Below are 55,650 nucleotides of genomic sequence, written 5' to 3'. Positions count from 1 at the left end.
AGGCCGGTGAACATCATGGAGATGGCGCCGGCCTTCTTCTCCGGTGCCACCAGTTCAGCGGCGACGACGGAGCCGATGCCGAAGAAGGCGCCGTGGGCCAGCGAGGCCACCACTCGGCCGATCAGCATGACGGCGAAGACGGGGGCGACGGCGGAGATGAGGTTGCCGAGGATGAACAGTCCCATGAGCAGCATGAGCATGTTCTTGCGAGAGATCCTGGTGCCGAGGACGGTCATGATCGGTGCACCGATCATGACGCCAAGGGCGTAGCCGGTGACCAGGAAGCCGGCCGTCGGCACGGACACGCCGAGGTCCGCGCCGACCTGGGGCAGCAGCCCCATGATCACGAATTCCGTGGTGCCGATTCCGAAGGCTCCTATGGCCAGGGCCAGCAGTGCGAGTGGCATGACGGGGGTCCTTTGACCTGCAGAGTGAATTTGCGTGAGCGTCTTACGCGCATCAACAATAATTGCATACGAGGACTAATGGCAAACGCGGGTATAGTGAAGTCCGTGATATGCGGGCAGGTCCCCTGCCTTCGCCTCCGCTCGCACGACCCGACCGAGGGAGCTGCTCATGACCGCTACCGACCCGGCGATGACCGCACTGGCGCACAGCTGCTCGGCGCTCTCGCTGCTGCACGGACGTATCGAGAACAGGGTCGAACGTGCGCTTCAGGCCGAACACCGTTTGAGCGCACGCGAGTACTCGCTGCTGGGCGCGCTGAGCCGCCAGTACGACGGAGAGGGCGGACACCTGCAGATGCGGCAGGTCGCCGACGCCGTCGTCCTCAGCCAGAGCGCCACCACGCGGCTGGTGACCCGGCTTGAGAGCCGCGGGCTGCTCTCGCGCTACCTGTGCCCCACCGACCGCCGCGGCATCTACACCGATGTCACCGACGACGGCCTGCGCCTGCTGGAGGAGGCCCGTCCCACCCACAACACCGCCCTGCGCGAGGCCCTCGACCAGGCAGCCACCGAGCCCGTGCTCGCGTCCCTGGTCCACGCCGTCCAGCAACTGCAAGGCGGTGTCCAGCCGGTGTGACCTGCCGCCGCACGCGACGAGGCGACGGTGGGCACAGCCCGGCCGTCCCGCGGCCGGTTGGAGGCTTCACTCACGTACTGAGCACCCGTCGCAAGAACAAACCGGGTGGCGGCATCTGATTCAGCGACAGCGAACACTCAGAGAATCCCCGGCCCCAACGGCGCTTCATGGCAGTTCCCGCATCACCCCGGGCAGCTGGCGGACTGAATCGGAACGGCTGTCGCGCACGTCAGTGCCAGGCGACGGCGCAGCGCCCGGATCGCGGTGTCGCTGAGCCGCGGAGCCGGTTGTTCTCCGGGGCGAGTTGCCCGTGGCGCTCGCGCCGGTCGCGGGAGGTCCGCTGACACGGCTGATCGGCTGCGGCTGCTCAGGGCCGAGGCGGGCAATACCCGGTTCCGAGGCCCGGTGAGCGCACGGCTTGGAGACTGCCCCGCGCACGGCCGCCGGCACGCGGTCGGGGAGCACTGCGGCCAGCGCCTTGTTGGCACCGGTGACGGTGGCCTGCGCCGCACACTCCGCCGCGGCGATCTCGGCAGTCCTGCCGTCGGCGGGCAGCCTGGACCGAGCCCCGCTGTTACGGAAGTGCGCCTTGAGGCAGGCATCCAGGTCGTTCCCGTGCCCGACGCTGCCGTGAAGAAATTCGCGCTCCGGGGTCAGGGCCGAAGCCCGGTACGGGAGCGTACGGGAACAGGCCCTCGCCTGCGGGGAGCGGCTTGCCGCCATGGTCGACGGTCACGGAGGCCACCCGCTGCGTGGCACCGCCGTGGCGGAGTTGGTCGCACGGCTGGAGCGGTTCAGCGACCGGTTCCGCTTCATGTGCAGGCCACCCGGCGAAGCGCGGGTGCGCAGACTGATGGACCGCAACGACCTGCGGAGCCACCCCGGCCGGTTCGTCACCGGCAACGACAATCCCGGCCGGCACCTCCGCCGACCACCGGCCGACGTCGCAGACGCACCATCCCTGCCGAGGAGCAGGAGGCCAGCCTGCAACAACGCAACTCTGCAAGCATCTCTGGAAGCCCCGAAGCCCCGAAGCCCCGCCGGTGACGGTCAGTCGTCGGTCTTGATCTTCTTCATGGTCAGGTGGGATTCGACGCGCAGGATACCGGGAAGGCCCGTGAGCTTGCCGGTGAGGAACACGTTGTAGGCGGCGTGGTCGGCGACGGCGACGCGGAGGAAGTAGTCGGGACGGCCGAACATCCGGCGGAACTCGATGACCTCCTCGTACGAGGCCAGCGTCTCCTCCAGCGTTTCGATGGTCTTCAGGTCGTTGGCGTAGACCTCGATGTCGATCATGACTTCCAGGCCCCGGCCGACGGCTTCCGGGTTGATGACGGCGCGATAGCCGGTGATGACACCGGCCTCCTCCAGGCGCTTGAGGCGGCGCAGGCACGGCGGCGGGGTCAGCCCGACCCGTTTGGCCAGCTCGACGTTGGTCAGCCTCCCGTCCCGACGCATGTGAAACAAAATTTCCCTGTCGACCGCATCAAGCTGAAAGTCATTGCTCACTGCATCAGAATACGGGAATGATTGGAAACCATATGTGGCGACAATCCTACTAAAATGTCGACATGCGCACGCTTTCGGTCGCTTCGAGCGATCCTCCTCGTCCTGCCCCCGCCTCCGCGCCCCGACCTCGGTCCGAGGCTCTGGCGGCCCTGAAGGACTCCACCTCCGTGGGGCTGGGCCTGTTGCCGCTCGGCCTCGCCTTCGGAGTGCTCATCACCCATGCCGGTCTGCCCTGGTGGTGCGCGAGCCTGTTCACCGCCGTCGTCTACGCCGGCTCGTTCGAGTTTCTCCTCGTGAACCTGGCCCTTGCGGTCACGCCGCTGGCGACCGTCGCGCTGACCGCCTTCCTGGTCAATGTCCGGCACGTGTTCTACGCGCTGTCCTTCCCCCTTGACCGCGTGCGGGGGCGTCTCGCCAGGACCTACAGCACCTTCGCCCTGACCGACGAGGCATACGCACTGACCACCGGCGAACAGGCCCGCTCCTGGTCCGGCGCGCGCATTGTATGGCTGCAGGTGTTCATGCAGCTGTACTGGGTCGGTGGCGCCACCGCCGGCGCCCTGCTCGGCTCGGTGGTACCCAACAGCGTCACCGGCCTGGACTTCGCGATGACCGCCCTGTTCGCCGTGCTGGCCCTCGACGCCGTCCGGGAACAGCGCGGTGACCTGCCCACGCCTGTTCTCGCGCTGCTCAGCGCCCTGGCCGCCCGTCTGTTCTTTCCCGGCCAGATGCTGCTGGTCGCCTTCACCTTGTTCACTGCCGCTCTTCTGGGCCGACGATTCACCACGGGCAAGAGAACCGGTGAGGGGGCGTCCCGTGCCTGAAACCCGATACCTGCTCCTGGCCGTGGCCGTCTCGGCCGCCGTCACCTGGGCCTTGCGCGCCTTGCCCTTCACCGTTCTGGCCTCGTTGCGGGCCAGCAGGACCGTGCAGTACCTCGGCGCCCGCATGCCGGCCGGTGTGATGGTGATCCTCTTCGTCTATTGCCTGCGCGATCTTCCGCTGGCCCAGTCCCGCGCCGCCGCGCCCCTGGCCGCCCTGGCCGTCACCGTCGGGCTGCACTTGTGGCGTCGTAACGCCCTGCTGAGCATCCTCGGCGGCACCGCCGTCAGCGTGGCCCTGGCCAGCACCCTCTTCGCAGGCTGACACGCTCCGCCCGCGCATTGCCGCGGGTCGGCGGCCCCGACGACGGCCGCATCAACGGGGTCGTCGTCACCGCGTTCGCGCGCATCACCCACCGATGTGCGAATCGGTGCCGGACGTTATGGTGTCCGGCCCGGTGGTTCGAAGGTGTTGCCGGACCGGCGACGCCAAGAGCCCATTGCCCGCGTGGGCAGGATTCCTCGTGCAACAACCAGAGTCTTTCCCGTGCAAGAGAGACACCACATGAAACTCATCGTCCGGACCGGGCTCGCCGCAACAGTGACGGTCGGAGTAGTCGCAGAGACTGTCGTCCCTGCCTCCGCTGCCACCGGTACCGAGGACAACCGCATGGTGGCCGGTGCGCCCCAGTGGTGGCGAACCCGAAGGCGATCAAGTCGGCCGCGTACAACCAGACACGGAGCATCCTGGCCAAGGCCGGGAGCCGGACGGCGGCCAAGTCGCCCTCCAGGACACGGGGGAGCGTGACGAAGCCCTTCCCCGTCGAGGGAAGGGCTTCGTGAGCGAGCGCTGGGCAGGCCTTGCACCTGCATTTCCCCGCAGGAAGCGGGGCGTCTTTCCTTGGACCACCAACGCAGCGTCAGTCGCCGTGAGTTGCGGCGAACTGCCAAGATCAACTATAGCGCATGGGAGCCGTCGGCCAGACCGGGACGGTTTCGGTGCACGCGCTGGAAAAGCGATGATTCGCGCGGAGGTCTCCAGACCCTCGGCGGGTGAGCTACTTCGGTGGGGTCGGCTCCTTCCAAGGCCGTCGGAGGTCGGTGGTCGGTGGGCAGGCAGTACGGAGCCGGGTGTGGGCAGCGATCACCAGCCATGTCCGGCGGTCGGTCGCCGACGAGTCACGAAGCCGGGGCTCGTCCATCTCAAGGCCTGCTTGAACGCTGGTTACCGGATCGGGGGCGCCGCACGGGTGGTGTGTCGGCCGACGGCGCCAGGCCAGCAGTCGCGGTGGCTGGTGCCTGACAGGCAGACCCGATCGCGCTCGTTCTCGCTCCGATCAGCTGGTCACCCGGTGAGGCGGTGAGGCGGTGAGGCGGTGCGGCCGGCCGAGGACCACGGCGATCAGGCCCAGCAGCAGGGCCAAGATGCCACCGACTACTCCGGTGCCGGTGCCGGGACCGCCGTCGGCGACGGCCAGATTCAGCGCGCCGATGACCATGCCGGTCAGCCCTGCAACCAGAGCCACGATGGCCCTGCTTCGCCTGTTGACGGTGCCGATACGGCCGAGCGGGCGCCGGCCTGTCCAGGCAGCACACCGCCACGATTCCCGACCTGCTCGGGTACGCGCTACTGACGGCTGGTGGGCTGGCGTTGGCCGCTCGCCGCCGATCTCCGATTTCCGTACTGGCCGTCACCGGACTGTGCGCGGTGGGCTACCAGGCCGCCGGGTTCGACGTGCCTGCTGTTGCGTACCTGTTCGCGGTGTACGCGGCCGTACGAGCGGGACACCGTACTGCCACGGTGGGGCGGGCGAGCGTGACCATGTTGGCAGCTCTCCCCCTCGCGGCGCGCAAGCCCGAGGCGCCCTCGAACTGGCCTGGCTGATCGCGGCCGGCGCCGCGGGTGAAGCGCTGCGGCAGGCCGAGCGGCGGGCGGAGGAGGCCACGATTCCGGGGCCTGCGTCCACCATTGGGCAAGTGTCGCCCGGATCTTCGGGTCCAGGCCGGCTGCCAACCGGGCGTAGATCCGTTGGCAAGTGATCGCTCTGCGCCAGGTATTCGCGCACCTGCGGGTCCGCGTCGCCGATCAGCCGTTCGTACAGCTCTCGCGGTGCGGCGTCCGCGCCGACCACGACGGCCGCGCGTATCGCCGGGTCGGGGTGCTCGGCGAGTTTCATCCGGAAGGCACGAGGGAGGCTGCGGTTGAGGGCGAGCGAGTGCGTGAGCCAGTGATCGTCGACGGCGATGATCTCAGCGACCACGTCATCGCTGAGGTCCGGGCGCTTGGCAGCTCTGCCAAGGCCCTTGCGGTAGGCGAAGAGGCGGCGCACGAGCTCACGCGGCAGAGCGGGGTTCGGGGTTCGTCGCCAGCCCCTCCAGTATCTTGTCGAGGTGGACCGGGGGCGATGGCGCGTCCGTCACGGCAAGCGACCCTTCCGCCTGGGTGAGCTGACCGCCGAGTCTCTCATACGCCGCCGTCCTTCTGCGCTCCGACAAGGCAGATGCAGAGCACTGACTTCGTTCACTTCAGAAGGCAGCGTTTGTCCAGCAGTCCCGGGAGGCATTCGGCGATCCATCAACCTTCACGAGCCAGCCTTCGTGTTGGGCTTCGGCGATCCTGGTAAGCAAGGTTGTCGCGATTCTTCAATGAGTCGTGGCCCCTCGGTTGGAGAGAGAACGGGGCAGCGGACCCATGCGTGCTCGTGAGCGTGATCTTCGGCGCTCGCGCGGAGCTTCATGAGTGGTGCTTCGTGCAGGGTCGCGTGAGCTTGAGCGCCCGGACCCACCTTGCTGTCCGAGCGCTCAATCTCGCGCAACCCCTCCTGTCGAGGGGGTAGGCGCAGCTGGGGATCGGTACTTGCTGTTCAGGGCGTTGGCGTATTGCTCGTCGGTGACGGGTTCGAGCCAGGTCGTGCCGTCTCCGTTGCCATTGCCGACGACCATGGCGATGTGAGCCATGAGGGTGGTGTCGGTGGCTCCGTGCCAATGCTCTTCACCGGCCGGGCACTTGACGGTCTGGCCGGCCGAAACGCGTACGACGTTGCCGTCACGGGTGCCGACCAGGCCGGTGCCGTCGGTGATGTAGAGGGTCTGGCCGTTGGCGTGGGAGTGCCAGTTGGTGCGGGCTCCGGGGGTGAAGCGGACCAGGGCGGAAGCGAGGCGGGCGGGTTCGGTGGGCGTCTCGATCAGGTTGAGGTAGACGTCACCGGCGAAGCTTCGGCCGGGGCCTTGACGGTGGGGGTTTCGGTGATGTGTTTCATGGCGAGTGTTCCCTGATCGGGTCGGGGAGCGTACTGACGGGCGGGTGCGCCGGTATCAGGCATCGTGTTCGTCGGCGATCTTCTTGAGCTGGTTGATTGCGGTCATGGCGTTGGGCCGGCCGGCGTAGACGGCCAGGTGGGTGATGGCTTCGGACAGTTTTCGACGCTCAGGCCGTTCTGCATCGCCATGCTCAGGTGATAGGGCAGCTGTTCGCCAAATCGTCGGCGGCTGTTTTGAGGGCTGTGGTGGGCGACGCGGGGTCGAGGACGTCGGCGGTGTAGCCGTGGGCCTGGACCTCCTCGTCCAGGGCAGCGACGAGGCTGTCGAGACGGGCGGCGATGCGCGCGATGAGCGCGGCATTGTGGCTGCGGCTGCGGCTGCGGCTGCGAAGCGACGGACAGTGGCCAGGCCCGGACCGCGGCCCGCGCCGACCAGTGCGAACGTGGTCATGGTGAGTCCTTGGCGGGGGGCAGGGGCCGGGCAGTGCATGTCCGGCCGGGGCGGGTGGGGTCAGGGAGTGAGGAGGGCCTTGATGGCGCGGCGCTCGTCCATCGCCTGGTAGCCCTCGGTGACCTGCTCCAGGGGCAGGGTGAGGTCGAAGACCTTGCCCGGGTCGATCCGGCCGGTCAGTACCCGGCCGATCAGGTCGGGCAGGTAGCGGCGCACGGGGGCGGGGCCGCCGCGCAGGCCTACGTGGGAGAAGAACAGTTCCTGCCCGTCGACAGCGACCTCGTGGGGGACGCCGACGAAGCCGACGTTGCCTCCGGGCCGCGCTGCTCGCAGGGCCTGCTGCATGGCCTGGGCGGTGCCGACGCACTCCAGCACACTGTCGGCACCGATGCCGCCGGTGAGGTCCTTGACCCGGGCGGCTCCCTCGTCGCCACGCTCGGTGACGATGTCGGTGGCGCCGAACTCCAGGGCAAGCTTCTGACGGGGTTCGTGGCGGCTCATCGCGATGATCCGCTCGGCGCCCGTTTCCTTGGCTGCGATGACTGCGCACAGCCCGACAGCGCCGTCGCCGACCACCGCGGCGCTGGAGCCCGGCTTGACTTCCGCGGCGTCGGCGGCCCACCAGCCGGTGCCCATGACGTCGGAGACGGCCAGCAGGCCGGGCCAGATCCGCTCGTCAGGGGTCTCGTCGGTGGCGACCAGGGTGCCCTGGGCGTTGGGAATGCGGACGTAGTCGGCCTGGCAGGTGCTCATGAACTCGCGGTGCAGGCAGCTGGACTGGAAGCCGTTACGGCAGTTGGCACAGGTGTTGTCCGAGGTGGCGAACGAGCCGACGACGAACTGGCCCGGTTTGACCGAGGTGACCTCACTGCCGAGCTCCTCGACGAAGCCGACGTACTCGTGCCCCATCGGATGCGGATCGCCGATCGGTTCCAGGCCGCGGTAGGGCCACAGGTCCGAGCCGCACACACAGGTGGCGGCCGTGCGGATGATCGCGTCGGTCGGGTGGAGGATCTTCGGGTCGTCGAGTGTCTCGAAGCGGACATCGCCGGGGGCGTGGATCACTGCTCCGCGCATGAGGAGTTCCGTACGTACTGAGGTGTGCGCCAGCAGGGTCGACTGTCGGCGCCGGGTGCAGGTGCGGGCCGGGGCACAGGCGGCGAGCCGCCCGAGCCGGAGCGCCACGTCTTCCAGGTATCCGGCTCCTGGCGCGCGCAGCGAGTCACCATCAAGGGGTGTACCGGCAGTACACCCCTCGGGCCGCGTGCGGGACGTACCGTCGAGGTGTGGACAACCGAGAAGAGGTCCGCGAGTTCCTCATCTCGCGGCGCGCAAAGATCACCCCGGAGCAGGCAGGGCTGCCGTCCGGCAGTCGGCGGCGTGTGCCCGGCCTGCGCAGGAGCGAGGTCGCCGCGCTCGCCGACATGAGCGTGGAGTACTACGCCAAGCTCGAACGCGGCCATCTCGCCGGTGTCTCACCGGCCGTCCTCGAAGCCGTCGCCCGCGTCCTTCAGCTCGACGACGCCGAACGTGCCCACCTGCTGAACCTGGCCCGGGCCGCGGACGGTTCCGACGCGCTCACCCGTCCCCGGCGCCACAGCACCCGGCAGTGGAAGCCGCACCGCAGTCTGCAATGGACCTTGGACGCCATCACCGCCGGGCCCGCGTTCGTCCGCAACGGCCGCATGGACATCCTCGCCGCGAACCAGCTCGCACGCGCCTTCTACACCGACGTCCACGCAACCCCCGGAAATCAGGCGAACCTCGCCCGCTTCAACTTCCTCGACCCCGCCTCCCGCTGCTTCTACCCCGACTGGGACACCTTCGCCGACGTGGCCGTCGCCATCCTGCGCACCGAAGCCGGCCGCAACCCCCACGACAAGGACCTGCACGACCTCGTCGGTGAACTGTCCACCCGCAGCGACGAGTTCCGCACCCGCTGGGGCGCCCACGACGTCCGCCACCACGGCACCGGCACCAAACGCTTCCACCACCCGGTCGTCGGCGAACCCACCCTCGCCTACGAGGGCCTGGACATGGCCGCCGAACCCGGCCTCACCCTCACCATCTACACCGCCGAACCCGGTTCCCTGGCCGAGGAGTGCCTGCGTCTCCTCGCGTCCTGGGCCGCCACACAAGAAGCCGGCACCGCTACGGAACCGTTCACAACCAGCTGACCACGGCTGGCGCGAACCAAGCCGTTTCGCCGCCGCACACCCGGCCCCGGTCCCGACGGGCCGAGGGCCGGGACATCGCCAAGTGCCGCTGCTTGCATTGCGTGAAATATTGGCTGTGCAGTGACAACCAGCGTCCTTGGGGTTCGTGCGTGACAGACGAGAGTGAGCAGGCCGTTCCAGCGGCCATTGAGGCGGAGAAGCGGCTTCTCGACCCTGACGTGCGGGCTTCGCCGGCCCTGGTCTCGGAGCTCCTGGACCCGGAGTTCCTTGAGATCGGAGCGTCGGGGCGGCGCTGGGACGCGACGTCGATTCTCTCGGTGACGAGTGATGGCTCAGTGGCCCCCGAAGCCCCGGTCAAGGTCAGCGAGATGTCGGGGACCGTGCTCGCTCCCGGCATCGTTCACCTGACGTACTTCGCTGACCACAACGGGCGCCGAGCGTGGCGGAGCTCCGTGTGGCGTCTGACGGAAGTGGGGTGGCGCCTGTACTTCCACCAAGGCACTTTGACGAGCTGAGCGACCGGTGGCCACCGCCTCGGAGGAGGTGGCCACCGGGCCTGGGCCGTTGACACCCGGCGCGACCTGCGCGGACTCCGAAAGCTGTCCGCAGGTGTTCCGCGGCCTCCTGGTGGTATGAGCGATCACGAGCAGCAGCCGCCCCGTGCCGCTGCGGGTCGGACTTTCGTGTGTCACCGCAAGCCGTTGATACGCCCACCGAGCTTCTGTCGTGGACACCGGCAGGGGGCCTGGCGAGCAGTCCGGTTCTTGATCCCGCTGAGCACGGTGTCGAGCATCCGGTCGAACTCCGTCAGGGATCCGAAGCCGGCCATGAGGGGGGTGAGGGCAGCCATCGCCGGGTACGAGGCGGGCTCGAACACGGGCACGGCGCTGGGCCCGTCGGGCCCGCCGCTCGTGCGCGCCAGCAGGTGTCCGTTGAGGAAACTGAACAGGACCATGGGCGCGTCCGCGACCACCTGGTGGGGCAGGTCGGCCTCACGCATCGCGGTGACCAGCCTCTCCAGGGCGGAGATGGCCACCTGCGAGGTCTGAGCGCGCGTCACGAGCAGCGGGAACACCCGGGGGTGCCGATATGCCATCTCGCGGTAGCCGTGCGCAGTCCGGCGGGCGATGTCCTCCCAGCCGCGGGATGCGTCGTCGTCCGCGGCGGCCGCCACCTCGGCGAGCACTGCTTCGGACATCGCGTCCAGCAGGGCCGCCTTGCCCTTGATGTGATGGTAGATCGACATCGGGTCGACCCCGAGCTCCTGCGCGAGTCGCCGTACCCCGAAGTGCTCCAGGCCGTCTCGGTCGACCAGGGCGACAGCGGCGGCGGCGATGCGCGCGCGGTCGAGTCCCGCCGAGGTCCCCTGAGCGCGTCTGGCCATGTCCGCTCCTTTCTCCTCCTTGCCAAACCTACACCGTAGAAATTACCGTGCTGAACGCAAACCTACGGCGTAGGTTTCAAATCGGTCCATACATCTGGCCAAGGAGGAGATATGGGTGAGGTCACTGTTACGGAGCGGCCGCCGGAGCCGGACTGGTTGGCGATGACGGCCGAGGAACTGGTCGTCTATCGCGACGCGGAGAACCGCTTTCGGGCATCAGGAGCAGCGCGGGCGATCACCGGGGAACCGGATGCCGGCGCTGCGATCCACTGGCAGGAGGTGGCGCTGCCCGGGCGCGAACTTCCGGTTCGGGTGTACCGGCCGGGCGCGATGGCGAAGGCGCCGACCGGGCCGAGCTGCCCCTCGTGCTCCACGTGCACGGAGGCAGCTTCGTGGGTACTGCGGTGCAGTGCGACTGGACGAACAGCCACCTCGCCGCCCAACTGCCCGCGGTCGTCGTCTCGGTCGAGCATCGCCTCCTCGATCCGGAAACTCCGCTGTCAGCGGCCGTCGACGACGGATGGGACGTGCTCCAGCACGTGGTACGGCACGCCTCGCGATGGGGCATCGCCCCGGCGCGGATCGCCGTCTTCGGCGAGAGCTGCGGCGCGTTGATCAGCGCCCTGGCAGCGATCCGGGCCAAGAAGACCGGCCTGCATCTCCAGGGTCAGGTGCTGGTCAATCCTGCTGTCGATGTGACCAGGACGATGCTCGACTACGCCTCGGTCACCGAACACGCCGACAAGAACCTCGCCGTGCCCCAGCTGCAACTGTTCCAGCGGCTCTCCGTTCCACCGGGAACCGGCCCCCGTGCGCTCTCACCTCTGTACGCCGACAACCTCGACGAACTGGCCCCAGCCCTCGTCGTGGTGCCCACCCACGGCCCCGTGGCCGATCACGGCCGACGCTATACCGAACGGCTGCAGGCAGCCGGGACACCCACGCGGCTCACCGAATACCCCGGATCGGGACACGCGTTCCTCACCATGCCGGGCGTGGATCCGCAGGCTCGGGCCGCGCGGGCGGAGATTCTCGAATTCCTCCGAGCGGCCCTCACCACATGACCATCGAGGAGAGCACTCCGATGACGAAGACACGTCATGAACGAATGGCCATCGGAGCGATGTACACGGGCCTTGGGCTCACGGTCGTCGCGACGACCGTCCCGTATGTCGACCGCGCCACCACCCGTCTGCTCGCCGATCACATCCGGGCCGGCTATCCCACGTACACCCAGGCGCGAGTCGACTCGGCCGTCTCCACGTACCTGATCCTCTTGTCCGTGATCGGAGCGCTCGGCGTCATCGCCTGGCTCTGGACGGTCTGGGCCGTCAAGGCAGGCAAGCGGTGGGCTCGCCCTGCCGCGACCGTGATGTTCGTGCTGGGCACAAGCGTCGGGCTGACCGGACTGTTCACCAGAGACACCTCCGGCGCCACCGGCCTGCCGCCGGCGCTGGGTTGGGCCGGGATGGCTCCCAGCCTGGCGGCCCTCCTGGCGGTCATGCTGCTGTGGAGGCGACCGCGACCGGTGTGACGACGGACTCAGCACGTGATGGGCGGCGGCCACCGTGGGTTTCGGGGCAGGACCCGTGGACACCGCAGTGTCTTCGGCTCGGACTCGACTGATACGGGCTCGGTGTCACAGACCTCGACCAAGACGGTCGGCCCTCCCGGTGCGGCGCCGGGTGCGGATGAGGGTGCCGTCGATCAGGACCACCTCCCCGCCCCGCTCGGCGACCTTCCTCAGCGCACGGTCCAGGCGCGGCGCCTGGGCGGCGAGCAGTCCGATCAGCTCGTCCCGCCGGCGGCGGACGGCCGACTCGGACACATCGTTGCCGCCGGCCATAGCGGCCAGGCGCGCTGGTCGTGCCGCAGCACAGCCAGAACGATCACCACGATCTTCCCTGGTGGCAGGATCCGCCACCGGGACCGAATCGCCTTCAGATGGCGCCTGAGCAGATCGGCGAGGTGGTTGACGGTGCGCGTGGACAGCGACAGACGGCACTGGTGGACGAACGGGAAGGTGCCTTCGGCGCGCTCTTTGGTATGCGTCACACAATTCCAACGGCCGCCGGGGGCAATCTGGTTACGCCGGTGCCGAGCCGCGCCGAGTGGCGGTGTTCCTGGTCATGGGCGGGGGTGAACCGGCCGTCGGGCAGCTTCCGCATCCAGCCGCGATCGACGAGTCCGACCAGCTTGCTGCGGAGCGGTTCCAGCTTGGCCCGCACACTGACGTCCACCCCCACCACCCCGCCGACGTCGCGGGCCATGACCGGTCCGGCGGCCTGCCGCACGGCACATGGACCCGGGGGAAGAACTGATCACCGTGTCGTGGACCGAAGCCCGCCCCCCGGACACCGTACTGTCAGCTCGCGTCGGGCAGGTCCCGCAGGTTGGGGAGGTTGAACAGGCGCTGTGCCCGACGGTCGTTCTCCTCGCGCAGCATGGTTCCCCATGGCCAGGGCCAGCGGGTATCGGCAGTGGGGTAGGGGCAGACGAGGTGGTGGGCCACACGGCACAGGGCGCCGGGGGTGGGTTCGGCGTCCCACGTGTTCCACGCTCTGCCGTCCGCGGTGGTGAGCCACCGTCGGCGGGGTGGCAGGTGGTGGGAGGGGACGGTGATGTCGGGTTCGAGGAGCACCCAGTGGCCCTCGTGGAGAGTGGGGTACCGGTCCTGTGGAAGCCCGCAGTCCGGGCAGTCGGGCGGCGCGGGTGGTGCAGGTGCGGTGGCGCCTTCGCGGAGGGCTTGCAGGTCGTCGTCGGGATGGTCCGGGCCTGTCGCGGAGTTCTCGATGTCCCCCATACGGTTCAGGGTCCGGACGGGACGTCAGGCGCGGTAGGGCGCGATCCGGCCGGGACAGAGGTGGCCCTGGGGTGCTGGGGTGGCTGTACGGCGCCACACGGGGCGTACACGGTCCCGGCTGTTGTGCCGGACCGTGGCCGGGCAGGAAGCCCATCGAGTCGGTCGAGCCTGTCGCCCTGCGGCTGCTCGCCGTTCGACATGGGAGCCAGAGGGCCGGCACCGACACCTCTGCCGCCCGCCGGTTCCCATTCCTCCGGCACGACCACCATCATGAGCCGTGATGCTGAAAGCGCGGCAAGTATCACCCAGTGTTCACCCAGGGGAACCAGGATTCTCGATGCCTACGTAGACGCATGCCCTTGCGACCGGGATCCCTGATTCTGCGTTGAGCTGTTCTGGCCGGACCACCGTCCATGGGGCCGGGTTCCGTGCGGCCCGCCCGTGTCCGGTGTCCACAGCGCATGGGATCCGCATGAGCACGGCCATGTCCGACGGCCGCCGTGCCGACAGCGAACACCGCCGCCGGCGGGTGGAAACGCCGGAACGGGGGTATCAGCGGCGCGGCTGTCCTCCACAGCCCATCGGGGAACAGGGCCCGCTTGCTCTCCTCGCGGGCCGAGGACTTCCGCGGCTGGGAAGGAGCGCGTGTTTGCGCTCTCTGGAACGCGACCTGACGATCTCGGCAGAACACCGTCCGGCGGCTACGCGCACCTGACGTGGGGCATTCACGACCGGCCTCCGTGCGAGGAGTGGCACTTCCGCCTTGCGCGTGCCGGCCCTTTGGAGTTGTCACGGTGAATCCCGGTTGCCCGGGGCGCGACAGACAGCGATGATCCTCCTCATGTCTGACGCTGCGTCTGCGGGTTCTTCGCTACGGCCGTATCCCAAGATCCCCGCCAGGGGACGGTTTGGCGTGTCCGGGGTCCGGGAGTGGGTCGCGGTGGAAAAGGTGCACGGAGCGCACTTTGCGGTGGTGTGCGACGGCGCGGGTGTTCATCCGGCAAAGCGGCGTGAGTTGTTGGGCGACGACGCGCTGGATGGTTTCTTCGGCGTGAGCAGGGTCTGGCCGGTGCTGTCGGTGGCGGCGGCTCGGTTCGCCTCGGCACTGCGCAGTGTGTGGGGTGGCGCTGCGGTGGTGACGATCTACGGTGAGCTGGTCGGCGGGTGCTACCAGCATCCGGATGTTCCTGCCGTTGCCGGGGCCGAGCCGGTGCAGACGGGCGTGTGGTATGCGCCGGGCCTGCACTGGCTGCCGTTCGACGCATCGGTCGGGAAGGCTGAGGGACGCTGTTGGATCTCTGACCGTGCTCTGCGTGGAGCCGCGGCGGCCGCGGGGCTCCTGTGCCCTCCCGCTGTGGGGTACGGCGCGCTGAACAAGCTCCAGGAGCTGCCGTGCGCCTTCCCCACAGGAGTCCCAGCTCTCTTCGGGCTGCCTGAACTGGCGGGCAATCTCGCCGAAGGCTACGTCCTCAAGCCGGCCGGTGAATGGACGGAGGCGGATTCCGCGGGCGCGGGCGTGCGTCCTGTGGTCAAGGTGAAGCAGAAGGCTTTCGCCGAGGACGAGCGGTTCGACGGCGCACGCCCCTATCTGCCACCGCCGCAGGGGGCGGCCGGAGTTCCCGCCTGGCTCCTGTCCCAGGCGTCGGCACTTCTCACGCCCGCTCGCGCGGCCGCCGTGGTCAGCAAGCTGGGCCCTCACACTCCGGTGGACGCTGTGGCGGAGGAGGTCACCCGGGACGTTTCGGAAGAGCTTGCCGAAGCGCTGGGAGGCCTGGAGGACACACTCCTGCGCCCTTTGGAACGAGCGCTTCTGCCTGGGGCACGCTCCCTGGCGGTGTTCGATGCAAAGGACCGTCAACCCGCCCGGAGGGGCAGAGAGGGCACACGGTGACGACGGCGGTCAGTCGCCTCGGTGAAGGACGCGGCGGGCGGTCAGGTGGGGCTGGTCGGCGCCGGCTGGATGACGCCGCTCGTCGGGGGCATGCGGGTCACGCAGCAGGCGCAGGCCCGCGTTGGGGCCGCCGGCCCGGATGTTGAGCCGGAAGCGGCCCGGGACGCTGATGTGCTGGTCCTTGGGCGGGGAGAGCCGGGCGACGTCCTCGCCCAGGATGCCGCCGTACCGGGGCAACACCGACCGGTACGTCCTGTCGCCCGGGCCCAACTCGGCAGGTGAGAGGGCCTCGTGGTCGCGGTCCGGGGTTCACGGACCGCCTTGAGCGGCGCCTGCCTACCACTCGCGGCTGGTCCGCCACCGCGCGCCCACCGAACGCCCAAAGGACTCGACCGTATCCGCCGCCCGGCCGTGCGCCGGGGCCCGCCCCGGCTCCAGCGCACTCACCATTCGCAACCGCGCTTCCTCCTGCGCAGCGGCGGCCAGCCCTGCTCAAATCAAGATCAAGAAGCCAGGTAAAGGATCTGCACGCCCCGAGGTCCGAGGTCCGCCGACGAGGGGGTGTCAGCGGCGCGCGTAGTAGAGCGAGTTGTGCGCGGTGTCCGGCAGGTACAGCACGTCGTCCCCGTCCGAGTCCCGCCGCACCGCGAGCCGGTCCGCGCTGACGCCCGGCGCGGCGGACTCCGAGGTCCAGGTGCCGCCCGACTCGGTCGCGGCGAACACGCGGTCGGTGCCGGAGCCGGTCACGTAGTAGATCCGCTTGGCGTCCGTCTCGTCCCAGGTGATGCCGAGGGCCGCGGCGGTCTGGCCGCCGGCGTACACGGTCTGGCGGGCCCAGTCGTCGCCGCTCGGATACGCGTAGTACACGCGGAAGTTGCCGCCGCTGTCGGCCGAGCGGTAGCGGTAGGCGACCTTCGGGGTGGAGCCGTCGAGGGTGAGCTTGGCGCTCTGCACCGCCGGACCCGTGTAGGCGTTGTCGATGCTCCACTCCTCACCCGTGGTGAGCTCCTGGATCACGTCGGACGTGCCGGGCGTGACCGGGGTGGTGACGGCCGCGCCCGCGCTGTCGGTGAAGGCGCCGGTCGCCGGGTCGTAGCGCAGGTAGGACAGCTGGTGCCGGAACGCGGTCGCCGGGGCCTTGGCCCACTCGTACAGAAGGTGCACGCGCCCGGCGGCGTCCACCGTCAGGTCATCGGGGTACACGGAGCGGTTCTGTGCGCCGGCGAAGGTGGCGACCACGCTCCAGCGTGCGACGGCGTTGTCCCAGCGGTACAGCCTGCCGGGACGCTGGTCGGAGCCGGCGCCAACGCGGGCGGCCAGGTACAGATCGCCGTTGGGTGCGGTGGTCACGACCGGGTAGGTGATGGCCTCGCCCTGGTCGGGCAGTTCGGCCGCGTGGTCCGTGACGTCCCCGCCGGGGGCTTCGGTGCGGAAGTAGCGCCAGGCATTGGCGTGCATGGAGGTGAACACGTGCAGGCGGCCGCTGCCGTCGCGTGCGACGGACGGCTGGTTGTGACCGTTGTCGTCGGGGAACTCGGCCTGCTGTCCGCTCTTGTCGAGCAGCGGCAGACGGCTCCAGGCCCCGTCCGGGTCGCGCCGCGCGATGGCAGGGCGGTGCGTGGCGGCCGTCGAGCCGGGCTCGTTGAAGGCGAAGTACGTGTACTGGCCGCGGCCCTTGTACGTGGCGACGGGCGTCCACCAGGCGGCCTGGTTCGACGAGTCCATCGCGTAGGGGACCTTCTCGATCACCGTCGTCGCGGCTGCCGTGAGGTCCGTGCTGTCGGCCTGGGCGGCCGGGACGAGCGTGAGCAGGGCTGCCAGGGCCGCGGTCGAGGCGGCGTACGCGCGTGCCGTGGGACGTCGCAAGCTGAACTCCTTCGTGGGCGTGATGGTGAGGCGAAGGGGAGCGGTTCCGTGGGTCGGTCCACCCCCTGCGCTGCGCCGGAAACTTACAGCAGATCCCGGATCATGAATAGAGATTGCACAATACGGATTTGAGATACGTCTTGGGGAAGGCATGTGCGGCATGACGAACGGTCCGGTGAAGGCCGTTCGGCCTTCACCGGACCCTTGAGCTGCCGCGCGCGGGCTCAGCGCTTGATGAGGGCGGTGATCTCCTCGCCGGCCTTCTTCATCGCCTCCTTCGGCTTCGACTTGCCGACCAGGACGGCCTGGACCTGCTTGGCCACGGCCTCCTCGATCTGGGCGTTCTGCGCGAACTGCCAGAACGGGCTGCCGGTCGCCGTCTTGGTGATCTTGTCGGTCCACTCGGTGGTGAAGGTGTCCTTCGCGACCTTCGGGTCGGCCAGGCCCGCCGTGGTGGACGGTGGCAGGGCGCGGGAGGCGAAGTACTCGGTGACGGTGGCGCGGTCGGAGGTGGCGTGCAGCGCGAACTGTGTCGCGGCCTCCTGTCCCTTGCCCTTGACGACTGCGATCACGCCGCCCCAGAGCAGCGCCTGCGGCGTGTCGCCGGAGCGCAGCACCGGGCGCTGCATCGGCTGCATCGCGTCGGCCAGCGTCTTGTCCTTGGACTGGGCCGCGGTCACGCCCTTGCCGATGACGGCGTCGTCGTAGAAGGCGGCCTTGCCCTGCCCGAACAGGGCACGTGCGTCGAAGCGGTCCACGTCCGCGGCGATCAGTTTCGTGTCGTGCAGTTTCTTGTACCAGGTGACCGCGTCGATGGAGGCGTCGTCGCCGATGGTCACCTTGTCGTCCTCCAGAAGCGTGCAGCCGAAGGTCTGCATCCACGGGAAGATGTCCTTGAGCTGCGCGACCTTGGTGGCCGCGGCGTAGGGCACGATGCCGCGGCCGAGCCCCTTCAGCTCCCGCAGCGCGTCCTCGAACTCCTCGACGGTGGTGGGGTGCTTCTTGATGCCGGCCTTCTCCAGGAGCTTGGAGTTGGCGATCACGCCGATCGAGCCGGTGTTCCACGGCAGGCCGTACTGCTTGCCGTCGTACATGCCGCTGTCCAGCGCCACGTTCGTGTAGCCGCCCTTCAGGGCCACGGAACCGAGGTCGGCGAGCTTGCCCATCTGCGCGACCGCGGCGAGCCAGGCGATGTCGAGGTGCACCGCGCCGGTCGTCTCCCCGCCGCCGAGTTTGAGGGTGAGCTGGCTCAGGTACTCGTTGTACGGGTAGGAGACCGCGCGGATCTTGGAGTTCTCGGCCTTCTCCCACGCCGTGATGATCTTCTCGATCGCGGGCTTGGCGGCCTCCTCGTTGAGCGACCAGGAGGTGAAGTCGAAGTTCTTGGACTTCGTGTCGCCTCCGTTGGAGGAGGTGTTGGCGCCGGACGGTGCGCAGGCGCCCAGCACGCCGACGCCGGCCGCGCCGAGCGCGCCGATGCCGAACATGCGCAGCGCGCCGCGCCGGCTGATGCCAGAGGTGGTCATGATGTCTCCATGGGGGAGTGGGCGGAAGGAGGGGAAGTGCGTGGGGAGGGTGCGGAAGGGGGGAAGTGCGTGCGGGAGGGTGCGGACGGGGCCCGCGGGATCAGCTCTTGACCGAGCCGGCGGTCATGCCGCCGACGAGGTAGCGCTGCAGGAACATGAAGGCGACGACCACCGGGACGGACACCACCAGCGAGGCGGCCATCAACTCGGGCCAGGCGGTCTGGAACTCGCCGATGTACGTGGAGACGAGGCCGGGTGGCAGGGTCTGCTTCTCCTTGTCGGCCAGCGTCACCGCGAAGATGAAGTCGTTCCAGCCGCGGACGAAGGCGAACAGGCCGGCGGCGATCATTCCGGGCGCGGCCAGCGGCGCCACGATGGAGTGCAGCGTCCGCCATCGGGACGCGCCGTCGATGGACGCCGCCTCCAGCAGGGCGTCCGGGATGGTGTCGAAGATGCCCTTCAGCATCCAGACGCACAGCGGCATCGTGAACGTGGTGAAGGACAGCACCAGGGCGGTGTACGTGTTCAGCAGGCCGAAGCTGGAGAACACGGCATACAGCGTCACCAGCAGGAGCGCCTGCGGGAACATCTGGGATGCCAGCACCAGGTGCATCAGTGAGCGCCGCCCGCGGTAGCGGAACTTGGAGAACGAGTAGCCCATGTACGTGGCGACGACCACGCTCAGCACGGCGGTGATCGAGGCGACGATGAGGGAGTTGACCAGGTACTTGATCAGCTGGTCGTTCTCGGCCAGGGCCGTGAAGTTGCTGAAGGTGATGTCGGTGGGTATGAGCTTCGGCGGGAACTGGAAGGTCTGCTCGGGGCTGCTCAGGGCGGTGGCCAGCAGCCAGTAGACCGGCAGCATGCCGAAGGCGCCGATCACCAGGACCGCGGTCCAGGCGGCGATCCGTGAGCGCAGCAGGTCCTTGCGCATTCTGCGCCGCGAGGTGTGTCCGGCGGATGTGGCGGACGGTGCCGTCCGGTCGGTGCCGGTCAGCGGGGTGGAAGTCGTGGAGGTCATCGGGCGTCGCCCTTCCGCTCGGTGATCCTGAGGTAGACGGCGACCAGGATGAGCAGGAGCAGCATCCACAGACCGCCCAGCGCGGTCGCCCGGCCGATGTCGAAGCCCTTGAAGGCGGTCTGGTACACGGCGGTCGCGAAAGTCTCGGTGGTGCCGGCCGGGCCGCCGCCGGTGAGCACGTAGATGGTGTCGAAGTGCTGGAAGTTCCAGATGAACTCCAGGAGCAGCACGATCGAGGCGACACCGCGGACCTGCGGCCAGGTGACGGCGAAGAAGCGCCGGATCGAGCCCGCCCCGTCCATCGAGGCCGCCTCGTGCAGTTCCTTGGGCACGGTCTGCAGGCCGGCCAGGAGCATCACCATCATCCAGGGGAAGCTCGCCCAGGTCTTGGTGACGATGACGGCGAGCATGGCGGTGCCGGGCTGGCCGAGCCAGGAGACGGACTCCTCGATGATTCCGGCTTTCATGAGGATGCCGTTCAGCACGCCGTAGTTCGCGTTGAAGATCCACATCCACAGGAAGGAGACCACCACGCCCGGGATCACCCACGGGAACAGGAACAGGCCGCGCAGGAAGCCGCTGCCCTTCAGGCCCGAGTTCAGCGCGAGCGCGAGCGCGAAGCCGACTATGAAGGGGGCGAGCGTCGCACCGACGGTGAAGACGACCGTCTGCTTGAGGATCGTGAGGAATTCGCCGTCCAGCCAGTAGGTGAAGTTGTCCAGGCCGACGAACTCCCGGCCCGGAAGCCGCAGATCCTGCTTGAAGAAGCCGGTGAACAGCGCCGATACCAGCGGGTAGATGATGATCGTCGCGAACAGGGCGAGCCCCGGTGCGGTCAGCAGCAGTGCGAACGCGCCGTTGGAGAGCCGTCCGCCGGACCGCTCACGGCGTGGAGCGGCCTTCTGCGGAGGTGCGGCCGTACTCATGGGTGTGTCCTCTCGAACGGGGCGGGAGCGTTGGTGCGGGGCATGGCACGGGGCGCCGCGCGCCGGCAGACGGATGCGACGCGGCCGGGCGTGAGCGGTGAGCCGTTCCGTCCCCTGCTTCGACCGGGGCCCTGTGTGAATGCCATGCATGCTCCATTGAACGCAAGTTGCAGCATGCGGGATCGTTCTCCATATCGTGCGACGGCGTCAACCCTTGGTCGGTGAATCGCCGGTTCTGTGCGGGGCCGGCGACATCACCGAACAGGCCGGACTCGACCGTCGGCCCACGGCGGCGGTGTCGTCGGCTGCGCCGGAAATTTACAACACATCCCACTGGATGAACAGTGGTTGCACAATGTGGATGTGATGTACGTTCATGGCGGCTCCGCTGCGGCGGAGAGTATCCGAGCTTCACACCAAGGAGGCCGCACCGTGCGGGAAGAAGAGGTCCATTACGACATCGCCGTCATCGGCGGTGGCCTGGCGGGGACCTGTGCGGCCATTGCCGCGGCCCGGCTCGGCCGACGCGTCGCCCTGGTCAACAACCGGCCCGTCCTGGGCGGCAACGCCAGCAGCGAGATCCGCGTCTGGGTCTGCGGCGCCACCGCCCACGGCGTGCACCGCTGGGCCCGGGAGACCGGCATCATGGGCGAGCTGTACACCGAGAACCAGTACCGCAACCCCGAGGGCAACCCGTACTACTGGGACCAGGTCGTCCTCGACGCCGTCCGTGCCGAGCCGGGCATCGACCTGTACCTCAACACCGACGTACGGGAGGTCGACGCGAGTGGCCCGCACGACGCACGCGAGGTCCACTCCTGCACCGGCTGGATGATGGGCTCCGAGCGGCGCATCACCTTCCACGCGAAACAGTTCCTCGACTGCACCGGCGACGGCCTGCTCGGCCACCTCGCCGGCGCCCGCTACCGCGTCGGCCGCGAGTCCCACTCGGAGTTCGGCGAACCCTGGGCGCCCGAGGAACAGGACGAGGCGCTGCTCGGATCGACGATCCTGTTCCACACCAAGGACACGGGCCGGCCGGTGAAGTTCGTACCGCCCGCCTCCGCCCGGGACCTCATTACCACGCCCATCCTGCGCAACCGCGTGCTGCGCACCGGCGACAACGGCTGCGACTACTGGTGGATCGAGTGGGGAGGCGAGCTCGACACCGTCCACGACAACGAGCGCATCCGCGACGAACTCCAGGCCGTGATCATGGGCATCTGGGACCACATCAAGAACTCCGGCGAGTTCCCGGACGCCGAGAACCTGACACTGGAGTGGGTCGGCAGCCTCCCCGGCAAGCGCGAGTACCGCCGCTTCCTCGGCGACCACATGCTGACCCAGCAGGACATCCTGGAGCAGCGGCAGTTCGACGACCGCGTCGCCTTCGGGGGCTGGTCCGTCGACCTCCACCCGGTGCAGGGCATGTACGCCGACGAGCCCGGCGCCCGCCAGCGCTACGCGGACGGCATCTTCCACATCCCGCTGCGCTCCCTGTACTCGGTGAACGTCACGAACCTCCTGTTCGCCGGGCGCAACATCTCCGCCACCCACATCGCCTTCGGCGCCACCCGCGTCATGGCCACCTGCGCAACGCTCGGCGAGGCCGCGGGCACGGCCGCCGCGCTGTGCGTCGCCGAGGGCATCGGCCCGCGCGAACTCGCCGCCAAGCGCTCCGAGCTGGTGCGCCGCACCCTGCTGCGCCAGGACGCCTCGGTCATCGGCCTCGCCGACGACGACCCCGACAACCTGGCGCGCACGGCCCGCGTCAGTGCCTCCTCGCACCTGAGCCGCCTGGCCGCCGAGCCCACGGAGGCCGCGCCCGGCGAGCCGTACCCGCTCACCCGCGACCTCGCACTGCTGCTCCCGGTGGACCCCGCACTCGACACGGTCGACCTGCTCGTCCACGGCGCCCCGGGCAAGCGGCCGAGCGAACTCACCGTGGAACTGTGGAGCACCGGCCGCCCCGAGAACGCGGTCCCCGTCGACCACCTGCTCACCACCACGGTGACCGTTCCGGCCGCAAGCCCCCACTGGGTCACGGCACGCCTCGACCACCACCCGGACACCCCCGAGAACGTCGTCCTGATCGTGCGCGCCTGCCCGGGCGCCGCGCTCGTCCTCGTCCCCGAGCGCACCGACGGCGTCCTCGCCCTGCGCAGCAGGGCCGAGGGAGACGCGGCGGTCGACCACGACATCCCGGAGGAGGACGGCCAGCTGGTCCTGGAATGGCAGGCTCGCGGCCTGCGCCGCCGGACCTTCGGCTTCCGCGCGACTCCGGAAACCGCTGCGTTCCTGCCCGAGCGGGCCGTCGGAGGATTCCAACGCGCCTACGGGGGCCCGCAGATGTGGTCGTCCGAGCTGCTGTCCGACCCGGACCGGGCCACGCAGTGGCTGCGCCTCGACTGGGACGAGGAGCAGCAGCTCAGCGAAACGCGTGTGGTGTTCGACGACGACGTCGACGAGTACCTCAACAACCTGCACCGCCACCGCACCCCGTTCGAGGTCATGCCGGAACTGGTCCGCGACTACCGCATCCAGAGCCGCGAGCCCGACGGCACTTGGCGCACGCTGTTGACGGTGACGGCCAACCGCCGCCGCCACCGCGTGCACGAGCTGAACGGTGCGGACGGCGGACCCGTGCGCACCGACGCGCTGCGGCTCGTGGTGGACGCGACGCACGGGGCGCGGCACGCGCACGTGATCGCGTTCAAGGCGTACGGCGCGTAGCCACGCGGCGAAGGGGCCGGGGGGAAGACCGAACGGTCTTCCCCCCGGCCCCTTCGCCGCGTGATTCAGAGGGCGCCGAGTGCTTGGCTGACGACGTCGGCGGCTTCGATGACCTCGCGGATGAGGGTGAGGCGCTGCCCTTCGGCTTCGGTGCGGTTGCCGAGGAGGGATGCGGGCCCCCACAGGGAGATGGCGGCGACGACGTCCCCCGAGCCGTCGCGGACGGGCGCGGCGAGGGAGGCGCGACCCAGGGCGCGTTCTTCGGCTTCGATGGCGTAGCCGGTGCGGCGGACGGTGTCGATCTCGGTGTCGAGGAGGTCGTGACTGGTGGTCGTGTAGTCGGTGTGTGCCGCGAGCGGCTCGGGAAGCAGCTTGCGGCGCTCTTTGGGCGTGAGGCCGGTGAGGAGGCACTTGCCGATGCTCGTGGCGTGCAGCGGGGCGGTGTGTCCGGCCTGCGTGTAGGACTTCGGGGCGCGGGTTCCCTCGAAATTGCACAGGAACATCAGCTCGGCGCCCCGGCGGATGGCGACGTTGGCTCCCAGCCCGGTGCGGGTGGCGAGGTCCTGGAGGACCATGCGGGCGGCGCGGTGGACGGGGTGGCGATTGGTGGCGGTGGCGGCGAGCGGGAGGATGCCGAGGCTGAGCCGGTAGAGGTTGCTGACGGGGTCGCGTTCGACCATGTCGAGGCGTTCGAGGGTGGACAGGAGGCGGGAGGTGGTGGAGGAGCCCAGACCGGTGAGTTCGGCGACGTCGGAGACCCGCAGTTCGGCGCGGCCGGAGTCGAGTGCGCGCAGCACCGAGACCGCTCGTTCGACGCTCTGGTTCGTCCCGGCGTCGCTCGCCCGAGTAGCCATGACCCTCCTCATTTTGCAAACCGCTTGCACAATCTGCATCAGCATATCGCGTCGGCCTGAGGGCTGTTCCTGAAATCCGCCGACTCGTGGCCGGAGCGGAACGGATACGGGCCCAAGGCGGCGCCACGGCCTCCAGTACCGCCCACGTCGAACCGGTGCCCCGGAGTCCACTACCTCGCTCGGGCGTGGCCGATGGCCACTGCGAAGCAGCGGGCCGCATACGTGGCCCTCAACAAGTGGCTGCTGAGCGGCCCGGAGGAGCTCAACCGGTACGGCGGTCCGGCGCGCCGAGGGCACCGAGCGCACTGTTCGGTCCGTCAGCGCCTTCCCGGCCGACAGCAGCAGGACCGCCCGCTCCGTCGCCCTCCTTGCCGTAGAGAACAGGCTCCTTGCCGTAGAGAACAGGGCCGCTTCGCGCAGCGTGTGGAAGAGGTGCCCGCAGGTGGCGCTCATTGATGCTGATAAGGGTAGGTATTCGACAGAGGTGAGTAGGTGCGTGTCTGTCGGACCATGACGCGAACGGGCAACGCGTCGGCGCGTCCGTAGGGGAGAACTGGTGATCACGCGGTCGCGTGGCATCGAAAAGCGGTCGTGATGTCTTCTGTCGCGCTGGTAAGAAGTCGGAATGGTTACTGAAACTCTTGATCCCACGGACCGTCTGATTGCTGAGCGAGCCTGCGAGCGCTTGATCATGGAGTTCGTGCACAGGCTTGATCTCGGCGACCCGGGTGAGGTGGCTGAGCTCTTCACAGAGGACGGGGTCTGGGAGTGGGCTGTTGACGACCGCAGGTTCCAGGGCCGTGAGGCACTTCGGACCTACTTCGGTGCTCGACCCGCAGACCGACTCTCGCGCCGAATGTGCACGAACATTCTGGTGACCCTGACATCTGCCTCGACAGCGACTGCGATCACCTACTTCACGACGTACCGCGTCGACGGATATACCGGCGGTGGCTACATGCCCCCTCAGATCCCTGCGCAAGTGGGGCACTACGAGGACACGTTCCGCAAAGTCGATGGACGTTGGCTGCTCAGCCGCCGTTCCCTGTTTCTTTCCTTCGCCGGTCCGACTGAACGTCTTGGACCAGCCGACAAGTCGTAAAAGGGACGCCCCCATGCTGCGGTCAGAGGTCGTCGGCGCCTGGTGGCCGATGTAGTGACACATGGGCGACGTGGTCGGTTCCGGCGTGCTCGGCTGCGGCAGGCTCCGGTACGTCCATCCACTCCTTGCCGAGTTTGGCCTGTATCCCTTCTCGACCTTCGCGGAACTCGTCCATGCGCGCGGTGACGATCCTGGAAACCGGCTGCCCGAACAGGGCGAGCATGATGCCGATGGTTCCGTGTGCGGGGGGCAGAGTCTCGTGGAGAAGGAGAGCGCGAAGCGCTTCGATGTAGTCCTCCTTGCTGGCCAGTGGGTCGTTGCCGTGTGGTTGCCAGGGGACTGCGATTTTGCCGACCAGCCTTTGATCGATGGCCCAGTAGAGAAAGTTGTTGGCGTGGCCGCGGGTGCTGGCGCCGCTGCCGTACCAGGCGTCGACATCGCGCTGGGTGACGAGCTGAGCTGTCGTCCCCGATCGGCCGGCCATTGGAGGAACCGGATGGCGAGGATGGTGTGCTGCTTGGCGCGCAGGAATGAGTTCGCGGGCATGGGCGCTTGGGTGGAGCTGATCCGCAGGCATCGTGTCACGTGCCGGCGTGCGTACCGTTCGAGGGGTTGGCGCTGGTCAGCATCAGTGATGGCGTCGAGTTTTGGTGCGAGCCAGCGGTGGTATGCGATGAGGTGCTCGTCGCGCCAGGGCAGGCAGGCCATGGGTGACGAGAAGGCCGCGTAGGGACTCGATTTCTTGGACTGTGGCAGGGAGTCGAAAAGCCTCGTGACTGAGGAGGATGTCGCCGCCGGCCAGTCCCCGTAGGAGACCAGGCACGCGTCGGTTCACGCGGATCCGTGCCTCACCGGCTGTTCGGCCGGGGCATCCCGGCGATGGCTTGCGCGAGTGGTTGAAGACTCTCGGATGTTGCGCCGCCGGGGACGGCGAGGAGCTTGTTGGTCCGGTCCGAGAGGAGACGGCGCCGGCCGGCGTTGTTGTGGTTGGCCAGGTTCTCGTAGGGCGGCCTTCCGGATCGAGGCCGGACAGGATGCGGGAGTGGCCGCATGCCGCGCAGATGCCTTGGCGGTTGCGGGTGGCGCGGACGCAGTAGAAGCAGGCGATGCCCTTGGTCCACTGCTGGCCGGCGGGGTAGCAGGCGTCGTAACGGACGCAGGTCGGCCAACGGCTCAGCTCCGATGCGTACTTGTGCGGTGCGGGCACTTTCAGGCCGCGATGATGGTGGCCCGTTCGGGCCGGAGGTCGGATCTGATCGCGATGACGGCGGCTTCGCCGGCGGTGCGTTTGCGACGGTCCGCTTCGATGTAGGGCTCGATGAGGTCGGCCGGGGAACAGCCGAGGGTGTCGCAGAGCGCGGCTAAGGGGTGTCCCGTAATCCGTGGTGGATCAGTGCGCGGCGTCAGATGCGGTGCATCGCAAGGCGGAGGGACGTCCGCATACTGGATGTATGCGGACTTTCCGACAACGCGGCGAGGTGCCGTAGCTGTCGTCGAGCGCCCGCCAGGGATTACGGGACACCCCTAAGGGCCGACGGGGGCAGGCGCTCCGGGCTGGCACGCCGACCCGGGCCTCGTCCGGTCGGCGGCACCAATTCTAATACCGGTATAGTAAGGCCGGTATAGTTATTGTTTGCGCGAGAAGGGCGTCACGTGATCGAGATCCTTAACTCCACCCTGCTGGTCCGGGCGAAAACCACTGGCGCCCTGGTCGGTGACATCCTGCAGACGCTGAAGAGCCGTAGCACGATCGGCACGAACCTTCTGGACATCGACCGGTGGGCCGAGAAGATGATCATCGAGGCGGGAGCGTCGTCCTGCTACGTCGACTATGAGCCCTCCTTCGGACGCGGTCCGTTCGGCCACTACATCTGCACGGCCGTCAACGACGCCGTGCTCCACGGACGGCCGTACGACTACACGCTTGCCGACGGCGATCTGCTGACACTCGACCTCGCCGTCTCCAAAGGCGGAATCGCTGCAGACGCCGCGATCAGTTTCATCGTGGGCGACGTACAGCCCCCGGAGAGCGTTGCGATGATCAGTGCAACCGAACGCGCGCTGGCCGCCGGGATCGCCGCTGCCGGGCCCGGGGCCCGCATCGGCGACATCTCCCACGCCATCGGCACGGTCCTCGGTGAGGCGGGGTACCCGATCAACACCGAGTTCGGAGGGCATGGCATCGGATCAACGATGCACCAGGACCCCCACGTTGCGAACACCGGACGGCCTGGCCGTGGATACAGACTGCGCCCTGGGCTGTTGCTGGCACTGGAGCCGTGGGTCATGGTGGACACCGCTGAACTGGTCACTGATGCCGATGGGTGGACGCTCCGAAGTGCGACAGGCTGCCGGACAGCACACAGCGAGCACACGATCGCTATCACCGACGACGGAGCCGAAATCCTCACCTTGCCGGAGCAGGCGCAGCCATGAGCAACGACCTCACAGGCCCACAGACACGCGGGCGAGGTTCTGGCACGCATTCCGTGAAAGATCTCGCCACCTCTCGCCAGCAGGAGGCTCGCGCGTCGTGTGAGCTGCGCGGGCCACGTGTCACCGGGGTCCGGTCAGGCCGGACTCGAGATCGCTCGCGGAAGGTGCGCCAGAAGCGACTCGCAGCATCGGTTGTTCACGGGTCGGGGAGGCGCTCCGATCCTCGACTGGGTGCTGTTCGCGAGTCGTGACCACCGCCGGCTGCGCCACCGCTGCATCGGGATGCTCTTCGTCAAAGAGGCTGGTCGTTCCGCGCTCAGTCGAAGGTGGCGCTGCCCGTGCCTCGGTTGCCAAACGGTTACCGACGCAGTCATGGCCAATGATTCTCATCGTTGCCGATGATTCTTATCGTTCCCGACGGTCTCAATGTTCCAAGAGCGAAGTGGACAGTGAGAGGAATGGGAATGTTTGTGCTGATTCCTGGGGCCGGGGGTGCGGCCTGGTACTGGCATCGTGTGGTGCCCGAGTTGCGCGCCAGGGGGCATGAGGCGGTCGCTGTTGAGCTGCCCGGCGCCGACGAATCCGCGGGGCTGCCCGAGTACACCGACGCGGTGGTTGCCGCGATCGGCGACCGTGACGACGTTGTGTTGGTGGCCCAGTCGATGGGCGGCTTCACCGCCCCGATGGTCTGCGCTCGCGTGCAAGTGGATCTGCTGGTGCTGGTCAACGCGATGATCCCGCTGCCGGGCGAGACGCCCGGACAGTGGTGGGACAACACCGGATCGCCGGCAGCCCGCGTCGCAGCAGCCGAAGCGGGCGGGTACAGCGCGGAGTTCGACCTGTCCACCTACTTCCTGCACGACGTGCCGGCCGAGGTCGCCGCCGCCGGTGCGGCGCACGACCGGCCTGAGGCCGAAGTCGCGTTCGGCCAGCCTTGCGCCATCGAACGATGGCCGGACGTGACCACTCGCGTGCTTGCCGCAGCCGAAGACCGGTTCTTCCCTCCGGAGTTCCAGCGCCAAGTGGCCCGCGACCGCCTCGGGACCGACGCCGACGAGGTCCCCGGCGGTCACCTGGTTGCGCTGTCGCGCCCGGCCGGCCTGGTCGACAGACTGATCGAGTATCTTCGCTGACGACGGGCCCGCCCCGTCCGACCACGTCACGGTGCCGTCACTTCGATATACGCTGTTGCCGAAAGTGAACGAAGCCAACAGGCGAAGGCCAGCCGAAGGTCTGGGAAAGCGGGCCTTCGCCGTGGCGCACGGCGAAGAGGTGCGTCTACGCCGACGACCTCGACGCCGACCGCTCCGAGGAGCCGTTGAAGCCGGTGCGCGCCGTGACGGCGGCGGCCCGGGTGCCACCCGCCGATGTGGTCTTCGGTAGGACTCCGGTACCGACTGGCTCGTACGTCGACTGCGGTCGGGTGGCCCGCCCGTCCTGGGAGCTTTGCGACGAGCGTCGCGAGGGTCAAGTTCCGGTCCTTCGCAGATCGGTTGGCCACCTCGACGAACGCCCGGCGGAACGAGCCCGGTGAACGGGAGTGAGCGCGCGTGAACGCCCGTGTGAAGGCGAGGACCGAGATGTAGCAGGCCGCGCGTGCCACGGTCTCGGCCGCGCCGTCGGTCCTGCGGAGCCGCTGCGAGGTGAGGTCCATGCGCCACTGGTGGAGGTAGCCGGAGGGTGCCGTGCCGGCGACGTCGGAGAAGCGGCGGATCAGGTCGCCCGCGACACCGCGACGGAGCCGACGAGCGATTGCGCGGTCCAGGCCCGGGACGGTTCGGTGAGGGCCATGGTGTCCCGGACCACGGGGTCGGTCAGGGCGCCGAGCCGGGAGTCGGGCTCACGACCGGGGGCGCAGCCCCGGTCGTTCTGCAGTCCGTAGCCGGGATTCCCGGCGTGAATGGGCGTGTCGCTGGTGAGCGGCCGGGGGCGGATGTCGCCCAGAGGTATCGGGCTCGGCGGGGCCAAGGGAGTGCAGGGGCCGTGCCCTTCGTACAGTGGTGCTTACCGCGCAGAGGTCATCGTCCGGCGGGGCGCGGGCCCCGGGCGGCGGAGCCCGCCTAACGTACGGGAAGCAGACCACTTGCCCGGGAGGTTCCGTGCCCCGTACTCATCCGAAGAGATTCACGCGTCACTTCGAGGCCATCGAACCGCCGCGCAACGCCGAGGTCGTGATCGGCGTGGTGTCAGTCACGGTGTTGGTGATGGCCCTCGGTGCCCTGTCGCCATCCCCGGTGTGGCTTCTGGGGCTGCTTGTGTTCCTGCCGGGGACGGCGTCGGCGCTGTGCACCGTACGCCAGACGGAGTTCGTGTCTGCGTGGACCACGCTCGTGGTCACCGTCAGCGTGCTGGCAATTCAAGGTGGCGGGCGTTCGTGGCTCAACACGATCCTGATGGTGCTGCTCACGCTGGCCCTGGGCGCGGCCTCCGTCTACGCCTGCCACCGTCGTATCCACCGTGAGCACGAGACGCTGCGGCTACGCTCCACCGCCGCAGCGATGCAGCGCCACATCCTGCGCCCTCTCCCGCTGCTCACCGACGACGTCCTGGTCGACGGCGTGTACGAGCCCGTGCAGGAGGACCGGCTCGTCGGCGGCGACATCTACGACGTCGTCGCCTCTCCATGGGGGTCCCGGGTTCTGATCGGCGATGTCCAGGGCAAGGGCCTGCCCGCGGTCGGCGCCGCGTTCGCCGTCATCGGCGCCTTCCGTGAGGCGGCCCACCGGGAGCCCACCCTGACCGCGCTCGTCGATGCCCTCGATGCCTCTGTCGTACGGCACAACTCCTATGCCGCACAGACCGGCGACGACGAACGGTTCGTCACAGCGCTCATCGTCAACGTCGACGCGCACGACGAGGTACAAGTCATCAACTGCGGCCACATTCCGCCGCAGCTGCTGCACGACTCCACCGTCATCACACCGGCTCTCGATTCCGGCGTCCCCCTCGGTCTCGCCGAACTCGCAGCCGAACCCGCGACCGTCGACTGGTTCGCCTTCCCGCCCGGCGCGACGTTGCTGCTGACCACCGATGGGCTCACCGAGACCCGCGCCGCCGACGGCACGTTCTACCCCGTCACCGAACGCCTTGCCGAGCGCGCGTCGCTCTCTCCCACTGAGCTGCCGCACGCCCTCTACGACGACGCGCGTGCGTTCGCCGGAGAGGGGGGCCAGCACGACGACGTCGCGGTCCTTTCCGTCCGGCGGTCGCCACACCGCTGAGCGCAATACAGCGCACGTGCACGTATGCGCTCGGCGCCTTTCGGGCGACAAGCAGGGTCCGAACCGGGCTTGTTCCGCTTTGACGGACACCCCTGGTGTGGTGGTCAGGCCGCCGATGCCTCCCGGTCGGGCAGCAGATCGACGGGGCGGCGGGTTTCCGCGTTCATCAGAATGATGCCGTAGGGGCGGCCTCTGCGGGTGGCGCACTCCGCGCCGGTCGCGAGATCGACCCGCTGTGTTCGCTGGTCTTCGACCCGCGCACGTCCCCAGACTTCAGCTGGGCGTGGCTGGGGCGGTTCCTCATTGTCCTCGGTTTCGCACTGATCAGCTCCCGACTGCTCTACTTCGCCCAGGCGCGGTTCCACTCGGACGCGGCGCATGCGACCTGCCATGTCGGCAAGGTAGCCGCCGTCGGAGGCGTGGCCATGCTGGTCTCGCCGACCGTCTCGGGGCACCTGTCGGAGAGGGTGGGCAGACGGCCGATGATGGCCTTGGGGGCACGCTCGTCGCCGTAGGCCCGGATGCACTGGCCCTGGTCTCCGACGCCGGAAGCCTCACGGCCGTCCACGCACTGATCTCTTTCGGTTTCGGCTCCTTCATGGGGGTGGACCAGGCGGGCATCGCTGATGTTCTGCCGGGTGAGGGCGACATCGCCAAGGACCTGGGTGTCATCAACATCGCCGCCACCCTGCCGCAGACCTTGGCGTCCGCTTTGGGTGGTCTTGTCCTCACTGTCGGTGCCGGATCCTGCAAGTCCTCTCGCCGACCGGTGCCGTCGCGGCTGTGCTCAGCGCGGTTTCCACCCACCAGGTCAAGGGTGTCCGATGAAACCTTTGGCCCGCCCCCCGTACCGTCATCCCGGGCCCGGGTACCGTTTCCGTGCCCCGACATGTCTCCCTCCGTGCCGCGGACGCATGGATCGACAACCTGCTGGTGCGGCTCGACTGGCTGCGGTCCCGCACCTCACGCGCAGCGGGCGGCCTGGCCATCCACGTCACGTGCGACCCCGACCTCGCCCTTGAGGCGTACCGCCTGGAGATCGACGCCGACAAGGGCGTGCGCATCACCGCCGGCTCCGCGGACGGGGCCGGACATGTCACCGTGACGCTACGGCGGCTCTTCTCGGTCGACGCACCGGAGCGCCCCGCTCGACCGCGACGCCTGGGTGCACCCGCAGGTGTTCATCGAGGATGAACCGGCATGCACCTGGCGCGGCTTCCTGCCGGACGTCGCCCGCCACTTCACCCCCCCCAAGAGCGAACTCCTCCAGCTCATATGCGAATTGGCCCTACACCGGGTCAATCACCTGCGCCTGCACCTGAGCGATGACACCGGCTACCGGGTCGAGAGCCGCGCCTTCCCCCGCCTGACCGAGATCGCGACCTGGCGTGCTGAGACCCCGATCGGTACGGCGCCCTTCGACGGCAGCGAGCCGCCCATGGACGGCACCCCGCACGGCGGCTACTACACCCTGGACGACCTGCGCGAGATCACCGCGTACGCGCAGTTGCACGGCATCACGATCGTGCCCGAACTCGACCTGCCCGGGCACGTGAGCGCACTCCTGGCCGCCGTGCCCGAACTCACCGTCCCCGGCGAGCCGGTCCCCAGTGCCCCCGCCACGTCCATTCTGCCGAGCGGCCGGGTGGTCAGCCCACTGCCCGAGGCTCGCGCCGTCCTGGCCAGCCTGCTCGAAGAGATCGCCGACACGGTGGACTCGCCCTACCTCCATACCGGCGGCGACGAGGCCGACCTCTCCGACTGGGAACGGTCGGCCGACGTCCGTGCCTACGCCAAGGGGCGCGGACTGGACTCCGTCGAGGAGCTGCGCGCCGACCTCACTACCTACCTTGTCGATGTCTGCACCCGGCTGGGCCGCCGCGCCGTGGTGTGGGAGGAAGCCGCGCGAACGGGCGGACTGCGCCCCGACACCGTCGTCATGGTCTGGCGCGCCGAGCGCAACGCCCACCCCGTCCTGGCCGTCGGCCACGATGTCGTCATGGCTCCCATCGTCGGCAACGACGCCGAAGAGAGATCTCCCCGGCCGCATCCTGGAGACGCAGGCAGGCCTGTGGACCGAGTTCGTCCGTGACCGCCGTGCCCGCTCCTACCGCACCTGGCCGCGGCTGGCCGCGCATGCCGCCAACAACTGGCGCGGCACACCGACCGAGTGGCCACGGCAGCAACCCGAACTCGAGGAACACCTGGCCCGTCTGGACGCGGCAGGCATCGAGTACCGCCCTCTGGCCGGCCCTCGACTCTGGCAGCAAGGCGGTACCGGAACACGCCGCAACACCAGCCCGCTCTCGGTCGACACGGTGCTCCAACTGATGGAGCAGAAGGCCGACAACGCCGACGCCCCTGATCTGGAGAGGCTCAAGAAGCTGCTCGACCACGTTCAGGGGAACCAGCAGGACCAGTGACCGTCCCGAGAAGTCGTCGGTCTTTCACTCACGCAGCAGATGTGCCGCCTGCTCAGGCGCCTGGCCACGGCAGCGCATGACCAGGCTGACGGGCCAGCTGCTCGTCCGGTGAGCGGCGAGTTCGCCGAGGGGGTGTGATGGTGGCCCAGTGCCATTACGAGGGGCTGGCTCGGCAGCTCAGCGTCATCGGTGCTGTGAAGCGTGACCTCGCACGGATCCTGCCGCAGGACTGCCCGGGCGGCGCTGCCGCCGTGCTGAACTTGCTGGGACGGTACGGCGCGATGCGCATGAGCCGACTTGCGGAGCTGCTCGCCGTCGGCATGTCGATGATCAGCCGACACGTCGCCCATGTCGCTGATCGAGGATGGATCGACCGGTCCGCGGCGCCGAGAGCGCGTTTCGATTGACTCCGCCTCGCCTGCGCGGGGCGCGATTGCCAGCCATCCACATCCCACCGGGCCGCGGCAAGAGTATCCGCCCCGCCGTTTGCTTCACACCGTTGGAAAGGCCTCACTCGATTGGAGCGTTTGAGTCGCCATCTTGAATGATGCGGGCTTTACATTGAGCTGCACCGCAACGGCGTTCGTGGGAGGTGGCGGATGTACAACATGTGCGCCGAACACGTAGCGACGGAGAACGTCACCGGACTCACGTGGCATGGCATTGACCGCGAGGGCAACGACCTGTGTGCTCGGATCTTCAGTGGCAAAACAGCGTCGACACCAGGCGGCGTGTGCGACCGTGATGACTACTGCCGCAGCCGCATGAACTTCGTTGCCCAGGCAGTTCTGCCTTCTCCTGCTCACTGCGGATACGGCGGATTCATCCACTCCGGTCGGCGACGCCACTCAGCAGAACGCGGACCTCGTTGCGTCGAAACCGGGAGGTCACCCTCGTGGTCACTGACACGTCCCAAGAGCTGAACCGGTCCCGCCCAGCGCTCATCGCACGCTGGCGCGAATCGGCAAGGCAGCACCTCACCCCCACGAAAAGATCACTGATCGTGACGTGGGTCGCCTTCGGCGTCACGTGGGGAACCGTGCGGACCATCACCCACGGTATTCGCGGCGGATGGCTCCCCTGGGGGAACATCTCCGCCGGCGGTCAACACCTGCACCACTACAACTTCGGCATCGGCACCCTTGCCGGCATAGGCCTCATCGCCGTACGCGGCGACGAGCGCGCCGTCGGCCACCCGGCCGTAGCTGCTGCCTACGGCGCAGGAACCGCCCTCATCGCCGACGAATTCGCCCTGCTCCTCGATCTGCAAGACGTCTATTGGGCCAAGCAAGGACGCCTCAGTGTGGATGTCTCCCTCGGCATCCTTTCCGTACTCGGCGCGTACCTGACCGCCACACCGTTCTGGCACGAGTGCGCTCGGGCGACCCATCACCATGTCGTCTCCGCCGCCAAGCATCACCTGACACCCGCCAGGTAGGCCGCCGGGAATCTACCGCCGTGCCATTGGTAGGGACGCCGGGGAGTGTGTGGAGATCGCGGTCGGTGATCTCGCCGTTGGCGACGACCTTGGCCTTCCCGTTCGCTCCGGCAACCTCCTCCCGGCCCTGGCGCCAGGCTTCGTACTCGGCCGGAACGCCGTTTGAGGCGTTGTCGGCCGTTGCCTGCCTGCCGGAGGGGTTCGAGGTGTAGCCATGGGGGTGCTCCTTCCCTCTCCGCCGGGAACGCTCCGCGCCGGATGCTTCGCGGCGACAGTGCTGCGCAGGGGAATGCGCGGGCTCTGCGGGGGTGCTCGGGATCAGGCGGGGCGTGCGGCCCACACGATGCGTTCGGTGCGCACCGCAAGGTCGTCGCGGCGCAGGATGCTGCTCGGGCTTCCGGTATCGAGGAGTTCGTCGAGCGCGGTGAGGTCCTCGGTGGAGAGCTCGCCGACGGCGGCGCTTCGGATGCGTTGCAGGCTGCCGAGGGCGTAGCGGCCGATCGCCTCGCTGCGGGTGCCCTCGATGTTGACGGCGATGGTGCGTTCGCCCTCGACCGTGAATCCGGCAGCGGTGAGCATCGGACCCCAGTCGGTGCCGCGATAGGGCACGTGTTCGGCGTGGAAGCGGTCGGTCGCGGCGTGGCAGCGCTCTTCCAGGCCGGGCCGGTCCTTGGGGGCGCTTTCGGGCAGGAATCGTGGGAAGCCGGCCAGTTCGACAACGGTGAACAGGCCGCCGGGCACGAGCAGGTCGTGGACGTTGCGCAGTGCGCGATCGGGGTGGGCCATGTGGTGCGTCGAGGCTGACGCCCACACCAGGTCCGGTGAACCGAGGCCGGGCCAGGCGGGGTCGTCGAGGTCGGCCTGCACGATGCGCACACGCTCCTCCATGCTGCGGGCGCATGCCTTTTCGCGCAGGCGCTGGAGGTGTCCGGCGGATACGTCGACGGCGGTGACGTGCGCGTCGGGGAACCGGTCGAGAAGGGCGAAGGTGCCCGCGCCCGTGCCGCAGCCCAGATCCACGATCTGGCGCGGGCCGGTCTTCAGCGGCAGCCATGCAGTGATGGAGGCTATGTGTTCGGCGAGGACCTCGGCGTCCAGGTCGAGAATCTCCGCCTGGCCGTCGGTTCCGTGCTCCTGGTTGCGGCCGTGCGGAGCGCCGTGATGAGGGGTGTGCGGGGGAGCTTGGTTCATGCCTTCACGCTAGGACGGTCATGCGCCTGCGGCACAGTCGCTTCCTGTTTACGCAAGGCGATGGTGGGGTGTGCTGCCCGACGCGCAAGATGTCACCACTGCGGGACCGTCGCGCGGCCCGCGCCGTCATTCGCAAGTGCCCTGGACGTCGCTGTCGCTGCCCTCTCGCTGGTGGCCGCGGCGGGCGTCGCGGTCGAAGATGCCCAGGATCTCGCAGGGTCCACCCTCGGCTCCGATCGCGTGCGGCATCATCGTGGGAAACTCGGCGGCCTGATTGGTCTCGATGCGGAAGCGGCGGTGGCCGAGCATGAGGATCGCGGTGCCGGAAAGGACGACGAGCCATTCGCGCCCCGGGTGGGCACGCATGCGCGCCGGGTTCTCGGGCGGTGGTTCGGTCATGCGCCGGCGCACCACGCTCATGCCGGGGTCACCCTTCACGGGCCAGCGCATCAGGCCGTGGGTGCCGTCGATCATCGGGCTGGTGACTACGTCGTCAGCGGCGGTCTCCACGAGCTGATCCAACGTGGTGTCCAGGGCCCGGGCGAGAGTGACCAACTGATCCAGTGCGAGCCGGCGCTGGCCGTTCTCGATGCGGCTCAGCGAGGACTGGCTGAGGCGGGCACGGGTGGCCAGTTCCTCCAGGGACCAGCCCTGCGCCACCCGCAGAGCGCGGATGCGTTTGCGTACGAGGCCGTCCAGCTCTGCATCTCCTTGCGTCATGAGCAACATTATATGCCTTACATGCAATGCAGGGTTAGCGTCGTGTGCAGATGGCCCGGAACGTCTGGGACCACGCACAAGGAAGGGGTAGGAGGACATGGCTGTGACAACTTCTCCGTACGCGAGTGACGCACTGCCCGAGGGGACCGTCGATGTGGTGGTGATCGGCGGGGGCGCGGCAGGGCTGAACGGTGCGCTGATGCTCGCCCGCTCCTGCCGCTCGGTCGTCGTGATCGACAGCGGCACCCCGCGCAACGCGCCGGCCGAGGCCGTGCACGGCTTCATAGTCCTGGACGGCACCCCGCCCTGCGAGATCCTTCGGCGGGGCCGGGAACAGGTGCGCCAGTACGGCGGCCGCATCGTCTTCGGCGAGGTGGCCTCGACCGAGCCCGCCGCCCCGTCGACTGACGGAGATCTGCGTTTCACCATCGCCCTGGCCGACGGCCGGAGCGTAACCGCGCGCCGCGTCCTGGTGGCCACCGGCCTGCGGGACGTACTGCCCGAGGTTCCCGGGCTCGCCGAGCACTGGGGACACGGCGTGGTGCACTGCCCGTACTGCCACGGCTGGGAGGTGCGCGACGAACCCATCGGCATCCTCGCCACCGGCCCCGCCTCCATCCATCACGCACTCCTCTTCCGCCAACTGACCGAGGACCTGACCTACTTCACCCACGGCACTCACCTGGACAAGGACACCCGCGCGCGCTTTGCCGCCCGCGGCATCCACACCGTCGACACCCCGGTGCGGGAAGTCATCAACAACGAGGACGGCACCCTCGCCGGGGTGCGCCTGACTGACGGCCAGGTCCTGGCCCGCCGCGTTCTTGCAGTCGCCACGCAGATGCAAGCCCGCACCGAGGGTCTGGAGAGCCTGAAGCTGCCTATGGAGGACCTGCCCGACAACATGGGCCGCCGCTTCGCCTCCGGTATGGCCGGCAGCACCGAGGTGCCGGGCGTGTGGGTGGCCGGCAACGCCACCGACCTCACCGCCCAGGTCGGTGCCTCCGCAGCGGCCGGCGCCCTGGCCGGCTCCCATATCAACGCCCTGCTGGCCACCGCGGACACCGACGCGGCCCTTGCCGCAGCCCAGGGCGAGGCACCCATCTCCTGACGTCCCGGCATAGCACCGGCCCACCGTTCGACCGCACCCGGCGATGCGTGCGGCGGCCGGTCCCCGCCCCTTGCTCGGCGACCGGTCCTGCTCCGGCGCTGACTCAGCGTGCCCTTTTGAGAGGTATCCATGAGTACGAACCAGCCCGTACAGGCCGCGAAAGCCAGCGGCGGGACGTACCTGATGGGCGTCGGCTGCGCACGATCCTGATCGCCGTCTCCGTCGCACTGATGGCCGTCATTGCGTCGGTGTCCGGGCTGAACGTCGCGCAGACCCGCATGGCCGTCGAGTTCGGCGCCTCGCAGTACACGATCCTGTGGATCATCAACATCTACACACTCGCTCTGGCGGCGCTGCTGCTGCCTCTCGGCGCCGTCGGCGACCGCCTGGGCCGCAAGCCCACGCTCATCACGGGGCTGGGTGTCTTCGGCACCGCGAGCGTTGTCGCGGGCCTGGCCCCGTCGGCCGAGGTCAAGCTCGCCGCGCGCGTGGCCGGCGGTATCGGCGCCGCGATGATCACGCCCATCACGCTCGCCGTCATCACCTCCACCTTCCCCGAAGGGCAGCGCGGCAAGGCGATCGGCGTGTGGACCGGCGTCGCCGGAGGCGGCGGCATCCTGGGCATGTTCCTCTCCGCCCTCCTCGTCGACGTCGCCAACTGGCGCTGGCTGTTCCTCCTACCGGTGGTTCTGGTCCTCGTGGCTCTGACCACGACGCTGAAGTCCGTTCCCAACTCCCGCGAGACCTCGACCCATCGCTTCGACACCGCCGGCGCGCTGGTCTCCAGCATCGCCGTCATCGGCCTCATCTTCGTCCTGCAGGAAGGCCCCGAACGCGGCTGGACCGCCCCTGCGGCGCTCATCAGCCTCGCCATCGGTCTCGCCGCCTCCGTCGGCTTCGTGGCCTGGGAACTGCACCGCCGTGACGCCTCACTGCTGGACGTCCGCCTGATCCGTGAGCGCGGCCTGGCCGGCGGCTCGATCACTCTGCTCGTGGTCTTCGGCGTCCAGGCGGGCATCGCTGTGGTCCTCTTCCCGTTCTTCCAGGCCGTCCTCGGCTGGTCGGGCCTGCTGTCCACGGTGGCACTGATGCCCATGGCCGCCATGATGATGGCGACCTCCGGCCTGGCACCCAAGCTCGCCGCACACATCGGCTCCCGCCCGACCATGGCCGTGGGCATCGCGCTGGCCGCCATCGGACTTGCACTCATGGCCCTCTTCGTCTCCGCCGACGGCGGCTACCTGACCATCCTTCCCGGCATGCTCGCCATGGGCATCGGCATGGGCCTTTCGATGACACCCTCCACCGAAGCCATCACCAGCTCCCTGCCGCGCGAGAAGCAGGGCGTCGCCTCCGCGCTCAACGACGTCACTCGCGAGTTCGGCACCGCACTCGGCGTCGCCCTGCTCGGCGCACTCCTGTCCGCCGGCTACCGCAACGCCATCGACAACAGGCTCCACGGCATCCCCCAAGGAGCCGCGCCACTGCCCGGGAGGGCATCGCCAACGCCGTGGAAGCGGCGGGCAATACCGGCCCGCACGCGCAGGACCTGGTCCACGCCGCCCAGCAGTCCTTCATCGACGGCTGGCAGCAGGCCATGTGGGCGGGCGTCGCCGTCATGGGCGCCCTCTTCCTCTACATCGTCCTCCGCGGCCCGCAATGCCCGGCCCCCGCCGTTGTGGACCAGGCAGATGCCGCCGAGGCCGTCGCCACCTGATGCCACATGAGAGCTGGGCGCACGGCATGCAGGACGCCACGCCCGGCGGGGGCCTGGTCTTCCACGTCTTCGTCGTGCTCGCCGAGTTCATCCGCGAACTCATCGCCCAGGGCACCAACGACGGCTTGGACGCCGCCCGGGCCCGTGGCGCCCGGCTCGGCCGCCCGCCGACCATGAGGCTCATCTCACGACCCCAGGACGGGTCTTGCCTCTCGGAACGCAGCCGCGGGTCTCGCAGCAGCCCCCTGACCTGCTGCGAGACCCTCGCCCAGCGCCGGTAACCCCGCCTGCGGCCCCCTGGACTTCTCCTTTGTCCAGGGGCCGCAGGCAACATCGAGGCCGCCCGCCGCCGCTTCGACGCCTGACGGATGGAGCACACTCGTACGCGCAGCCATCGGCCGTGCCTCCCTTGAGCGAGGGCGTTTTCGTGGGGCCGGCTCTGGCAGTAGGCGGCGACTTTGCAGAGGAACTCGTCGGCGGTCCTGGTCCAGAAAAAGGGTCGCGGGCGGTCGTCCCAGTCGGCGAGCCAGGCCCGGATCTCGCGTTTCAGAGCCTGAATAGAGCGGTGGATGCCGCGCCTGAGCTTCTTCTGTGAGCGAGGACTTGTACGCGCGACCACGGTGGAGGTTGATCGACGACGGGTGCGTCGTGTTCGCTATCTCATCTCGTCTGCTCACCGCCCTCGCCGGGGCCGAGCAGTCCCGGTTGCGTGACGTCGCCGCATCGGGGGTCAAACAGCGTTCGGAGAACGGCGAGGTAGTCGAGGCTGAGATCGTCGACGAGATCGTGAGTGAACTGGCTGCCCTCGTCAGAAGTGCCAGAGGTCGGAGCCAAGACGTTTACTGCTGGGTCGCGTAGTGATCACCTTCGGAGCCGGATGACCAAGGCTGCGGCGGTCGCGGTGCCGCGACAGACGTGGTCGCACTTGTCGTGTCCGGTGGCCACGGCTCGGTCCTGCTTGAGCCGGTTGATCGCTCGTTCGACGGTGTTGCGTTTCTTGAATCGCTCCACGTCGAAGCCGGATGGCCGCCCGCCGCGTGAGCCTTTACGCAGGCGGGCGGCCTGGCTGTCGGTCTTCTCCCGCATGGTGTGCCGGATGCCGCGTCGTCTCAGGTATTCGCGGCAGGGCCCGTTGCTCTATGCGTTGTCTGCCGCGAGGCTGTCGGGCTCAATTCGGGGTCGTCCCGGCCCACGTTTCGGAACGCGGATCTACTCCAGCACGAGCTCGAACCGAGTGCAGTCCGCCCGCTGCCCTGGCATGACGATCAGAGAGAGCGGGCGGCAGTGGCCGTCCGAGCTCAGGTGGATCTTGCTGGTGAACCCGCCCCGCGAGCGGCCCAGGCCCCCCACCTCCTGCACCACTTCCACCAGACGGGGGTGGAGTCCAGGCGCTGGCATTACCTGTCCAACGGCCCGGCCCACAGGGCGTGCTGACGCTGCTTCTGGAGCCACTGCCCGATGTCCATGCCGTGGACCATCACGCCGGGCAGGATGTCGGCATCGTCCTCGTCATGCACCGGCTCGCGCACGGTGTGCCCCGGATCGCCACCCGCGCTGTCGCCGTGTCCGTGTGGGTCGTGCGTGGGGCGCGCTGCCCGAGTGCGCTCGCTCGAACGAGTGGATCGAAGGGAGACCGGGCCCGGTATCGAGGACCCGGATCTACGCTCAACGAGTGAGTGCCGCCCAAGCCGGATCCGCTGACGAGAAACCCCTACGAACGGGCGCTGCACAGCTGGCCGAGGTTTCGTCGGTGATGCTGATGCAGCCGACGACGCTGTGCAATCTCGACTGCACTTATTGCTATCTGCCGGACCGGAAGGTCTCGCGGCGCATGAGCCTTGAGGTCGTGCAGGCAGTGGCGGCAGGCGTCCGGGAGTGGTCCGGGCAACGCCCGGTGGCGGTGGTGTGGCACGGCGGCGAACCTCTCGCGGTCGGCCCGGCCTACTTCCGGTCCCTCGTGGAACCGTTCGGGCCAGGTGAGGCACATCCGGTGGTTCAGGCCGTACAGACCAACGCCACACTCATCGACGAAGCGTGGTGCGAGGTGTTCGCCACTGTTCCCGTCCGCGTCACCGTCAGCCTCGACGGCCCAGGCGAAGCGAACGCCTCACGAGTGGACTGGGCGGGAGGCCCAAGCACCCAGCGGGCTCTGAGCGGCATCGGCGCCCTGCGCCAGGCCGGCATCCGCTTCGGCCTGATCGCGGTGGTGGCCGACGCGTCCCCGGGAGCCGCCACCGACCTGTACCGGTTCGCCTGTGAGCTCGGCTGCGACAACCTCGGAGTAAACCTTGCCGAGAAGAAGGGTGTGTATGCAGGCGGACACGAGCTCAGGCACTCAGTCGTGGCGTTCTGGGAGGAACTGGCGGCCTGCTGGCAGGCCGATCCGCGCATCCAGGTCAGAGAGCTCGACCACGCGTACACCTACATCCGCGAGGAACTGTCCGGCGCAGCGGCACAGCGTGCCGACCGCCCCGTCATGCCGCTTCCCCTGGTGACCTGGGACGGCGACTTCCTCCCGGTCGGGGCTGAGCTGGCGGGCTTCCGCTCCGCACAGCATGGCCCCTTCACCGCGGGAAACGTCCTGGACACCCCTCTGACCGTCCTGGCGGCCCGCGCCGCGGAGGTGCCCTGGGTCGCTGAGGCCCTGGCAGGCGTGACCAACTGCCGCAAACACTGTGATTACTTCGCATACTGCCGCGGCGGCCAGGTGGCCAACAAGTACTTCGAAACCGGCCGTCTGGACAGCACCGAGACCACTTATTGCCAAACCAGCAAGATCAGTCTCATGGAAGGAATCCTGCGCCATGCCGAACGTGCATGTCCCTGAAGAGTCCACACCGGCCACGACCCCGCTCGCCCAACGGATCACAGCCTGCCGGGACCAGCTCACGGGGCCAGCCGCACAGGCCGACGAACTCCACGACACCGCGAGCATCTTCGGCTGGGCCTATCTGCGGCGGCGATCCTGACCTCGTCGCCCCCAAGACACGGATTACGAGCCTCCAGACAGGAAGCCGCCCGCTCCCGATGACACGCCTCGGTCCGGGAGGCGGCACGCGAGGGGCATCAGCCCAGGCAAGCCGAAGCTGCCCCCTGCCGGTGCCCCGCTGAGCGCTGTTACCTGCCCGGCTTGAACGCGCTTTCCGCCGGGTGTGCGTACGCCCCCACCGCGGTCTTCTTCCCGGCCGCGGTCCCCTTGAGCGCGAGCTGCCCGCCCATCACCCGCAAGTCCAGGTAGAAGCGGACCACGCCCCGTTCAGTGGTCAGGACATGAATGCGGGAATCGATGTAGCCGAGATTGTTCAGCTCCTGCCTCACCTGAATCGTGGTGGGCTTGTTCAGGCCAGTCAGCGCCTTGGTTATGCGCTTGCCATGCTCACGCCCCTCACACGTCTCCACCCCGTTCAGCTCGGGCTGCTCAGACGTAGTAGTGGGGGACGGCGCGTCCGTGGGCGGCTTCTCGTCCACCGGCAGCAGCCCACTCGGCCGCGCGGGCGGACGCTCACCCGGGCCCGGATCATCCGACTCTGCCGCCGCCAGGGTATCCGGTACGCACGGCGCACCCACCCGCTCTAAAATTTCCATGAACGCGACCTGCGCATCCGGGCTCGGGCTGGTAGCCGACGCCTGCGCGCCCATGCTGTTCGCGGTGTTCCGCTGCCCACCCCCGGCCTGCTCGTTGCCGCACGCAGCCAGCGCCACCATCGCGAGCGCTGCCGCCCCCGTGCCCGTAAGAACTCTGTTCAGCGTCATGAACACACGCTCATGGAACAGTCTGCCATCGCGCATGAGCACGCGTACTCATGCGCACCCCGCCAGGCCCCGTAGAGGCGTGGTGGGGTGCCGGACATCGCCGTCACTCCCGCATCGGACACCGAAGCCCGATCGCCTACGAGACAGCCTTTCGGACAGCACCAACTACGCTGACGCCAGCCGCATGACCCGTGTCCGAGATCCGGAGTCAAGGACCGTACTACGCCTGCTCCGACAAGAGCGCGATATGGTCCGCGCTCACCGCGGCCGAGGTCGAGAACGGCAAGAGCAACGACGTGCACGTCGTCCAGTCCACGCCTGCGCAGATGTCGGCGCTCGACGCCATCGTGAAGGGGCTCTCTCCCGGCATCGCAATGCAGCGGGACGCCGTTCTGTGCGGCGACGGGCCGGTGAGATCGCTGGCCGAGCTGTCACTGGTGGGCGAACACCGCCGCAGCCACGGCGGGCTCTACACGTCCGTGGCTCATATCCGCTCGGTGATCCAGTGGATCTTTGAACCCTTCTTCCCGCGATCTACGGGATTCGGACCCGTCAGGTCCCCCCTTTCGTTGCCCGCACGTTCACCGGGGCGATCGCGCACCGTGACCAGTCCAGGGCGCCACGCGCGCCGAGCTCGTCCAGGACCAGGCGGTGAAGCTTGCCCCGCACCCGGGCCCGGCTCCACTCGGTGAACCGCCGGTGTGCAGTCGGCCCGGACGGGCCGAAGCACGGCGGCAGTTGGCGCCACGTAAAGCCCGTCGTGGGCACGAACACGATCGTTATAGATCAAGCCAGGGCCTGTTGCGAAAGTGTGTGCGGCGGTGGGTGTGACGTAGTACTTGTGGAGGGTCTCGGAGGCATGTCTGTTCTCATTTGGAGTCGTCGATGGCAGTTCGCCGTGTCGTGCCCAACATTCAGTCAGAGGCTGCGCAGGAGAGCCGGGAGTTCTACGGCCTGCTGGGCTTCGAGGAAGTCATGAACCACGGCTGGATCATGACACTCGCCTCCCCGTCCAGTCCGGCGGCGCAGGTCAGCTTCATGACCAGCGACAAGACTGCCCCGGTCACCCCCGACATGAGTATCGAAGTGGATGACGTGGACGCGGCCTATGCGGCCGTGCAGGGCAGCGGTGCGGAGATCGTCCACCCCTTGCAGGACGAGGAGTGGGGCGTGCGGCGGTTCTTCGTCCGCGACCCCAACGGCCGTGTGGTCAACGTGCTGGGCCACCGCTGACGCTGCTCCGGTACGAGTGGGGGAGATGCCGGTCACAGCCACTCGTTGATGGCTGCGATCAGCGCGGTCGCTTCGTAGCGGACCGCGAGCCTGTCGTACCGCGTGGCCACAGCGGCGCTTGAGACGATTGATGCCGCATTCGACCGCGTGGCACTCACGGTAGTCGACCGGGTCGAACTTCGGCGGGCGGCCGCCACGCGAGCCACGGTTCTTGCGGTGGTGGGCCTGGTCGGCCTTGTCCGGGATGGTGCAGCGGATACCGCGCCGACGCGGCGCGGTTCTTCCGGGAGACGTACGCCTTGTCGGCGCGTATCCGCCGGGGCCGGGTGCGCGGCGATCTCGGGGAATCCGGCTTCACTCTGCTGCCGGCCATTGCCATTCGACCCTTCGGGCGTGTTCGGCGACCACCCGGGGCGAAACGTTTGCGGTGTGATCGCTGTGCGAAGTTCTGTCTTGCGGTTTCCGCGTGCTGGTGCGGCAGGCGGGGGCTTGGTCCTTGGCTTTGTTCTCGTATGGCTGCGGCCGGTTCGATCTGGACATGAACAGTCGCCTCAATCTGAACCTGGCCGCCGCGGCGGAGCGTGCCGAGGCCGTGGGCCGGGCGGCGGTTGTATGGCCATCTCACTGCTGGATGCGGCCGTGGTGGCCATGGAAAGGGACACCTGGGACAGCTTGTGTCGCCTCAGCGCCACCGCTCGTGACGGATGTCTGCGGAACCGTCGGTGAGCTTCGCGATCGAGCGGCGGGCGGCGTTGACAGTGACGGTTCGGCGGGCGATACGGGCGAGCGGGAGGTCGCTGGCCGAGTCGGTGTACAGGAGTGCGTCCTCCGGGGCGAACCCCAGCGCCCGGACGGCGTCGACCTTTGCTTCGCCCACGTTGTGGGCGATGAGCCGGGGCCCTCGTGGGGTGAAGTCGAGCCGGGAAGCGGCCAGAGGGATGCCGTGCAACCCGACGCCGTCCAGGAATGCACGCGCGAGGTTCTCCTCCGAGGCTGTCGCCACGACGGTCGGACCACGACCGCGGGCGCATCGGCACCTTGCCACGGCCTGTCTGACCGCTGTCCGGGCTGCCATGCCCCGGCCCGTCACGGCTGCCAGTTCCTCGTACTGGCTGCGGGTCATTCCGCGCAGCGCCAAGGCCACGATCGCCCTGTTCATCGCGGGCTTCAGCGCGCCGTCGGACGGTGCTGCCGAGGCGAGCACGAACGGTGGGATTGCAGCGGCGAACCGGAGAGGACGGGCTGCCAGACGAGCTCTGACCAGTGAGGACATCGTGTCCTCGCTGGTCAGGACGCCGTCGAGGTCGAAGATCGAGGTGATTTCGTTGGCCGGGTTCACTGTGGGAAGGCGTCGGCTTTCATCTGGACGAGAAGGTCTGCGGCAGCGAGCGCGCTCACCTCGACGACCATCGTGACGGGGGGAGCCCTCGCTGTGGACAGCGCTCACCGAGGCGAGGCCGATGTCGATACGGCCGAAGATCCCGTGCGCCTGCGCTGCTGCGTCGGCGCCTTCTGCTGCGGAAGGCCGGTTGCGGCGTCTCGGTCTCGGTCCTGCCGTGATGCGCTGCCACTGCCCGAACGTGTGGAAAGTTGACCGTTTCGGTCTGTGATTGTGGATGCGGTGGCCGGTGGGAGTCAAGGGGAGGTCCAGGCGGGGCGCCGATGGGTCGTCTGCACGACCGTGGGGGAACGGCCGGATTTCGCGCGACGCTCCTCGGAGGGGTAGAACCTCTGCCGTGCCGGAGGCGAGGGGGCTGCCGGCGCCGAGGAAGCGGTTGGCTGTACCGCCTTCAGGCCACGACGATGGTGTCGCCCGCCGCGGCGAGGGCGTCGCTCAGGCCGTCCGGGCAAGGGCTGTCGGTGATGAGGGTGTCGAAGCCGTCGAGTTCGCAGACGCGGTGGGCGGCCGTGCGTCCGAACTTGCTGGAATCGGCGAGCACGTAGCGGTGGGACGCGTTGGCGAGCATGGTGCGCTTCGTCGCGACTTCGTCGAGGTGGAAATCGGTCAGTCCGTAGGAGGCGATGCCTCCGGAGCCCAGGAAGACCGCGTCCGCGCGCAGATTGTCGAAGAACTCGACGGCCTGGGCGTTGGAGCAGGCCAGGTCGCCACCGCGCAGCCGCCCGCCGCTGACCAGGACCTCGACCTGCGGGCGGGAGCTGACTTCGGCGGCCACGAGCAGGGAAGGGGTGGCGATGACGCCGACGTGATCGGCGGGCAGAGCACGGGCCACCTCCAGGGCCGTGGTACCGACATCGATGACGACCGTCTGGTTGGGTTCGATCAGGGCTGCTGCGGCTCGGCCGATGGCCTGTTTCGCGGCGAGGAATGCGCCCCTGCGCTCGTTGAAGGACGCCTCCTCCCCGACGGGTGACCGTACGGCGGTGGCCCCTCCGTGGACACGCGCCAGTTCGCCGCGGCGCTCGAGGAGGGCGAGGTCTCTGCGGATCGTCTCGTGGGAGACGCCCAGCAGGCTGGTGAGGTCGTCCGTCGTGATGAATTTGAGCCGAGCGATCTCGGCGACGATCCTGCGGTGACGCTCGGCTGCTAGCACGTCCGGCCCTCTCTGATTGACTGTTTCTGTGGAACCCTGACTGCATTCTAGGGCTCATGTGACGTGCGGGACGCATCGCTGACGGCCTCAGAGTTCCGTTCTTCTCCGCAGTTCAAAGCGTTTTCCGCTAGGTGATCAGCGATCTTTCACCAGGTCGGGAGCGCTAACCCTTGACGGCAAACGGGCAAGGGTCCACACTCTCAGCAGTCAATAGTCCACACAAACGGTCACGAGTGGGCTGTCGACCGGCGTCGAGGTGGCGCGGACCGCGGGTCCTCGCGGCCATCCCCACGGACAGGCTCCAGCGCATCCCTGTGAGGCGGGCCTTGATGCCGACCGCATTCGGTTCTTCGATCACCCACTGGCTTCCGCGGCGACGGCGGGGCACTCTGAAGCAGGGAACGAGGTCATGGCCAAATCAGAAGCAGGTGCTCAGGCGCCAAGAACGGCTGAGGGACAGCAGGGCGGGGCGAACCAGGTGATGGCGCGGGAGCTGGGCTGGTACGCCTCGTTCTCCGTGGCGTTCGGGTTCGTGTCGATCGCGACAGGGATCTTCACGGCCTACGGCTCGGTGCTCGCCACCTCGGGCCCGCGCGGCATCTGGGCCTGGCCGATCTCCGTGATCGGCCAGCTCTGCGTCGCCCTCGTCTTCGGAGCGCTGGCGGCGCGCATCCCGATCAGCGGCTACTCCTACCAGTGGGTGTCGCGGATCGTCGGGCCCGTGTGGGGCTGGATCATGGGCTGGATCTCGTTCGCCTTCCTCGGGGTCGTCGTGGTCGCAGTGGACTACACGATCGCCTCCACGATTCTCCCCGAGCTGTTCCAGTACGTCGGCACGACACAGAACGCCTGGGTCATCACGGCCGGCGTGGTGTTGCTGCAGGCCCTGCTGGTCGCCGCGTCCACGCGCATCACGCACAAGGTCAACAGCGCGGCGGTGACAGCGCAGCTCATCGGCATGATCACGCTGACGGTGCTGCTCTTCGCGGTGGGCTACTTCACCGGCAAGCTCGACTTCGCCCACCTGTTCGACACCGCGACGATCCCGGAGAGCGGCTACTACGGACTGGGCGGCGGAACCCACGCCGGCCCCTTCGCTCTGGCGTTCCTGCTCGGCGCGTTCACCATCGTCGGATTCGAGTCCGCGGCAAACCTGGCGGAGGAGACCAAGGACCCCGCCCGCGTCATTCCCAAGGCGATGGTCCAGGCCGTCCTCTCCCTGGGCGTTCTCGGCTTTCTCTTCCTGGTCGCCGTGACCGCCGCCGTCGGCCGGGTCGACGGCGCCGCCGAGTCGGCCACCCCGGTGGCCACCGTGATCACCGCCGTGCTCGGGTCCGTGGTGGGGAAGATCCTCCTGGTCCTCGTCGTGGTCTCGATCTTCTCCTGCGGACTGGTGATCACCCTCAGTGGAACCCGCCTGGTCTACGCGATGTCCAGGGACGAGCGCTTCCCCGGATGGCGACTGCTCAAGCGCATCCACCCCCGGACGGCGACGCCGCTGAACGCCACGGTGTTCATGATGCTCATCGCGCAGATCGTCCTCGCGGTCTTCTCCCGTTCCACCGACGCCCTGTTCCAACTGTTCTCCGCCGCTACCCTGCTGCCCGCCGTCATCTACGCCGGCACGGTCGCGATGTACGCGGCCAAGCGCTCCTCCCTGCCGCCGTCGCGCGGCTTCTCCCTGGGGCGGTGGGAGGTCCCGGTCCTGCTTCTGGCCGCGGTCTGGCTGGTGTACGAGCTGCTCATCTTCCGGGACGCTTCCTTCCGGGGCCCCTGGGCCTACGTCCTGGTGCTGTGCGGGATCGGCGCCGTCTACCTGGCGGCGCTCCTCGTCCGGCGCGGCCGCGCCGCCCTGACCATGCCGGACATGGCCGACGTCGACCGCGCCCTGGACAACGCCACCACACCCCCCGCGGCCGACACGGAAGGGGCCCTGCGATGACCACGATCCTCGCCATCGACCAGGGCACCTCGGGTACCAAAGCCATCGTTGTCGACGCCGAGGACGGAACGGTCGCCATAGCCGAGGAGACCATCCGCCCCACCTACCTGCCCGGGGGAGGTGTCGAACAGAATCCGCACGAACTGCTCGATTCCGTCCTCACCGCCGGCCGCCGGGCCGTGAGCATGGCCGGCCGGACCATTGACGGCGTGGCCCTGGCCAACCAGGGAGAGACCGTCCTGGCCTGGGACGAAGCCACGGGAACGCCGCTGTCCCCGGCGATCGTCTGGCAGGACAGCCGTGCGGAGAGCATCTGTGCCGAGCTGGCAGAGCACCGCGAGGCCATCGCGCAGCGCACCGGTCTCGTTCTCGACCCCTACTTCTCCGCGCCCAAGATGGCGTGGCTGCGCCGCAACCGCACCCGTGACGGGGTGGTGACCACCACCGACACCTGGCTCGTGCACCACCTGACAGGAGAGTTCGTCACCGACGCCTCCACCGCCAGCCGTTCTCTGATCTTCGACCTGGACGGTGCGGCGTGGGACGGTCGTCTCGCTGATCTGTTCTCCCTCGGCGACGAGCGCCTGCCCCGCATCGTCGGCAGCGACGAGGTGGTCGGCACCACGCGCGCCTTCGGGCAAGAGACGCCCGTGGCCGGCCTGATCGTCGACCAGCAGGCCGCTCTGGTCGCCGAGGCATGCCTGGAGCAGGGCACGGCCAAGTGCACCTATGGCACGGGCGCGTTCCTGCTGGCGAACACAGGATCTGACCCCGTGCGCTCCAGCGCGGGCCTGACGACGTCGGTGGCCTGGCAGGCCGCGGGGCAGACCCTGTATTGCGTGGACGGCCAGGTCTACACCGTGGCCTCGGCCGTGCGCTGGCTGCAGGACCTCGGTCTTCTTCAGTCCGCCACCGAAATCGACGCGCTGGTCGCGGAGGACAGTGACGGCGTCATGTGCGTCCCGGCATTCGCCGGCCTCGCCGCTCCGTGGTGGGCTTCCGAGGCCACGGCCTCCCTCACCGGCATCACGCTGGCCACCCGCCGCGAGCACCTCGTCCTGGCCGTGCTCCAGGGCATAGCCGCCCAGGTCACCGAGCTGACAGCCCTTGTCGGCCGAGACCTCGGCCGGCCCCTGAACCGGCTGCGCGCCGACGGCGGATTGACCAACTCCGCCGCCCTCATGCAGGCCCAGGCCGACATCGCCCAGCTCCCCGTCGACATCTACCCCAACGCGCACGCCACCCCTCTCGGCGCTGCCGCGCTCGCCCGCTGCGCCCTCGACCCCGCCATCAGCCTCGAAGAGGCCGTCGGCGACTGGCAGCCGGCGACCGTCTACGAACCCCGCTGGTCAGAAGACCGGGCCCAGGAGTTCCGCACCACATGGGCACAGGCCGCTGAGGCGTGTGCCACCAAGGGAGACCACTCATGACCCCCACCCCCCACCGTCCTCACCCCGAGGTCTTCGACATCGTGGTGATCGGAGGAGGCATTGTCGGCTCGGCCATCGCACGCGAACTGTCCGGCTACGACGTCTCCGTGGCGCTGCTCGAAGCCCGCGACGACGTCGGAGACGGAACCAGCAAGGCCAACACCGCCATCCTGCACACGGGCTTCGACGCGAAACCGGGCACCCTGGAGTCCCGGCTCGTGGCTCGTGGCTACCACCTGCTGAGCGACTACGCCAAGGCCACCGGCATCCCGGTCGAGCACACCGGCGCCGTGCTGGTGGCCTGGAACCGGGAAGAGTTCGACGCCCTGCCTGGCCTGAAGGAAAAGGCCGAGGCCAACGGGTACGAGCACTGCCGCATCGTGGACGCGGACGAGGTGTACCGGGTCCTGCCCGATCTGGGCGAGGGCGTGCTCGGAGGCCTGACGGTTCCCGACGAGTCCATCATCTGCACATGGACCACCAACCTCGCCCTGGCCACGGACGCCAGGCAACGCGGGACGACGATCCTGCTCGAACACGCCGTGACCGGCATCGACGTGGGCGACGACGCGACGACATTGCACACCGCCCAGGGCGACGTGCGAGCCCGCTGGGTCGTCAACGCGGCAGGCCTCGGCGCCGACACGATCGACCGTCTCTTCGGCCACGACCGCTTCACGGTCACCCCCCGCCGCGGCGAGCTGTTCGTGTTCGACAAGCTGGCACGGGCCAAGGCCGACAAGATCGTCCTGCCGGTTCCCTCCTCCCGCGGCAAGGGCGTGCTCATCTCCCCGACGATCTACGGCAACGTCATGCTCGGCCCCACCGCCGAGGACCTCGCCGACCGCACCGACACCGCCACGTCCGAGGACGGCTACGACTTCCTCCTCAGCAAGGGGGCGCGGCTCATGCCGAGCCTGCTCACCGAGGAGGTCACCGCCAGCTACGCCGGACTGCGCGCCGCGATCGACCGCGACGACTACCTCATCGAAGCCGCCCCCGAGCAGCGGTACCTCCTCGTGGGCGGCATTCGCTCCACCGGACTGACAGCGGGCATCGCCATCGCCGAGCACGTCGCCGGGCTCCTGTCGGAAGCCGGTCCCGGGCTCCGCAGCCGCAGCAACCTGCCTGCTCCGCCCCGGATGCCGAACATCGGCGAAGCCACCACACGCCCCTACCAGGACGCCGCCCTGATTGCCGAGGACACCGCCTACGGCACCATCGTCTGCTTCTGCGAACGGGTCACCGAGGGTGAGATCCGCGACGCCTGCCACGCCCCGGTGCCCGCGCGCAGCCTGGAAGGGCTGCGCCGACGCACCCGGGCCATGAACGGCCGCTGCCAGGGCTTCTTCTGCGGCGCGGCCGTTGCAGCCCTGCGCACCCGGCACCAGACCAACGACGGCTGCTGCAGCCAGCACAAGGACAACCGATGACCCACCAGCTACCCCTCATCGAGCCCGATGTCCTCATCATCGGAGGCGGCCCCGCAGGGCTCACCGCAGCCGCCGAACTCGCCGACCGCGGCGCCGGGCAGGTCCTGGTCGTCGACCGGGAGAAGCAGGCCGGCGGCATTCCCCGGCACAGCGACCACACCGGATACGGCCTGCGAGACCTGCACCGTGTGATGACCGGCCCCGCCTACGCCCGCCACTTGGCCGACCGGGCCGCGCGGTCCGGAGCGGAGATCCGCACCAGCACCATGGTCACCGACTGGTCCGACCAGCACACCGTTGACGTCACCAGCCCCGAGGGCCGCTACCAGATTCGTGCCCGGGCCATCGTTCTGGCCACCGGCGCCCGCGAAAGGCCCCGCACCGCACGCCGCATCCCCGGAGATCGCCCCCACGGGGTCTATACCACCGGACAACTTCAAAACCTCGTCCACCTCCACCATCAGCCCGTCGGCAAGCGGGCCGTCATCGTCGGTGGCGAACTGGTCAGTTGGTCCGCGGCCATGACCCTCCGCGAAGCCGGCTGCACCCCCGCGCTCATGATCAGCAAGTACCCGAAGGCAGAGTCCTACGGCGCCTTCAACGCCGCCGGCCGCACCATCCTCCGCGTTCCGGTCGCCACCCGCAGCCGTGTCACTCAGGTCATGGGCAAGGGCCGCTGCGAGGCTGTCGAGATCGAGCACCTCGACACGGGCAAGCGCCGAACCGTCGAATGCGACACCGTCGTCTTCACCGGCGACTGGATCCCCGACCACGAACTCGCGCGCTCCGCGGGCATCACCCTCGACGAGCGCACCCTCGGCCCCCTCACGGACACCGCGCTGCGGACCAGCCGACCCGGAGTCTTCGCCGCCGGCAACATGCTCCATCCCGTCGACACCGCCGACGTGGCCGCCCTCGACGGTAAGCACGTCGCCCGGCAAGTCATCAACCACCTGGACGGAAGGCATAAGCCGACCGAGGGGGTCCGCCTGATCGCGGACGCCCCGTTCCGCTGGATCGCACCGCAGATCCTCCGCCCCGGCGATCCGGCTCCGGCCCGCGACCGGCTCCTGCTCTGGACGGACGAGTTCGTCCGCTTCCCCAAGGTGACGGTCCGCCAGGACGGCCGTATCGTCGCCCGCCGGACCCTCGCCTGGCCTGCGGCCCCCGGCCGGGTCTTCCGTATCCCGTCCTCGGTCCTCGACGGGATCTCCCACACCGGAGGTCCCGTCCACATCACCACCTAGTCCTTCGTCGGCCCACCGACATCAGCCACCACGGCCAGGCCCCGGACGCGAGAGAGCCGATCGCGGCCGCGGCGTAGGGGACCGCGAACGCGGTCCCCACCACCGGCACCGCGATGAGCACGAGCGAGGCGACGGCGTTCGTGGACAGGCTGCCGCCCGTCCGCAGCGCGTCGGCGATCCGCTCGCGCGCGAGGGAGATGTCGTTCCGGTGGGCATGGCCCAACTGCCCGCCGCCGACGACCGCGACGACGACGAACAGCGCGGCGGGCAGCAGCCGCCGCAGGAACCAGCCGTTGGGGATGCGCTTCTGCAGCTCGATGAGCACGCCCACCGCGGTCAGCCGTCCACCAAGCGCATCGGTCCTCCGGCCAGCTCACAGGCCGGTGTGGCGGTCGCCGCCCCGTCCCGCAGTTCGCCCCGGGCGCAGCGGCTCGTGGGGCAGACCCAGCCCACCGACTGCGGGGTGGGGACGCCGGGCCAGTCGCCGACGCCCATGGTGGCGGGCAGTCCGAGCCCGTTCGGAACGCCGGCCGACTCGACTGCGTTGTGCAGCGCGCGTACGGCGTCCCGCCACTCGGCACTGGCCGGATCGGCGTCCCGTACGACCGGGAAGGCCGACTCCCAGGCGGCGGAGGAGACGAGCGGGCGCAGCTCCTCGACGTTGCGGCACAGGTATTCCACGGCGTCCTCGTACACACCGCGCGCCTTCGCCCCGTCTCCCACCTCGACCTCCCTCGAAGTCCTGATAGCCACTGTTTCCTGACGGTTGATCAGACTACTGTAGGCGGCGATGTCCGAGCTTCGGGAACTAGTGGTCGAACGCCTGACCGCGGCGCGCAGCACCGGCGATGCCGCGCCTCTGCGCGACCAGGAGGCGATGGCCGATGCGCTGGCTTTGTTGGGTGAGGCGGCGCCGTCGCCCGAGGGTTCGATCGATCTCGAAGCGGTGGCCGCAGTGTTCTGGACGTTCTGGGGCCGTCACCAGGGCGCCGAGGACCCGGAGGCCGCACAGAACATGGGGGTCGGGGTCGCCGCCTTCGGCTTCCTGTGCCCGCGCCTCCCCGAGGAGGCCGGACTCCCCGAATCCTTGAAGGAGAACTTCGACCCCGCCGACCCGTCGCACCAGGCGGTCAGGGAGAAGGCTTCGAGGTCGGCCGAGTGCACGGCGCCCGACTGCGTCGAGGACCGCTGCGGTGCCGCCCTCGACGCCGTGGTGTCGTCGTACGCGCCCGGCCTGCAGACCCTTGCGTACGCGCGAGCACGCGCCCGGCAGCGCGATACGGCCGACCACGGCAGCGCCCTGCTGGTCGCCGCGTCCGAGGATGATCTCCCCGGTATGGCGGCGGCAGCGACCCACGCTGCCGAACTGCTCGGCGCGCAGACGCCGTTGGTCGGCCCGGCCGCCACCCGCGAGGCCGTGCTCGCTGCGCTGCACGACGCCTCGTGGGCCCATTTCGGCTGCCACGCGGCGACGAACCCGGCGGAGCCCTCCGGGGCGCTGCTGCATCTGCCCAGCGGCGAGCCGGTCTCGGTCCTGGAGATCTGCCAGGTCCGTCCGCGTTCGGCACGGGTCGCCTTCCTCGCGGCCTGCGGCACCGCACGCACCGCCGAACGCCTCGCGGACGAGAGGCCATTCACATCACGAGTTCGTTCCTGCTGGCGGGCTTCCCGACGGCGGTCGGCACGCTGTGGAAGATCGACAGCACGCACGCGGACCACATGACGCGGGACTTCTATCGCCGTACGACTGCTCCCGACAGCCCCGGTGTCGCGCGCGCCCTGCACGACACCGTCCGTCAGTTGCGGCGCCGTATCCCGGAGAGGCCGCACGTCTGGGCGGCGTACGTCCACGCGGGGGCGTAGGCACCCCTGGCAGGAACAGGGGCAGGGCAGGGGAGTGCGGTGCGGGTTCACCAGCAGGCGCCAGACCCGCAGCGTGACCTCGTCGGGAGTGGCCTCGATCAGGCCCAGCCCAGGTACTGTGCGACATCCCGCGAGTTCCCCTGAGCCCTGCTGGGTCCTTGCCCCCGTGGCCAGGGTGTTCTGTCTCCTTGGGGTGTTCTTCGAGCTGGTGACGTAACTTCAGGATTCTTGGAGCATTCGGACTTGGTCCGGTCGATCCGTGATCCGAGTGAAGGCGAGGAGGCTCGGGTTGGCGCTGGCAGCCGTGCTTTTGTGGCCGTTACTACGGCGACACATGCCTGCCTGCCTGCCTGCCTGCGTGCGGTGGTGGCCGTGCTCGGCCCGGATGCCGGATCTACGAGCGGGTTCACCTGGCCGGACCGGTACGTGACCGACACGGAGGTGGCGCTTTGCGACGGCCTGAGCGGCACACACGTGTGAGGTGACCCCCGGAGTGTGGACACAGGGGTTCATGCTGCGAGTGAGAGTTTAGCTGTCTTGTGGTGGTGCTGTTCGAATTCCATCGGGGAGAG

General features: G+C 68.8%; 53 protein-coding genes and 9 pseudogenes (1 of these 62 only partly in view). 31 read left to right on the top strand and 31 right to left on the bottom strand.

What is annotated here, in order from left to right:
- On the bottom strand, positions 1–407 hold the 5' portion of the coding sequence (locus ACIOHC_RS31110; RefSeq protein ID WP_351082005.1) for an MFS transporter. 835 nt of this gene lie to the left of the window's left edge; 407 of the gene's 1,242 nt are visible here — the first part of the coding sequence; it begins with the start codon at positions 405–407; the stop codon falls past the left edge of the window.
- A gap of 169 nt (positions 408–576) precedes the next feature.
- Between ACIOHC_RS31110 and ACIOHC_RS31105 the strand changes: the two genes are divergently transcribed.
- Positions 577–1,044, top strand: coding sequence for a MarR family transcriptional regulator (locus ACIOHC_RS31105; protein WP_351082003.1), 468 nt, complete (start codon positions 577–579; stop codon positions 1,042–1,044).
- A gap of 1,050 nt (positions 1,045–2,094) precedes the next feature.
- Here ACIOHC_RS31105 and ACIOHC_RS31100 read toward each other — a convergent pair.
- A complete protein-coding gene (locus ACIOHC_RS31100) occupies positions 2,095–2,553 on the bottom strand; it encodes an Lrp/AsnC family transcriptional regulator (RefSeq protein WP_351086130.1) in 459 nt (152 codons plus the stop codon).
- A gap of 167 nt (positions 2,554–2,720) precedes the next feature.
- On the opposite strand from ACIOHC_RS31100, the gene ACIOHC_RS31095 reads away from it, so the two are divergent.
- Together ACIOHC_RS31095 and ACIOHC_RS31090 are read left to right on the top strand one after the other, a co-directional pair.
- Entirely contained in the window at positions 2,721–3,377 is a 657-nt protein-coding gene (locus ACIOHC_RS31095; RefSeq protein WP_365694020.1) for an AzlC family ABC transporter permease, read from the top strand.
- Positions 3,370–3,699, top strand: coding sequence for an AzlD domain-containing protein (locus tag ACIOHC_RS31090; protein ID WP_351086132.1), 330 nt, complete (start codon positions 3,370–3,372; stop codon positions 3,697–3,699). Before ACIOHC_RS31095 ends, ACIOHC_RS31090 begins: the two co-directional genes overlap by 8 nt.
- 1,012 nt (positions 3,700–4,711) lie before the next feature.
- Here ACIOHC_RS31090 and ACIOHC_RS31085 read toward each other — a convergent pair.
- Positions 4,712–4,900, bottom strand: coding sequence for a DUF6223 family protein (locus ACIOHC_RS31085; protein WP_401844905.1), 189 nt, complete (start codon positions 4,898–4,900; stop codon positions 4,712–4,714).
- Between the two features lie 53 nt (positions 4,901–4,953).
- Here ACIOHC_RS31085 and ACIOHC_RS31080 point away from each other — a divergent pair.
- Positions 4,954–5,318: pseudogene (locus ACIOHC_RS31080) on the top strand (sensor histidine kinase); the annotation flags it as partial.
- 858 nt (positions 5,319–6,176) lie between these two features.
- Here ACIOHC_RS31080 and ACIOHC_RS31075 read toward each other — a convergent pair.
- From ACIOHC_RS31075 to ACIOHC_RS31065, 3 genes and pseudogenes are all read right to left on the bottom strand, one after another.
- Positions 6,177–6,634, bottom strand: a pseudogene (locus tag ACIOHC_RS31075) (cupin domain-containing protein).
- A gap of 55 nt (positions 6,635–6,689) precedes the next feature.
- Positions 6,690–6,847 (bottom strand): annotated as a pseudogene (locus ACIOHC_RS31070) (carboxymuconolactone decarboxylase family protein); the annotation flags it as partial.
- 298 nt (positions 6,848–7,145) lie between these two features.
- Complete coding sequence (locus ACIOHC_RS31065; RefSeq protein ID WP_401844989.1) at positions 7,146–8,162, bottom strand: zinc-dependent alcohol dehydrogenase family protein; 1,017 nt, start codon at positions 8,160–8,162, stop codon at positions 7,146–7,148.
- 209 nt (positions 8,163–8,371) lie between these two features.
- Here ACIOHC_RS31065 and ACIOHC_RS31060 point away from each other — a divergent pair, with 209 nt between their 5' ends.
- Positions 8,372–9,262 carry a helix-turn-helix transcriptional regulator gene (locus ACIOHC_RS31060; protein ID WP_401844902.1) on the top strand — a complete coding sequence of 297 codons (891 nt, stop codon included), beginning with the start codon at positions 8,372–8,374 and terminating at the stop codon, positions 9,260–9,262.
- 149 nt (positions 9,263–9,411) lie between these two features.
- Positions 9,412–9,777 (top strand): DUF4440 domain-containing protein, encoded by a 366-nt coding sequence (locus tag ACIOHC_RS31055; protein ID WP_365694010.1) that lies wholly within the window; start codon positions 9,412–9,414, stop codon positions 9,775–9,777.
- A 173-nt stretch (positions 9,778–9,950) separates the two neighbouring features.
- On the opposite strand, the gene ACIOHC_RS31050 is transcribed toward ACIOHC_RS31055, so the two are convergent.
- Positions 9,951–10,646, bottom strand: coding sequence for a TetR/AcrR family transcriptional regulator C-terminal domain-containing protein (locus tag ACIOHC_RS31050; RefSeq protein WP_351086140.1), 696 nt, complete (start codon positions 10,644–10,646; stop codon positions 9,951–9,953).
- Between the two features lie 392 nt (positions 10,647–11,038).
- Between ACIOHC_RS31050 and ACIOHC_RS31045 the strand changes: the two genes are divergently transcribed.
- Positions 11,039–11,710 carry an alpha/beta hydrolase fold domain-containing protein gene (locus ACIOHC_RS31045; protein ID WP_389637395.1) on the top strand — a complete coding sequence of 224 codons (672 nt, stop codon included), beginning with the start codon at positions 11,039–11,041 and terminating at the stop codon, positions 11,708–11,710.
- Between the two features lie 20 nt (positions 11,711–11,730).
- Positions 11,731–12,180 (top strand): hypothetical protein, encoded by a 450-nt coding sequence (locus tag ACIOHC_RS31040; protein ID WP_401844901.1) that lies wholly within the window; start codon positions 11,731–11,733, stop codon positions 12,178–12,180.
- A 105-nt stretch (positions 12,181–12,285) separates the two neighbouring features.
- Here the strand turns inward: ACIOHC_RS31040 and ACIOHC_RS31035 are convergent, their stop codons facing one another.
- The 3 genes from ACIOHC_RS31035 to ACIOHC_RS31025 form a co-directional block, all read right to left on the bottom strand.
- Entirely contained in the window at positions 12,286–12,492 is a 207-nt protein-coding gene (locus ACIOHC_RS31035; RefSeq protein WP_351086144.1) for a hypothetical protein, read from the bottom strand.
- A 205-nt stretch (positions 12,493–12,697) separates the two neighbouring features.
- Positions 12,698–12,916: a hypothetical protein gene (locus tag ACIOHC_RS31030; protein WP_401844899.1), complete on the bottom strand. Its 219-nt coding sequence runs from the start codon at positions 12,914–12,916 to the stop codon at positions 12,698–12,700.
- Positions 12,917–13,011: 95 nt separating this feature from the next.
- Complete coding sequence (locus ACIOHC_RS31025) at positions 13,012–13,449, bottom strand: DUF6083 domain-containing protein (protein WP_351086148.1); 438 nt, start codon at positions 13,447–13,449, stop codon at positions 13,012–13,014.
- A gap of 829 nt (positions 13,450–14,278) precedes the next feature.
- Here ACIOHC_RS31025 and ACIOHC_RS31020 point away from each other — a divergent pair.
- Positions 14,279–15,340, top strand: coding sequence for an RNA ligase family protein (locus tag ACIOHC_RS31020; protein WP_401844897.1), 1,062 nt, complete (start codon positions 14,279–14,281; stop codon positions 15,338–15,340).
- A 9-nt stretch (positions 15,341–15,349) separates the two neighbouring features.
- Here the strand turns inward: ACIOHC_RS31020 and ACIOHC_RS31015 are convergent, their stop codons facing one another.
- The 5 genes from ACIOHC_RS31015 to ACIOHC_RS30995 form a co-directional block, all read right to left on the bottom strand.
- On the bottom strand, positions 15,350–15,580 hold the full coding sequence (locus ACIOHC_RS31015; protein ID WP_365694014.1) for a hypothetical protein: 231 nt from the start codon (positions 15,578–15,580) through the stop codon (positions 15,350–15,352).
- A gap of 324 nt (positions 15,581–15,904) precedes the next feature.
- Positions 15,905–17,206 carry a BNR-4 repeat-containing protein gene (locus ACIOHC_RS31010; protein ID WP_401844896.1) on the bottom strand — a complete coding sequence of 434 codons (1,302 nt, stop codon included), beginning with the start codon at positions 17,204–17,206 and terminating at the stop codon, positions 15,905–15,907.
- 224 nt (positions 17,207–17,430) lie between these two features.
- Entirely contained in the window at positions 17,431–18,732 is a 1,302-nt protein-coding gene (locus ACIOHC_RS31005; protein WP_401844894.1) for an extracellular solute-binding protein, read from the bottom strand.
- A 100-nt stretch (positions 18,733–18,832) separates the two neighbouring features.
- Positions 18,833–19,753 (bottom strand): carbohydrate ABC transporter permease, encoded by a 921-nt coding sequence (locus ACIOHC_RS31000; protein ID WP_365694016.1) that lies wholly within the window; start codon positions 19,751–19,753, stop codon positions 18,833–18,835.
- Positions 19,750–20,679, bottom strand: coding sequence for a sugar ABC transporter permease (locus tag ACIOHC_RS30995; RefSeq protein WP_351086160.1), 930 nt, complete (start codon positions 20,677–20,679; stop codon positions 19,750–19,752). The genes ACIOHC_RS31000 and ACIOHC_RS30995 overlap by 4 nt, the downstream gene beginning before the upstream one ends.
- Positions 20,680–21,111: 432 nt before the next feature.
- Between ACIOHC_RS30995 and ACIOHC_RS30990 the strand changes: the two genes are divergently transcribed.
- Positions 21,112–23,412 carry an FAD-dependent oxidoreductase gene (locus tag ACIOHC_RS30990; protein WP_401844891.1) on the top strand — a complete coding sequence of 767 codons (2,301 nt, stop codon included), beginning with the start codon at positions 21,112–21,114 and terminating at the stop codon, positions 23,410–23,412.
- 65 nt (positions 23,413–23,477) lie between these two features.
- Here ACIOHC_RS30990 and ACIOHC_RS30985 read toward each other — a convergent pair whose 3' ends face one another.
- Complete coding sequence (locus tag ACIOHC_RS30985; protein WP_365693544.1) at positions 23,478–24,266, bottom strand: IclR family transcriptional regulator; 789 nt, start codon at positions 24,264–24,266, stop codon at positions 23,478–23,480.
- 625 nt (positions 24,267–24,891) lie between these two features.
- On the opposite strand from ACIOHC_RS30985, the gene ACIOHC_RS30980 reads away from it, so the two are divergent.
- Positions 24,892–25,368 (top strand): nuclear transport factor 2 family protein, encoded by a 477-nt coding sequence (locus ACIOHC_RS30980; RefSeq protein ID WP_351087346.1) that lies wholly within the window; start codon positions 24,892–24,894, stop codon positions 25,366–25,368.
- Positions 25,369–25,390: 22 nt separating this feature from the next.
- On the opposite strand, the gene ACIOHC_RS30975 is transcribed toward ACIOHC_RS30980, so the two are convergent.
- Positions 25,391–25,852 (bottom strand): hypothetical protein, encoded by a 462-nt coding sequence (locus ACIOHC_RS30975; RefSeq protein ID WP_401844889.1) that lies wholly within the window; start codon positions 25,850–25,852, stop codon positions 25,391–25,393.
- Between the two features lie 725 nt (positions 25,853–26,577).
- Positions 26,578–26,748 (bottom strand): helix-turn-helix domain-containing protein, encoded by a 171-nt coding sequence (locus ACIOHC_RS30970; RefSeq protein ID WP_401844987.1) that lies wholly within the window; start codon positions 26,746–26,748, stop codon positions 26,578–26,580.
- A 273-nt stretch (positions 26,749–27,021) separates the two neighbouring features.
- Between ACIOHC_RS30970 and map the strand changes: the two genes are divergently transcribed.
- Positions 27,022–27,804, top strand: coding sequence for a type I methionyl aminopeptidase (map, locus tag ACIOHC_RS30965; protein ID WP_351083934.1), 783 nt, complete (start codon positions 27,022–27,024; stop codon positions 27,802–27,804).
- A 464-nt stretch (positions 27,805–28,268) separates the two neighbouring features.
- Positions 28,269–28,937, top strand: a complete 669-nt coding sequence (locus ACIOHC_RS30960) for an alpha/beta hydrolase (protein ID WP_351083936.1) — start codon at positions 28,269–28,271, stop codon at positions 28,935–28,937.
- A 26-nt stretch (positions 28,938–28,963) separates the two neighbouring features.
- On the opposite strand, the gene ACIOHC_RS30955 is transcribed toward ACIOHC_RS30960, so the two are convergent.
- A complete protein-coding gene (locus ACIOHC_RS30955; protein ID WP_401844984.1) occupies positions 28,964–29,518 on the bottom strand; it encodes a helix-turn-helix domain-containing protein in 555 nt (184 codons plus the stop codon).
- Positions 29,518–29,772 carry a hypothetical protein gene (locus ACIOHC_RS30950; protein ID WP_401844888.1) on the bottom strand — a complete coding sequence of 85 codons (255 nt, stop codon included), beginning with the start codon at positions 29,770–29,772 and terminating at the stop codon, positions 29,518–29,520. The genes ACIOHC_RS30955 and ACIOHC_RS30950 overlap by 1 nt, the downstream gene beginning before the upstream one ends.
- Before the next feature lie 131 nt (positions 29,773–29,903).
- On the opposite strand from ACIOHC_RS30950, the gene ACIOHC_RS30945 reads away from it, so the two are divergent.
- On the top strand, positions 29,904–31,025 hold the full coding sequence (locus ACIOHC_RS30945; RefSeq protein WP_351083940.1) for a PP2C family protein-serine/threonine phosphatase: 1,122 nt from the start codon (positions 29,904–29,906) through the stop codon (positions 31,023–31,025).
- Positions 31,026–31,365: 340 nt separating this feature from the next.
- Here the strand turns inward: ACIOHC_RS30945 and ACIOHC_RS30940 are convergent, their stop codons facing one another.
- On the bottom strand, positions 31,366–31,593 hold the full coding sequence (locus ACIOHC_RS30940; RefSeq protein ID WP_401844887.1) for a hypothetical protein: 228 nt from the start codon (positions 31,591–31,593) through the stop codon (positions 31,366–31,368).
- A 272-nt stretch (positions 31,594–31,865) separates the two neighbouring features.
- Here ACIOHC_RS30940 and ACIOHC_RS30935 point away from each other — a divergent pair.
- The 4 genes and pseudogenes from ACIOHC_RS30935 to ACIOHC_RS30920 form a co-directional block, all read left to right on the top strand.
- Positions 31,866–32,219, top strand: a pseudogene (locus ACIOHC_RS30935) (glycoside hydrolase family 20 zincin-like fold domain-containing protein); the annotation flags it as partial.
- Positions 32,191–33,448: pseudogene (locus ACIOHC_RS30930) on the top strand (family 20 glycosylhydrolase). The pseudogenes ACIOHC_RS30935 and ACIOHC_RS30930, both read left to right, overlap by 29 nt.
- 137 nt (positions 33,449–33,585) lie before the next feature.
- Positions 33,586–33,840: pseudogene (locus tag ACIOHC_RS30925) on the top strand (MarR family transcriptional regulator); the annotation flags it as partial.
- 611 nt (positions 33,841–34,451) lie between these two features.
- On the top strand, positions 34,452–34,886 hold the full coding sequence (locus ACIOHC_RS30920; RefSeq protein ID WP_351083945.1) for a hypothetical protein: 435 nt from the start codon (positions 34,452–34,454) through the stop codon (positions 34,884–34,886).
- A 318-nt stretch (positions 34,887–35,204) separates the two neighbouring features.
- On the opposite strand, the gene ACIOHC_RS30915 is transcribed toward ACIOHC_RS30920, so the two are convergent.
- Positions 35,205–36,077 (bottom strand): class I SAM-dependent methyltransferase, encoded by an 873-nt coding sequence (locus ACIOHC_RS30915; protein WP_351083947.1) that lies wholly within the window; start codon positions 36,075–36,077, stop codon positions 35,205–35,207.
- A 126-nt stretch (positions 36,078–36,203) separates the two neighbouring features.
- Entirely contained in the window at positions 36,204–36,797 is a 594-nt protein-coding gene (locus tag ACIOHC_RS30910; RefSeq protein WP_351083949.1) for an XRE family transcriptional regulator, read from the bottom strand.
- Positions 36,798–36,894: 97 nt separating this feature from the next.
- Here ACIOHC_RS30910 and ACIOHC_RS30905 point away from each other — a divergent pair, with 97 nt between their 5' ends.
- The 4 genes and pseudogenes from ACIOHC_RS30905 to ACIOHC_RS30890 all read left to right on the top strand — a co-directional run bounded on the left by ACIOHC_RS30905 (position 36,895) and on the right by ACIOHC_RS30890 (position 40,483).
- Entirely contained in the window at positions 36,895–37,908 is a 1,014-nt protein-coding gene (locus ACIOHC_RS30905; protein ID WP_401844885.1) for an NAD(P)/FAD-dependent oxidoreductase, read from the top strand.
- 129 nt (positions 37,909–38,037) lie between these two features.
- A pseudogene (locus tag ACIOHC_RS30900) lies at positions 38,038–39,625 on the top strand (MFS transporter).
- Positions 39,626–39,660: 35 nt separating this feature from the next.
- Positions 39,661–39,906: pseudogene (locus tag ACIOHC_RS30895) on the top strand (recombinase family protein); the annotation flags it as partial.
- A 310-nt stretch (positions 39,907–40,216) separates the two neighbouring features.
- Positions 40,217–40,483, top strand: a complete 267-nt coding sequence (locus ACIOHC_RS30890) for a hypothetical protein (RefSeq protein ID WP_351083954.1) — start codon at positions 40,217–40,219, stop codon at positions 40,481–40,483.
- Between the two features lie 3 nt (positions 40,484–40,486).
- Here ACIOHC_RS30890 and ACIOHC_RS30885 read toward each other — a convergent pair whose 3' ends face one another.
- Together ACIOHC_RS30885 and ACIOHC_RS30880 are read right to left on the bottom strand one after the other, a co-directional pair.
- Positions 40,487–40,711 (bottom strand): hypothetical protein, encoded by a 225-nt coding sequence (locus ACIOHC_RS30885; protein WP_351083955.1) that lies wholly within the window; start codon positions 40,709–40,711, stop codon positions 40,487–40,489.
- 311 nt (positions 40,712–41,022) lie between these two features.
- The gene (locus tag ACIOHC_RS30880) at positions 41,023–41,154 is read right to left on the bottom strand and encodes a hypothetical protein (RefSeq protein WP_351083958.1); all 132 of its coding nucleotides are present in this window, start codon (positions 41,152–41,154) and stop codon (positions 41,023–41,025) included.
- A 143-nt stretch (positions 41,155–41,297) separates the two neighbouring features.
- Here ACIOHC_RS30880 and amcB point away from each other — a divergent pair, with 143 nt between their 5' ends.
- Both amcB and ACIOHC_RS30870 read left to right on the top strand, forming a co-directional pair.
- Entirely contained in the window at positions 41,298–42,452 is a 1,155-nt protein-coding gene (amcB, locus tag ACIOHC_RS30875; RefSeq protein ID WP_401844883.1) for a cyclophane-forming radical SAM peptide maturase AmcB, read from the top strand.
- Positions 42,430–42,594 (top strand): hypothetical protein, encoded by a 165-nt coding sequence (locus ACIOHC_RS30870; protein ID WP_351083962.1) that lies wholly within the window; start codon positions 42,430–42,432, stop codon positions 42,592–42,594. The genes amcB and ACIOHC_RS30870 overlap by 23 nt, the downstream gene beginning before the upstream one ends.
- 148 nt (positions 42,595–42,742) lie before the next feature.
- On the opposite strand, the gene ACIOHC_RS30865 is transcribed toward ACIOHC_RS30870, so the two are convergent.
- Both ACIOHC_RS30865 and ACIOHC_RS30860 read right to left on the bottom strand, forming a co-directional pair.
- Positions 42,743–43,378: a hypothetical protein gene (locus ACIOHC_RS30865; RefSeq protein ID WP_351083964.1), complete on the bottom strand. Its 636-nt coding sequence runs from the start codon at positions 43,376–43,378 to the stop codon at positions 42,743–42,745.
- A 490-nt stretch (positions 43,379–43,868) separates the two neighbouring features.
- Positions 43,869–44,155 (bottom strand): annotated as a pseudogene (locus ACIOHC_RS30860) (transposase); the annotation flags it as partial.
- A 108-nt stretch (positions 44,156–44,263) separates the two neighbouring features.
- Between ACIOHC_RS30860 and ACIOHC_RS30855 the strand changes: the two are divergent.
- Positions 44,264–44,611: a VOC family protein gene (locus ACIOHC_RS30855; RefSeq protein WP_351083966.1), complete on the top strand. Its 348-nt coding sequence runs from the start codon at positions 44,264–44,266 to the stop codon at positions 44,609–44,611.
- A 682-nt stretch (positions 44,612–45,293) separates the two neighbouring features.
- Here the strand turns inward: ACIOHC_RS30855 and ACIOHC_RS30850 are convergent.
- Positions 45,294–45,950, bottom strand: coding sequence for an HAD family hydrolase (locus ACIOHC_RS30850; protein ID WP_351083967.1), 657 nt, complete (start codon positions 45,948–45,950; stop codon positions 45,294–45,296).
- 451 nt (positions 45,951–46,401) lie between these two features.
- Positions 46,402–47,163 carry a DeoR/GlpR family DNA-binding transcription regulator gene (locus tag ACIOHC_RS30845; protein WP_351083969.1) on the bottom strand — a complete coding sequence of 254 codons (762 nt, stop codon included), beginning with the start codon at positions 47,161–47,163 and terminating at the stop codon, positions 46,402–46,404.
- A 409-nt stretch (positions 47,164–47,572) separates the two neighbouring features.
- On the opposite strand from ACIOHC_RS30845, the gene ACIOHC_RS30840 reads away from it, so the two are divergent.
- The 4 genes from ACIOHC_RS30840 to ACIOHC_RS30825 are packed head-to-tail and all read left to right on the top strand — an operon-like array spanning position 47,573 to position 53,215.
- Entirely contained in the window at positions 47,573–49,105 is a 1,533-nt protein-coding gene (locus tag ACIOHC_RS30840; RefSeq protein ID WP_351083971.1) for an amino acid permease, read from the top strand.
- Complete coding sequence (locus tag ACIOHC_RS30835) at positions 49,102–50,535, top strand: FGGY family carbohydrate kinase (protein ID WP_401844877.1); 1,434 nt, start codon at positions 49,102–49,104, stop codon at positions 50,533–50,535. The genes ACIOHC_RS30840 and ACIOHC_RS30835 overlap by 4 nt, the downstream gene beginning before the upstream one ends.
- Positions 50,532–51,968: an NAD(P)/FAD-dependent oxidoreductase gene (locus tag ACIOHC_RS30830; RefSeq protein WP_351083975.1), complete on the top strand. Its 1,437-nt coding sequence runs from the start codon at positions 50,532–50,534 to the stop codon at positions 51,966–51,968. Before ACIOHC_RS30835 ends, ACIOHC_RS30830 begins: the two co-directional genes overlap by 4 nt.
- Entirely contained in the window at positions 51,965–53,215 is a 1,251-nt protein-coding gene (locus ACIOHC_RS30825; protein WP_351083977.1) for an FAD-dependent oxidoreductase, read from the top strand. The genes ACIOHC_RS30830 and ACIOHC_RS30825 overlap by 4 nt, the downstream gene beginning before the upstream one ends.
- Here ACIOHC_RS30825 and ACIOHC_RS30820 read toward each other — a convergent pair.
- Entirely contained in the window at positions 53,205–53,540 is a 336-nt protein-coding gene (locus tag ACIOHC_RS30820; protein ID WP_351083979.1) for a hypothetical protein, read from the bottom strand. The genes ACIOHC_RS30825 and ACIOHC_RS30820 overlap by 11 nt on opposite strands.
- 11 nt (positions 53,541–53,551) lie before the next feature.
- Positions 53,552–53,938, bottom strand: a complete 387-nt coding sequence (locus ACIOHC_RS30815; RefSeq protein ID WP_351083981.1) for a hypothetical protein — start codon at positions 53,936–53,938, stop codon at positions 53,552–53,554.
- 67 nt (positions 53,939–54,005) lie between these two features.
- On the opposite strand from ACIOHC_RS30815, the gene ACIOHC_RS30810 reads away from it, so the two are divergent.
- Both ACIOHC_RS30810 and ACIOHC_RS30805 read left to right on the top strand, forming a co-directional pair.
- Positions 54,006–54,938: a CHAT domain-containing protein gene (locus ACIOHC_RS30810; RefSeq protein WP_401844873.1), complete on the top strand. Its 933-nt coding sequence runs from the start codon at positions 54,006–54,008 to the stop codon at positions 54,936–54,938.
- Positions 54,848–55,078 (top strand): CHAT domain-containing protein, encoded by a 231-nt coding sequence (locus ACIOHC_RS30805; protein ID WP_401844981.1) that lies wholly within the window; start codon positions 54,848–54,850, stop codon positions 55,076–55,078. The genes ACIOHC_RS30810 and ACIOHC_RS30805 overlap by 91 nt, the downstream gene beginning before the upstream one ends.
- Positions 55,079–55,650: the final 572 nt, after the last annotated feature.

It is taken from the genome of Streptomyces sp. NPDC088252 (assembly GCF_044740965.1).
Lineage (GTDB): Bacteria > Actinomycetota > Actinomycetes > Streptomycetales > Streptomycetaceae > Streptomyces.
Note: the sequence above shows the minus strand (reverse complement) of the source record. Positions and strands in the feature narration are given on the sequence as shown.

Excerpts from the sequence above, each read along its gene's own strand:
- ACIOHC_RS30825 (WP_351083977.1), top strand. The coding sequence starts at position 51,965 with ATGACCCACCAGCTACCCCTCATCGAGCCCGATGTCCTCATCATCGGA.
- ACIOHC_RS31065 (WP_401844989.1), bottom strand. The coding sequence starts at position 8,162 with ATGCGCGGAGCAGTGATCCACGCCCCCGGCGATGTCCGCTTCGAGACA.
- ACIOHC_RS30865 (WP_351083964.1), bottom strand. The coding sequence starts at position 43,378 with ATGACGCTGAACAGAGTTCTTACGGGCACGGGGGCGGCAGCGCTCGCG.
- ACIOHC_RS31040 (WP_401844901.1), top strand. The coding sequence starts at position 11,731 with ATGACGAAGACACGTCATGAACGAATGGCCATCGGAGCGATGTACACG.
- ACIOHC_RS30870 (WP_351083962.1), top strand. The coding sequence starts at position 42,430 with ATGCCGAACGTGCATGTCCCTGAAGAGTCCACACCGGCCACGACCCCG.
- ACIOHC_RS31020 (WP_401844897.1), top strand. The coding sequence starts at position 14,279 with ATGATCCTCCTCATGTCTGACGCTGCGTCTGCGGGTTCTTCGCTACGG.
- ACIOHC_RS30995 (WP_351086160.1), bottom strand. The coding sequence starts at position 20,679 with ATGAGTACGGCCGCACCTCCGCAGAAGGCCGCTCCACGCCGTGAGCGG.
- ACIOHC_RS31025 (WP_351086148.1), bottom strand. The coding sequence starts at position 13,449 with ATGGGGGACATCGAGAACTCCGCGACAGGCCCGGACCATCCCGACGAC.
- ACIOHC_RS30960 (WP_351083936.1), top strand. The coding sequence starts at position 28,269 with ATGTTTGTGCTGATTCCTGGGGCCGGGGGTGCGGCCTGGTACTGGCAT.
- ACIOHC_RS30810 (WP_401844873.1), top strand. The coding sequence starts at position 54,006 with ATGTCCGAGCTTCGGGAACTAGTGGTCGAACGCCTGACCGCGGCGCGC.
- ACIOHC_RS30910 (WP_351083949.1), bottom strand. The coding sequence starts at position 36,797 with ATGACGCAAGGAGATGCAGAGCTGGACGGCCTCGTACGCAAACGCATC.
- ACIOHC_RS30905 (WP_401844885.1), top strand. The coding sequence starts at position 36,895 with ATGGCTGTGACAACTTCTCCGTACGCGAGTGACGCACTGCCCGAGGGG.
- ACIOHC_RS31105 (WP_351082003.1), top strand. The coding sequence starts at position 577 with ATGACCGCTACCGACCCGGCGATGACCGCACTGGCGCACAGCTGCTCG.
- ACIOHC_RS30830 (WP_351083975.1), top strand. The coding sequence starts at position 50,532 with ATGACCCCCACCCCCCACCGTCCTCACCCCGAGGTCTTCGACATCGTG.
- ACIOHC_RS30980 (WP_351087346.1), top strand. The coding sequence starts at position 24,892 with ATGGTTACTGAAACTCTTGATCCCACGGACCGTCTGATTGCTGAGCGA.
- ACIOHC_RS30985 (WP_365693544.1), bottom strand. The coding sequence starts at position 24,266 with ATGGCTACTCGGGCGAGCGACGCCGGGACGAACCAGAGCGTCGAACGA.
- ACIOHC_RS30855 (WP_351083966.1), top strand. The coding sequence starts at position 44,264 with ATGGCAGTTCGCCGTGTCGTGCCCAACATTCAGTCAGAGGCTGCGCAG.
- ACIOHC_RS30835 (WP_401844877.1), top strand. The coding sequence starts at position 49,102 with ATGACCACGATCCTCGCCATCGACCAGGGCACCTCGGGTACCAAAGCC.
- ACIOHC_RS31030 (WP_401844899.1), bottom strand. The coding sequence starts at position 12,916 with ATGGCCCGCGACGTCGGCGGGGTGGTGGGGGTGGACGTCAGTGTGCGG.
- ACIOHC_RS31000 (WP_365694016.1), bottom strand. The coding sequence starts at position 19,753 with ATGACCTCCACGACTTCCACCCCGCTGACCGGCACCGACCGGACGGCA.
- ACIOHC_RS30885 (WP_351083955.1), bottom strand. The coding sequence starts at position 40,711 with ATGCGGGAGAAGACCGACAGCCAGGCCGCCCGCCTGCGTAAAGGCTCA.
- ACIOHC_RS30840 (WP_351083971.1), top strand. The coding sequence starts at position 47,573 with ATGGCCAAATCAGAAGCAGGTGCTCAGGCGCCAAGAACGGCTGAGGGA.
- ACIOHC_RS31005 (WP_401844894.1), bottom strand. The coding sequence starts at position 18,732 with ATGACCACCTCTGGCATCAGCCGGCGCGGCGCGCTGCGCATGTTCGGC.
- ACIOHC_RS30915 (WP_351083947.1), bottom strand. The coding sequence starts at position 36,077 with ATGAACCAAGCTCCCCCGCACACCCCTCATCACGGCGCTCCGCACGGC.
- ACIOHC_RS31035 (WP_351086144.1), bottom strand. The coding sequence starts at position 12,492 with ATGGCCGGCGGCAACGATGTGTCCGAGTCGGCCGTCCGCCGCCGGCGG.
- ACIOHC_RS30975 (WP_401844889.1), bottom strand. The coding sequence starts at position 25,852 with ATGGCCGGCCGATCGGGGACGACAGCTCAGCTCGTCACCCAGCGCGAT.
- ACIOHC_RS31050 (WP_351086140.1), bottom strand. The coding sequence starts at position 10,646 with ATGGCCAGACGCGCTCAGGGGACCTCGGCGGGACTCGACCGCGCGCGC.